This window comes from Ornithinimicrobium sediminis (assembly GCF_021272345.1).
Classification (GTDB): Bacteria; Actinomycetota; Actinomycetes; order Actinomycetales; family Dermatophilaceae; genus Ornithinicoccus; species Ornithinicoccus sediminis_B.
In genome coordinates this window covers 288,358-344,319 of record NZ_JAJSDQ010000001.1, presented here as the reverse complement: position 1 = coordinate 344,319, position 55,962 = coordinate 288,358, and the positions used below count along the sequence as shown (strand labels likewise).

The window sequence follows — 55,962 nt, the reverse complement described above, 5'->3', positions numbered from 1 at the left end:
CGTGAGCGCACGCCCCGACGGTCGGGCGCACGAGGGGAGGTGGACTGCGTGTGGCGGGACGTGGACCCGTTCATCGGCACCGAGCGTGCCGACCTGCCCGTGCCCACCGGCCTGGCCGCCACCTGGTGGTCACCCAAGCCCCCGGTCGGCAACACCCACCCCGGGGCGACCTACCCCCTGGGCATGGTCTCCGCCTGCAGCTACGCCGGCGGCTACCCGACCGGCTACGGCCGCTACGACCTGAGCACCGAGGGGGAGCCTCGACTGCTGCACCCCCGCCTCGTCGCCTCGGGGGTCACCCACTTCCACCAGAGCGGCACCGGCGCCATCCGCGCCTACTACAACTACGTGCGGGTCACCCCGATGGTGCAGCCGCTGGACGGTCTGGGCACCACCTGGCCGCTCACCGACGAGCACGCGGAGCCGGGCTACTACGCCGCCACCCTGGCCTCAGGCATCCGCCTCGAGGTCACCGTCGGCCCCCGCTCGGCCGTGCACCGCTACACGTTCCCCGAGCACGACGACGCCAGGGTGGTGCTCGACCTCTCGCACGGCGGTCTTGCCGTCCCGCACGGAGAGACCGTGCCCCGGCGCGCACAGGTGCAGACGCTGGACCAGCGGCGTGCCGAGGCCGTGGTCGTCATGGAGGGGACACCGCTCGCCCTGCACGTCGAGGTCGACGCCGGCGACTGGCAGCAGGTGCTCTGGCACGACCACCGGGCCGTGCACGGGGGCACGGCGCTGCAGCTGGACCACATCCGGGCCACCATCCTGCGTCCGTTCGGCGTCCTGTGGCACGGCCCTGCCGAGGCGGGCCGGGTCGTCGAGGTGCGGGTCGGCTTCTCGCTGCGCGGCGCCGACCAGGCCCGGGCCAACCTCCAACGGGACACGGGTGGCGCCAGGACCGGGGTGTTCGACCTGCGCCGGGCGCAGACGGCCACGGACTGGCGGGCCGACCTCGGTGCGGTGCGGGTGCGGACCGCCTCCCCGGCACTGCGCTCCGTGCTGGCCACGGCCCTCTACCACTCGCTGGTCAAGCCCGCGCTGGCCCGGGACGAGAGCCCGACCTGGGCGGCGGACGGTCCCTACGCGTTCGACCTCTGCACGATGTGGGACATTCACCGCACCCAGCTGCCGCTGCTCACGGCGCTCCTGCCGGAGCGGGCGGTCGAGCTGGCCAACGCCCTGCTCACCATCTGCGAGGAGGAGGGCAACCTCCCGATCGGCTACCGGATGGCCAAGGGCGCGGACCGGTTCTGGCAGCAGGGCAGCGCGCTGGCCCACACGTTCCTGGCCGACCTGTGCCGGCTCGACCTGCCCGGCGTCGACTGGGAGTGGGCCCTGTCCCTCATGGCCGGCGACCTGCGACGGTCGCTGGGGGAGGACTTCCTCCTGCACGGCGTGGCCCACCCGGTGACGCACACCCTGGACCTGGCCTTCGGCTACCACTGCACGGCCGTGGTGGCCCGGCGCGTCGGTGACGCCGCTCTGGCGGACCGGTGCGAGCGGCTCGCGGAGCGCTGGACCAACGCCTTCGACCCGGCCACCGGCCTGCTGGTCGACTCGACCTTCTACGAGGGTGGCCGGTGGAACTACTCGTTCCGGATCACCCATGACATGCGAGCGCGCATCGAGCTCGCCGGGGGAGAGGAGCGGTTCACCAGCCTGCTCGACCGCTTCTTCGGGTATGGCGCAGCACCCGTGAGCCAGCCCGGGCCGGACCCGGACGCGGCCGAGCTCGCTGACGGGATCGCGCTGCAGCGCTTCCAGGGGCTCAACAACGAGCCCGACCTGGACGCGCCGTGGGCCTACCACTACGTCGGGCGTCCGGACCGCACCGCGGAGGTGGTGCAGGCGGTGGTGCGGCAGCGTTTCGGCACCGGCCGTGGCGGGCTGCCGGGCAACGACGACTCGGGCGGGCTGAGCTCCTGGCTGGTGTGGGCCGTCCTCGGGCTCTTCCCCGTTGCAGGGCAGGGCGTCTACCTCATCAACGCACCGGTGGTCGAGGAGGCACGGGTCAGGCTGGGGGAGCGCCACGTCGTCGTGACCGCCACCGGTGCCCTGCCCGCGTGGCCGGACGGCCCGGTGGACTACGTGCAGTCGGTGACCTGGCAGGGCAGACCCCTGGACCGCAGCTGGATCCCGGCCCGCGAGCTGCACCGGGGTGGTCACCTGCAGGTCGAGCTCGGGCCGGCCCCGTCCACCTGGGCGACCGGGACCCGACCACCCTCGACATCCCTTCGGGAAGGGGCTCTGACATGAGCGCGACCTACCTGCACGGCGCCCGCCACCGCCGCCGGCTCGTCATCGTGGTGCGGGCCGACCCGGTGATCTGTGGACACTCCGGCGAGGCACGCAACCTGGCCGAGGCCGCGATGCAGCGCGGGTTCACGGAGGTGCGGGTCGTGACCTGGACCCTGGAGCGGCTGGCCCGGTCAGGGCTGCCGCTGAAGCCGCTCGAGAGCGTCGAGCCCTACGGGCCCGGCATCGTCGTCGAGCGTCCGGAGCCGGTGGGGGACTACCGCGTGCCGGACGGTCGCCACCTCGCGGGCGTGGTGGGCAGGCTGGTCGAGCTGTTCACCGACGGGGTCCCCACGGTCTGCATGTCCCTCTACCTGAGCCCGCACCAGACTGCGGTGAGCGAGGCGCTGCGCGTGGCACGGTCCACCGGGCGGCCGGTCCGGGTGACCACCGTCGCCGAGGCCGTCGGGTCCGACATCACCCATGTCGTGCGCACGGCCGTGGCCGAGGACCGGCTCGGCGCAGCGGCTCATGTGCTGGCCTCCTACCTGGACGCAGACCTGCCGGTCGCGGTCTCGCGCTACACCCGCGACCTCATCGTCGAGGCTGCGGCCGAGGTCGACGCTCGCTTCGGCACCCGCTTCGCCGCGGCCTGCCGCGCCAGGGTGGAGGTCTCCTACCCGGCCATCGACACCGCCGCCTACGTGCACGCGGACCCGGCGGCGCAGGAGCAGGTCCTGTCGCGGCGGGGCCTGGTCCGCGACGGCTACGTCTTCTTCCTCTCCCGGCTCGTGCACGCCAAGGGGGTGGACGACCTCGTCACCGGCTTCGCCGCCAGCCCGTTGTGCCGGGACCTGCGGCTGGTCATCGCGGGCAACGGTCCCGAGCGGGACCACCTGCACGCCCTCGCGGCCCGCTCGCCGGCGGCGGCGCGGGTGGAGCTCCTGCACGACGTCCCGGACGTCGAGAAGCCTGCGCTCATGGCGGGTTGCGCCGCGTTCGTGCTGCCCACCAAGCCGCGGCCGGAGTTCGTGGAGACCTTCGGCATCGCGCTGGCGGAGAAGATGCTGGCCGGTGGTGGCCCGGTCGTCACGACCGACACCGGCGGGGTCGGCGAGGCCGTGGGGCCGCACGCCACCTTCGTGCCGCCCGGCGACCCGGCGGCGATCGCCGTGGCCCTGGACGAGGTGTTGGCTCTGCCGCCCGCGGAGCGTGCCACGCGCGCGGCTGCCGCCCGGGCCTACGCGATGCAGTTCGACCGTGTGGCGGTGCTCGACGCACTGCTGGAACGGATCCCGGACGAGGAGACCGGGCGTGTGGTCTTTGCCTGACGGCGTGTGAGGTGTATGACGGTGCGATGAGCCTCGACCGCGCCGGCACGTCCGACGGTGCGCCCCGCACCTTGGTGCTGATCCGGCACGCCAAGACCGAGCAGTCGGGGCCCGCGGAGCAGGGGGACCACGGGAGGCGTCTGCTGCCCCGGGGTGTCGGGGACGCCGAGGCCGCCGGGCGGTGGCTGGTGGACCTGGGGCTGGTCCCGGACCTGGTCCTGTGCTCGACCTCGATGCGGACCCGGCAGACCTGGGAGCACATGACCACCGAGTCCGAGGAGCTGGCCCTGGCCGAGGTGTGGCACGACCAGCGCATCTACAACGCCTGGCCCGAGGTCCTGCTGCGCGTGCTCGCCGAGGTGCCGGCGGAGGTGCGCACCGTCGCGGTGGTGGGTCACGCGCCCGGGGTGCCGGGGCTGGTGGCCGAGCTCGCCGACGCAGACCTCTCCGAGCAGTCGGCCGTCTCCCGTTTCGAGCTCGGCTTCCCGACCATGACCTGCGCCGTGCTGGAGACGGAGAGCACCTGGGACGGCATCCCCGTCGAGTCCGCGCGCCTGGTGCTGGTGCACACTCCGCGGCGCAGGGACTGAGGGGCTGCTGCTGCCCCTGCGTCAAGGGGTAGTTTGGGACGTGCCAGCGACGGTGCCGGACCTAAGGAGCAGACGTGCAGACGCAGACGGCGAGCCACTTCTCGATCGAGCCCCGCGAGGACCGTGCCTCCGCCGAGCGGGTGGCCGAGGTCCTGGCCGCGCCGGCCTTCGGCTCCGTCTTCACCGACCACATGGCCCGCATCGACTGGGACGCCGAGGCCGGCTGGCACGACGGCCGCGTCAGCGCCTACGGTCCCCTGTCGGTCGACCCTGCCGCCGCGATCTTCCACTACGGCCAGGAGATCTTCGAGGGGATGAAGGCCTACCGCCACGAGGACGGGTCGATCTGGACGTTCCGGCCCGAGCGCAACGCCGAGCGCTTCGCCCGCAGTGCCCGCCGGCTGGCGCTGCCGGAGGTGCCGGAGGACGTCTTCCTCGAGGCGCTGCGCGCCCTGGTGGAGCTCGACCAGCACTGGGTGCCCTCGGCGGAGGGCGGGGAGACCAGCCTCTACCTGCGCCCGTTCATGATCGCCACCGAGGTCGGTCTCGGTGTGCGGCCCAGCAGGTCGGCGGCCTTCCTCGTCATCGCCTCACCCGCGGGTGCCTACTTCGCCAGCGGGCTCAGGCCGGTCAGCATCTGGCTCTCCCAGGACTACACCCGGGCGGCGCCCGGGGGCACCGGCGCCGCCAAGTGCGGTGGCAACTACGCCGCCTCGCTGATGCCGATGGCCGAGGGGCAGCGCCACGGGTGCGACCAGGTGGTCTTCCTCGACGCCGTCGAGCAGACGTGGGTCGAGGAGCTCGGTGGCATGAACCTGTTCTTCGTCTACGAGGACGGCAGCATCGTCACCCCCGAGCTCACCGGGACGATCCTGGAGGGCGTGACGCGCGACTCGGTCATCACGCTGGCCCGGGAGCGGGGCCACCAGGTCACCGAGCGCCGGTACTCCATCGAGGAGTGGCGCGCCGACGCCGCGTCCGGCGCCCTGGCCGAGGTCTTCGCCTGCGGCACGGCGGCGGTCATCACCCCGGTCGGCCGGCTCGTGTGGCCTGACGGGGAGGTGCGCACCGGCCCCGCCGACGACGCGGGCGAGGTGGCGGCCGGTCTGCGCCGAAGCCTGCTCGACATCCAGTACGGCCGTGCCGAGGACATGCACGGCTGGATGCACCGGCTTGTCTGACGCGTCGGGCGGTGCCGGCTCCGCGGCGCTGGTCGTCGTCGACGTCCAGACCGGCTTCGGGGCGGTGGACCACTGGGGTCGGCGTGACAACCCCGCGGCGGAGGCCAACATCGGCCGCCTGCTCCGGCACTGGCGCGCCCACGGCCTGCCGGTCGTCGTCGTGCGGCACGACTCCGGTGACCCGGTGTCGCCCCTGCATCCGTCATCCCCGGGCAACGCGCTCCAGCCGGTGGTCGGGCAGGGCTGGGACCTGCTGGTGACGAAGTCGGTGAACTCCTCCTTCCACGGCAGCCCCGACCTGGACGCCTGGCTGCGGGGCCAGGGGATCAGCAGCATCGTGGTCTGCGGGATCACTACCAACCACTGCTGCGAGACCACGGCCCGGGTGGGCGGCAACCTGGGCTACGAGGTGCGCTTCGTGCTGGACGCGACATACACCTTCGACCGCGTGGCGCCGGACGGTGACGTCGTGCCTGCCGCGACGCTGGCCCGGGTCACCGCGACCAACCTGCACGGGGAGTTCGCGACCGTCGTCTCGACCGCCGACCTGCTGGCGGGTGAGGCGGTCGGGTGACCGCGAGGGCCGGTGCGCCGGGGAGATGGCTGGCTGGGTCGGTCAGGTGACCGTCTGGGCCGGCATCACCCAGGGGACGAGGGCCCGAGCGGCCGCACAACCTCGAGCAGCCGGCCGCGCAGCGCCTGGGCACGTCCGCTGAACCCACGCTGGGTGGCGGCGTACTCCGCCTTGCCCTCGGGCGTCTCGATGGGCAGCGGCCGGTAGCCGAGCTCGGTGAGGTCGTAGGGCGCGGCCCGCATGTCGAGCTCGCGGATCTCCCTGGCCAGCTCGAAGGCCTCCAGCGTCAGGTCGCTCGGCACGACCGGGGCCAGCTTGAAGCACCACTTGTAGACGTCCATCCCGGCATGCAGGCACCCTGGCTGCTCGAGAGCCACCTGGTCCTGCCTGGTCGGCGAGAGGACGTTGCGGGGCCGCGCATCGGTGGTGAAGAAGCGCGCGGCGTCGAAGTGCGAGCACGCCAGGGTGTGGGACTCCACCACGGCGTCGGTGCCGGCCCGGCCCAGGCGTAGCGGCCAGCCGCTGTGGCGGACCTCATCCTCGGAGGCCCGGTAGACCATCGCCCACTCGTGCAGGCCGAAGCAGCCGAAGCGCCCCGGCCGGTCGAGGGTCGCGGTCAGCAGCGCCCGCACGAAGTCCACAGCCGCGCCGCGCCGCTCGAGGAAGCGGGCCACGTCCACCACGGCCACCCCGTCCACCACGCGGTATGCCGTCCAGCCCGACCGCTCGTCGCCGCCGGCCAGTCCCACGCCCACGCCGGGGTGCCAGCGCGCCAGCTGCGCGGGCCGGTGACCGTAGTAGTCGAACAGAAAGTCCTCGACCGGGTGCGTGAGCCCCCGCCTGCGCCGGGCGACCCGGTCGGCGGTGAGCTCCTCGACGCGGTCGGCGTGCGCCTCGGCAAGCGCGCGCCATACGTGCTCCTCGAGCACCGTGGAGGTCACCGGGTCGGTCGTGTGCACCGCACTAGTGTGGGCCATATGCGTATCTGCAGGTTCACCACGGGTGAGGACCCCATGTTCGGGCTGGTCGACGGGGCGGGGGAGAAGATCGCCGAGATCAGCGGCGACCCGCTCTACACCAGGATCGAGCTAACCGGCCAGACCTTCCGCGTGGACGAGGTGCGGCTGCTGGCGCCGGTCATCCCGCGGTCCAAGGTCGTCGGCATCGGGCGCAACTACGCCGACCATGCCGCCGAGATGGGCAGTGAGGTGCCGGAGGAGCCCATGATGTTCCTCGTGCCCAACACCGCGGTGTGCGGTCCGGACGACCCCGTCGTCATCCCCCCGGTCACCGACGAGGTGTCCTACGAGGCCGAGCTGGCGGTCGTCATCGGGCGGATGTGCAAGGACGTCGCCGCGGAGCAGGCCTCGACGGTCATCTTCGGCTACACGGTGGCCAACGACGTCACGGCCCGCGACCTGCAGCGCACCGACGGACAGTGGGCCCGTGCCAAGGGCATGGACACCTTCTGCCCGCTCGGCCCGTGGATCGAGACCGACCTCGACGTGGGCGACCTCGCCGTCGTCAGCCGGGTCGACGGTGAGGTCCGGCAGGACGGCACCACCGCCGACCTCGTGCACGGCATCGGCGCCCTCGTGGAGCACGTCTCCGCCTCGTTCACCCTGCTGCCCGGAGACGTCATCCTCACCGGCACCCCGGCGGGGGTCGGGCTGGTCGAGGCCGGCCAGCGGGTCGAGGTGGAGGTCGAGGGCATCGGCGCGATGTCCAACCCGTTCGTGCGCGCCGATGCCGGCGACCCCGCGTAGCCTGCCACAGGTGACGGACTCTCCGATCGGCATCTTCGACTCGGGCTTCGGTGGCCTCACCGTGGCCCGGGAGGTGCTGGACCAGCTGCCCCACGAGTCCGTGCTCTACCTGGGTGACACGGCCCGGGCGCCCTACGGCCCGCGTCCGATCGCCGAGGTGCGGCGCTACGCCCTGGAGTGCCTGGACCGGCTGGTCTCGCACGGCGTCAAGGCTCTCGTCATCGCCTGCAACTCGGCGTCCGCCGCCGTGCTCGCCGACGCCCGCGAGCGTTACGACGTGCCGGTGATCGAGGTCATCCGCCCCGCGGTCCGGCGCGCCATGTCGGTCACCCGCACCGGTCGCGTCGGGGTCATCTCGACCCTGGCCACGCACCAGTCGAGGGCCTACCTCGACGCGTTCGCCGCGGCGCCCCCGCACGTCCACGTGCAGAGCCGACCCTGCCCCAGGTTCGTGGAGTTCGTGGAGGCCGGCGTCACCAGCGGGCCGGAGGTCATCGAGACCGCGCGGGGCTACCTCTCGCCGCTGCAGGAGGCCGAGATCGACACCCTCATCCTGGGCTGCACGCACTACCCGTTGCTGTCCTCCGCGCTGTCCTACGTGCTCGGTGACGAGGTCACGCTGGTCAGCTCGGCCGAGGCCACCGCGGCCGAGCTCTACCGGGTGCTGACCGACGCCGACGAGCTGCGCCCGGAGACCCAGGGGGAGCCCACCCACCAGTTCCTCACGACCGGTGACCCGCATGGCTTCACGCCCCTGGCCAGGCGGTTCCTGGGCCCCGAGGTCGAACACGTGGGCCGGGCCTTCGTCGGGAGGCCGGAGGAGTGATGCGCCTGACAGTGGTGGGGTGCGCAGGGTCGTTCCCGGGGCGGGAGGGTCCGGCCAGCTGCTACCTGCTCACGGCCGAGCACGCAGGCCGCAGGTGGGCTGTCGTCATGGACCTCGGCAACGGGGCGCTGGGGCCGCTGCAACGGCACGCCGACCCGATGTCGCTGGACGCCGTGCTGCTCAGCCATCTGCACCCCGACCACTGCCTGGACCTCACGGGGCTGCACGTCATGCGCACGCACCACCCCGGGGGACCTGCCTCGACCCGCCTGCCGGTGCACGCACCCGCCGGCGCCGGGGCGAGGCTCGCACGGGCGCACGGGGTCACCGCACCGTCGTCGGTCGAGGAGACCTACGACTTCCGTGAGCTGCGCTGCCGCCAGGACTTCGTCGTCGGGCCGTTCCGCGTCACCCCGTTCCGGGTCGAGCACCCGGTCGAGGCCTACGGCTTCCGGGTGGAGTGCCGAGGGGCCACGCTGGCCTTCACCGGCGACACCGACGCCTGCCCCGAGCTCACCCCGCTGATGGCCGATGCCGACCTGGTGCTGGCCGATGCCGCCTTCGTCGAGGGCCGCGACGAGGCCAGGGGCATCCACCTCACCGGACGCCGGGCCGCCCGCGCCGCTGTCGACGCCGGTGGGGTGCAGCGGCTCATGCTCACCCATGTCCCCTCCTGGAACGACCCCGAGGTGTGCCGGGCCCAGGCCGGGGAGATCTGGCCCGGTGAGGTGGAGCTCGCGCGGCCGGGCATGGTCGTCGACCTGGGCTGACCTGCGCGCACGTCACCGTCCTGTCAGGTTCGTCCCAGGGCCGTGGTGCGACACTGGCGACATGGCCTCCCGACTCGCTGCTCCGCTGAGCGGCGTCGCCGCCGGCGCCGTCACCCTCGGCGTGGCGGAGCTCACGGCCGCGTTCCTCACCCGCGTCGTCGGCACCGAGGGCACGCCCTCGCCGGTGCTGGCCGTCGGCGAGGCCTTCGTGGACCTGACCCCGGCCTGGCTCAAGGACCTGGCCGTGGCGGCGTTCGGCACCAGCGACAAGGCCGCGCTCTTCGTGGGGATGGGCCTCACCCTCACGGTGCTGTGTGCCCTGTTGGGCGAGCTGGCCCAGCGCCGTCCCACGCCGGGGCTGGTCGCCTTCGCCGTCGTCGGCGGTGTCGGCACGGCCGCGGTGCTGTCGCGCCCCGGCGCCGGGATCGTCGACGCGCTGCCGACCCTGGTCGGCACGCTGGCGGGTCTGTCGGTGCTCGCCTGGCTGACGGCCCGAGCCGGCGGGGAGGCTCGGGAGCACGGTGCCGGACCCACGGCCCCGGCCGGACCCACGACGCCAGCCGGGACGACCCGCCGGCGCAGCGTCGTGGCCCTCGGGGGTGGGCTGACCGTCGTCGGACTGCTCGGGCTGGCCGCGGGCCGGGTGCTGACCCAGGCCCAGGCGGCCGTGGAGGTCGCCCGTGAGGACGTGGGCCGTCGCCTGGCGCGGGTGCCGCGGCTCACCCGACGCGTGGAGGTGCCGGCCGGGGCCGACTTCCGGGAGCCGGGGACCAGCACGTTCGTCACGCCCAACGACAGCTTCTACCGGATCGACACCGCCCTGTCGGTGCCCCAGGTCGACCCCGCGACCTGGCGGCTGCGGGTGCACGGCATGGTGGACAACGAGGTCGAGATGACCTTCGACGAGCTGCTCGAGCAGGAGATGGTCGAGACCCTGGCGACCCTGACCTGTGTCTCCAACGAGGTCGGAGGCAACCTCGTCGGCAACGCCGTGTGGGTCGGCTGGCCCGTCCGGGAGCTGCTGGCCCGAGCGGGGGTGCACAGCGACGCCGACATGGTCCTGTCCACCAGCGAGGACGGGTGGACCGCCGGCACCCCGCTGGAGGTGCTCACCGACGACCGCGACGCCATCCTGGCCGTGTCGATGAACGGTGAGCCGTTGCCCCCCCAGCACGGCTTCCCGGTGCGGCTGGTGGTGCCCGGCCTCTACGGCTACGTCTCGGCCACCAAGTGGGTGGTGGACCTCCTGGTCACCCGGTTCGACCGGGACGAGGGCTACTGGACGCCGCGAGGGTGGTCCGAGCGGGGACCGGTGAAGACACAGTCGCGCATCGACGTGCCACGGCAGGGCAGCGACGTGCCCGCCGGCCGCGCCGTCATCGCCGGGGTGGCGTGGGACCAGCACACCGGGATCGAGCGTGTGGAGGTGCAGGTGGACGGAGGGGAGTGGCAGGAGGCGCAGCTGGCCCTCGAGCCCTCCGTCGACGCCTGGCGCCAGTGGCGGCTCGTCTGGGAGGCCGAGCCCGGCGAGCACACGGTCGTGGTGCGGGCGACCAACCGCGACGGCGAGACCCAGACCGACCGCAGGCAGCCCCCGGCCCCCAGCGGGGCGACGGGTCGGCACACCATCGACGTGACGGTGACCTGAGCGGGTCATCCGGCGCTGCCCCGCGCCACGGCGGTGTCCGTGCCCCACTGCGCGAGGTCGGCGGCGGCGCGTCCGCGCACCCATCCTCCGAGATCGCGGACCGAGCCCACGGACGCGGTCGAGGTGGCGGGGAAGAGGCGTCGCGTCTCGCGCTCCACCACCTGCGACCGGTCTGCCAGGACGTGCACCAGCTCGTCCGGCCGGCGGGCTGCACAGCTCGCCTGACGGGCCTGCTCCTGGACCACCGCTTGCAGCCGCTCGCCGGTCCGCACGGCGAAGCCGGTGAGGAACGAGGCGCGGAAGGCCCTCCCACGTGCGCGGCGCCCGGGTGGCTGGGTCGTGACCTCACGCTGCAGCGCGGTGGAGGCCTGGAGCATCAGCGAGGTGTAGAGCAGCTCGACGGTCCGCAGGTCCGACGAGCTCCCGACGACCGTGCTCAGACCGAGGCCCGAGCGCCACACCGCCCGGCAGCCGTTGGCCTCGCTGACCAGGTGCAGCAACAGCGCCTTCGGCGCCTCGTAGGGCCGGTCGACCCCGATCCGGACCGCCCCCGGGGCACAGCCGCCGTGACGCCGCTGCTCGTGCGCCGCGTCCTGCCGGCGCGCCGCGGCCTCGACCACGGCCCGGTCCAGGCTGTGTCTGGCCATGAGCGCCTGCGCCCCCGCCGTGAAGGTCTCCGCCTCGGCCTCGTAAGGCGTCGACTCCGCCTTGACCAGCAGGCGGCGGACCCGGGTGAGGACCTTGTCGTCCAGCGCCACACCCACGTCGTCGGGCTCGGGGCGCGCCTGGCCGGGCAACGGCCCGATCTGCTCGAGGACCGGCAGCGCCAGGAGCAGGCGGAGCACCGCCACCGCGTCCTCGCAGAAGGGCGCCCAGCCGGCATCGCAGTCGAGACGGCGCCCCGACGGGCCGTCGGGCGCCGCCGGCCGGTCCAGACCGCAGCTGTGCAGCTGCGCCCACCACCGTGCGTCCACGCTGGACCGCGCGTAGCCGGAGAGCTGCTCCACGAGGATGTCGTCCACCAGGCGGCCGGCGCGTGCTCGCAGGTGCCGCCGACCGTGGTGGCGCAGGTCTGCGGGCTGCCATCCCGTCTGCCACGCCTGCTCCACGAGGGAGCGCAGCACCAGGCGCAGCGCCGCCGACACCTCGCACCGCAGGGCTGGGTCGAGGTCGTCGAGCACCGTGCGGCCCTGCGTGCCCCGGCGCACCTGCCGCACCACCTCCTGCGTGACACGCTGTGCCTGCGCGGCCCGGGCCGTGCCCGCCTCGTCGTCCGTCCCTGCCATCTCGCGTCCCCTCGCTCCCGATCGACTGCCGCCCACTGTGCAGGTGCGGGACGGCCCCGGCCGCCCACCGTCCACAGGAGCGCCCCGACCGCGAGGATGTGGACGGCGTCTCTCGGGGACGCCGTCGAGGCCATCGGCGGGAGAGCGTGCTCGCGCACCGTCCGCCGCCGCTAGCCTGGGCGCATGACGACGCCACACCCCGCCGGCTTCCGGCACGACGGACGCACCGCCGACCAGCTCCGTGAGGTCCGCATCACGCGTGGCTGGCTGGACCACGCCGAGGGCAGCGTGCTCGTGGAGTTCGGCCGCACGAGGGTGCTGTGCGCCGCCTCCTTCACCGAGGGCGTCCCGCGCTGGCGCAAGGGCAGCGGCCAGGGCTGGACCACCGCGGAGTACGCCATGCTCCCGCGGTCGACCAACACCCGCAGCCCGCGCGAGTCGGTGCGGGGACGCATCGGGGGCCGCACCCACGAGATCTCCCGGCTCATCGGTCGCAGCCTGCGCGCGGTGGTCGACCTCGCCGAGCTGGGCGAGAACACCATCCACCTGGACTGTGACGTCCTCCAGGCCGACGGGGGCACGCGCACCGCCGCCGTCACCGGTGCCTACGTGGCGCTCGTGGACGCGGTGGAGACGGCGCGGTCCAGGGGTCTGATCCGGCCCGAGGCCCAGCCCATCGTCGGTGCGGTCGCCGCGGTCAGCGTGGGCGTGGTGGACGGCGAGCCGGTGCTCGACCTCGACTACCCGGAGGACGTCGACGCCGACACGGACATGAACGTCGTCATGACCGGTGACGGCCGCTTCGTCGAGGTGCAGGGCACTGCGGAGGGCACGCCGTTCGACCGCGAGCTGCTCGACGCACTGCTCGACCTGGCCGCCGAAGGCTGCGCGGAGCTCATCGCCCGGCAGGCCGCCTCCCTGGGCGCCGACGACATGGGCGGCGCGGACGCCCACGAGGCGGGAGCGGAGCTCCCGTGACGCCCACCCCCGCCGACCGGCGGATCGTGCTGGCGACCCGGAACTCGCACAAGGTCGGCGAGCTGCGGGACATCCTCGCCGAGGCGCTGGAGCGCACGGGCCTGGAGCTCGTCGGGGTGGAGGAGTACCCCCAGGTCGAGGAGGTCGTCGAGTCCGGGGTGACCTTCGCCGCCAACGCCCTGCTGAAGGCGCGTGCCACCGCGCAGGCCACGGGGCGGCCGGCGCTCGCCGACGACTCCGGTCTGGCGGTCGACGTGCTCGGCGGCAGCCCCGGTGTCTTCAGCGCACGGTGGTCAGGGGTGGGCGACGGTGACAAGGACCGGGCCAACAACGACCTGCTGCTCTCGCAGCTCGCGGACGTGCCCGACGAGCACCGGGGGGCGGGCTTCGTCTGCGCTGCTGCGCTGGTGCTGCCGGACGGCACCGAGGTCGTGCGGGAGGGCTCCGTGCGCGGTCGGGTCACCCGCCGGCCGCGAGGTGAGCACGGCTTCGGCTACGACCCCGTGCTGGAGCTTCCCGACGGCCGCACCCTCGCGGAGTACTCTTCCGCCGAGAAGCACGCCGTGTCCCACCGCGGCGCGGCCTTCCGTGCCCTGGCCGACGACCTCGTCCAGCTGTTCGGCCAGGCCGGCTGACGGCATACCCCGACCGACCCGAAGGAAACCATGGTCCACCAGTGGCGCGGCATCATCCGTGAGTATGCCGACCGCCTCGACGCCTCCGTCACCGCTACCGTCGTCACGCTGCGCGAGGGCGGCACACCGCTCATCCCCGCCGAGCACCTCTCCGAGCTCGTCGGCGCCCAGGTGCACGTCAAGTACGAAGGCCTGAACCCGACCGCCTCCTTCAAGGACCGCGGCATGACCACGGCGATCTCCGACGCGGCCCGCAAGGGGGCCCAGGCCGTCATCTGCGCCTCCACCGGCAACACCAGCGCGAGCGCCGCCGCCTACGCCACCAAGGCCGGGATGACGTGCGGGGTGCTCGTCCCGGACGGCAAGATCGCCATGGGCAAGCTTTCGCAGGCGGTTGCCCACGGGGCCACGCTCCTGCAGGTCGACGGCAACTTCGACGACTGTCTGACGCTGGCGCGCAAGCTCGCCGAGGCCTACCCGGTCGAGCTGGTCAACTCGGTGAACCCGGCTCGCATCGAGGGGCAGAAGACCGCGTCCTTCGAGGTGGTCGACGCCCTCGGCGACGCGCCCGACATCCACTGCCTGCCCGTCGGCAACGCCGGCAACATCACGGCCTACTGGAGGGGGTACACCGAGTACACCGCCGATGCCGCACGGCCGGGTCCGGCCACCCGGACCCCGGCCATGTGGGGCTTCCAGGCCGAGGGCGCGGCCCCGATCGTGCTCGGCCACCCGGTCGACCACCCCGAGACCTTGGCGACCGCGATCCGCATCGGCAACCCGGCCTCCTGGCGCCAGGCGGTCGCGGCACGCGACGAGTCCGGTGGGCTCATCGACGCCGTGAGCGACCAGGAGATCCTGGCGGCCCACCGTCTGCTGTCCTCCAGGGAGGGGATCTTCGTGGAGCCGGCGTCGGCCGCGTCGGTGGCCGGTCTGCTCAAGATGGCCGCCGCCGGCCGGGTGCCCCAGGGGGCGACCGTCGTCTGCACGGTCACCGGTCACGGGCTGAAGGACCCGCAGTGGGCGCTGAGGACCCTCGGCGGGGCCGAGATCGAGCCGACCCGCGTCTCGGTGGACGCCTTCAGCGCGGCACAGGCGCTCGGCCTGCAGGAGTGAGCCACTCGTGAGCGCTGCGCTGGAGCCTGGCCGGACGGTGCGCGTGAGCGTGCCCGCCAGCTCGGCCAACCTCGGGCCCGGGTTCGACACCGTCGGGCTGGCCCTCGGCATCCGCGACGAGTACGCGGTCCGGGTCACCTCGACCCCCGGGTTGGTCGTGGAGCTGCGCGGAGAGGGCGTCGAGCTGCTCCCGGACGACGAGGCGCACCTGGTGGCCAGGGCGATGCGCGAGGCGCTCGAGGTCCTGGGGGTCGGCTGGCTCGAGGAGCTCGCCCGCCGCGACCTCGGCCTGCAGCTGTCCTGCCACAACGTCGTGCCGATGTCGGCAGGTCTCGGGTCGTCGGCGACGGCGGTGGTGGCCGGGCTGGGCCTGGGCTTCGCGCTGGCCTCACGGGGGCCGCTCACCGACACCGAGCTCGCGCTCGTCAACACGCACGCCGGGGTGTGGGAGGGGCATCCCGACAACTCCTCGGCCAGTGTCTACGGGGGCCTGACCGTCTCGTGGATGCCGGCGTCCAGGGTCGTGCGCACCGCCCACCTGGTGGTCCATCCGGAGATCGAGCCGGTCGTGCTGGTCCCCCGGGGCGACCGGCTCTCGACGACCACCGCCCGCGCGGTGCTCCCGGGTCATGTGCCGCACGCCGATGCCGTCCAGCAGGCCGGCCGGGCGGCACTGCTGGTGCACGCGCTCACCACCGACCCGACGTTGCTGTGGGACGCGACCTGCGACTGGCTGCACCAGGAGCAGCGGCGCACGGCCTACCCGGCGTCGATGGCAGCGGTCGACACCCTGCGCGCCCAGGGGCATGCGGCGGTCGTCAGCGGAGCCGGGCCCAGCGTCCTCGCGCTCGTGCGCCGCGACATCGCCGAGGTGGTGGCGGCCGAGGTGCGGGGCTGGGGGCGGGCCTGGAAGGTCGTGCGCCCCGGCATCGCCCTGCACGGGCTGATCTCCACCTGAGCCCGTGCCGACCACCGACCTGCCACCCACCGGGGCGCCTTTCGACGAGGGGTCCCGCGTCCTGCCTGCCGTGGTCGCGCTGCTCGGGGCGCTGGTCGTCCTGGCCACCGTCGTCTTCGTCGTGCTCACCTCGGACGACCAGGAGGACCTCACCGTGGCACCACCGTCCCCGCCGACCGCCACCGAGGCCGCTCCCCGGACCGGGACCGGACCGCTGGAGGAGCAGGACCCGACGAGCCTGAAGGCGGCAGCGCAGGCGCTGGCGCAGCCCGGGGCCAGGGTGGTGGTGCTCGGCGACTCCACCGGCGACGACACAGGGGAGTGGGTCCACCTCTGGGCCCGGTCGCTGGGCACGGAGCGTGGTGCGACGCTCCTGCGGTGGGACGCCTTCGGCGACGCCGGCTACGTCGCCGCCCAGTCGTTCGGCGGGGTAGGCCCGGACGTCACGGTGCGGAACGGCTCGGTGACCGGCACCCGGGCCTCCTACGCGATGGAGCACCTCGACCTGCTGGTGCCGGACGACACCGACCTGGTGCTGCTCAGCTACGGGCACAACCACGGCCCGGAGGACGTACAGCAGGTGGCCGAGCTGGTGCGCCGGGTGCGCGCGGGCGCACCGGAGGCCGAGGTCGTGCTCGTCCTGCAGAACCCCCAGCTCGACGACGCCCACGCCGAGGTGCGGCAGGCGGTCGAGGACATCGCGGAGCAGGAGCAGGTGCCCACGATCGACGTGGCCAGGTCGTTCGCGGAGGCACCGCGACCCATCGGCGAGCTGCTGGTCGACCGGGTGCACCCCAGCGCCGAGGGCTCCCAGGTGTGGGCCCGGACGGTCGAGGACGCCCTGGAGCGGTGAGGGTGCGCCCGGCGGGACTCGAACCCGCACACCCTGGGGCACAGGAACCTAAATCCTGCGTGTCTGCCAGTTCCACCACGGGCGCGATGTGCCCCGCCAGTATGGAGGACTTCCTCAGGATGCTGTCACCGCGCCATGACATATTGGGCCGCGTGAGCACGCGCAACCCCATGGTGGGGGCCCTCCGGCGGACGGTCCTCGAGGTCGTCGGATGGACGCTGGTCGTCGTCGGCATCGCCCTGCTCGTGCTGCCCGGCCCCGGCCTGCTCACCGTGTTCGCCGGCATCCTGGTGCTCTCGCGGCAGTACGACTGGGCCAGGCGTCAGCTCCTGCCCATCAAGGTCCGTGCGTTCGCCGCAGCACGCGAGGGCGTGCGCACCTGGCCGCGCATCCTCTCCAGCGCCTTCGCGGGGCTGTGGGTCATGGGCTCGGGGTTCCTGTTCATCTACCCGCCCGCGGTCCCCGAATGGTTCCCGCTGGACGAGCAGTGGTGGTTCCCCGGTGGTGCCGTCGCGGGGGTGAGCATCGTGGTGTCCGGCATGATCGGGCTCGGTCTGCTCCTCTACAGCATCCGGCGCTTCCGCTACCCCGTCTCACCCGGGGTCGGGCCGGACATCCCGGCCCAGGGGACCCAGGACGCCTGAGACCGCGGCGCCCGCCGGTCAGCCCAGCGGGACGCCGAGGGCCTTGGCCAGCGACGCCACGTGCCCGGTGGCCTTGACGTTGTACCTGGCCAGCGTCACCGTGCCCGTGCCGTCCACGACGACGGTCGAGCGGATGACGCCGACGACCGTCTTGCCGTAGAGCTTCTTCTCGCCGAACGCGCCGTATGCCGTGAGCACCGACCTGTCCTCGTCGGCCAGCACCGGGAAGGTCAGGCCCTCGTCCTCGACGAACCGGGCGAGCTTCGCGGGCGGGTCGGGGGAGATGCCCACGACGGCATACCCGTGCTCGTGCAGCACGGCGAGGTTGTCGCGGAAGTCGCAGGCCTGCGTGGTGCACCCGGGCGTGCCGGCGGCGGGGTAGAAGTAGATGACCAGGTCACGCCCGGCGAAGTCTCCGAGGGACACCGGGCGGCCCTGGGCGTCGGGCAGCGTCCATTCGGGTGCCTGCAGGCCTACGTCGAGTCGGGGCATGAGGTCTCCTGAGAGTCGCGGGGGCAGGTTCTGCGTTATCGTCTCAGGCGTCTGCTGACCCTGTTGAGGCAGCCCACGCACGGATCGAGGAAGGGACGCTACATGGCCGACAAGCAGCCGTCCGACACGGCGCAGAAGGCACGCTCCACCAAGGAGATCGAGGCCGAGCTGGCTGCGACCCGCGAGCGTCTGGCCCGCACGGTCGACGAGCTCGCCTTCCGGGCCAGCCCGGAGGAGCTCAAGCGTCGGCAGGTGGAGAACCTGAAGGCGAGTGCACAGCGCCTGGTCTTCGACGAGCACGGCGACGTCCGGATGGACCGTCTGGCGACGGCACTGGGGGTCGTAGCGGGGGTGGCGGTGCTGCTCGGCCTCGGCCGGCGCGTCTTCTACCAGGGCTGAGCGTCCGCTCCTGATGGCAGAGCACGGCAGGCTGCCGATCCGCATGCTGCACGACCGCGTGCTCGTCTCCGCCGAGGACGAGCACGCGGAGCGTCGCTCGGGGGGAGGGATCGTCATCCCGGCGACGGCCTCGGTGGGCAAGCGGCTCGCCTGGGCACGCGTGGTGGCGACCGGTCAGAACGTCCGCCAGGTGCAGATCGGCGACCGGGTGCTCTTCGACCCCGAGGACCGTGCCGAGGTGGAGCTGGCGACCACCTCCTACGTCCTGCTGCGTGAGCGCGACATCCATGCCGTCGCAGCCGAGCGCGTCGAGGACGGCCGCACGGGGCTCTACCTGTGAGCGCCGCATGATCGTCGACCAGGCCGTCTACCGCGACGGCGTCCGCTTTGCCTGCACCGACCTGGGTGTCGAGCTGGGCCGCCTCGCCGCGGGCCACAGCTCCGGCTTCGTCTGGATCGGTCTGAAGGACCCGACCGACCGCGAGTTCGACGAGGTGCGGGACCAGCTGGAGCTGCACCCGCTGGCCGTGGCCGATGCCGTCAACGGCAAGCAGCGGGTCAAGGTGGAGCGCTACGACCAGACCATCTTCGCGGTGCTGAAGACCCTGCGCTACGTCGAGAGCACCTCCGACATCGAGACCGGCGAGGTCATGCTCTTCGTCGGTGAGCACTTCGTCGTGACGATCCGGCGTGGGGAGGCCGCGCCGCTGGCGGGGGTCCGTGAGCGGTTGGAGTCGACGCCGGAGCTGATGGCGGAGTCGGGGCCGGCGGCGGTGTTCCACGCCGTGCTGGACGCGGTCGTCGACACCTACCGCGACATCGACACGGAGGTGCAGCGTGACCTCGACGAGATCGAGGCTGCCGTGTTCGGGTCGGGGGACCCTGCCCGCTCGGAGACGATCTACGCGCTGAAGCGGGAGGTGCTGGAGTTCCGTCGTGCCGCAGCGCCCCTGGTGCGTCCGGTCGGGTGGCTGCACGAGGAGAGCAGCCCGATCGACTCGACCGAGCTGCGCCTGCAGTTCCGTGACGTCGAGGACCACCTGATCCAGGTCGTCGAGCACATCGACACCTACGACGGCCTGCTGACCGACGTGCTCAGCGCGCACCTCACCCAGGTCGGGGTGCAGCAGAACGACGACATGCGCAAGATCAGCGCCTGGGTGGCCATCGCGGCGGTGCCCACCCTGCTGGCAGGCATCTTCGGGATGAACTTCGAGCACATGCCGGGGCTCGGCTGGCAGTGGGGCTACCCCGCCCTGCTGGTGCTCATGGTCGTGATCTGCCTGTCGCTCTACCGCGCTTTCCGGCGCACCGGCTGGCTCTGAGGCACTCCGTCCTGACGCGACGCCACCAGGTCTGCAGACGTGGTCAGCGGTCACCACTCCTGCAGACCTGTGTGAGGCAGAAGCAGGGCGTCAGCCGACCTCGTCGCGTGCCGCCACGAAGGCCGCGACACAGGCCCGCACGTCCTCCTCGCTGTGCGCCGCCGACAGCTGCACGCGGATGCGGGCTTTGCCCTTGGGCACCACCGGGTAGCTGAAGGCGATGACGTAGACGCCGCGCGCGAGCATGGCATCGGCCACCTGGGACGCACGCCGGGCGCCGTCGTCACCGGGGAACATCACCGGCGTGATGGGATGCGTGCCCTCCAGCACCTCGAAGCCCGCCTGCGCCATGAGTCTGCGGAAGAGCGCGGTGTTGGTGCGCAGCCGCTCCCGGGGCTCCGCCGCCTCGCGTGCGATCTCCAGGGCCTTCAGCGAGCCGGCGACCACCGAGGGGGCCACGGCGTTGGAGAAGAGGTAGGGCCGGGCCCGCTGGCGCAGCAGGTCGACGATCTCGGCGTGCGCCGCGACATACCCTCCGCTGGCACCGCCCAGGGCCTTGCCGAGCGTGCCCGTGATGATGTCGACGCGGTCCAGCACACCGCAGTGCTCGTGGGTGCCCCGTCCGTGCTCGCCGACGAAGCCGACGGCGTGGGAGTCGTCGACGAAGACCATGGCCCCGAACTCCTCGGCCAGGTCGCAGATCTCCTCCAGCGGCGCGTAGTAGCCGTCCATCGAGAACACCCCGTCGGTCACGACGACCGTGCGGCGCGCACCGGCGTCACGCGCAGCCTCCAGCTGTCGGCGCAGGTCGGCCAGGTCACGGTTGCGGTAGCGGAAGCGCCGGGCCTTCGACAGCCGGATGCCGTCGATGATGGAAGCGTGGTTGAGCTCGTCGGAGATGATGGCGTCCTCGGCCGTGAACAGGACCTCGAAGACGCCCCCGTTGGCGTCGAAGCACGACGAGAACAGGATGGCCTCCTCGGTGCCGGAGAAGTCGGCGATCGCCCGCTCCAGCTCCCGGTGCTGGGTCTGCGTCCCGCAGATGAAGCGCACCGAGGCCATGCCGAACCCCCACCTGTCCAGGGCCTCCCGGGCGGCGGCCACCACGTCGGGGTGGTCGGCCAGCCCGAGGTAGTTGTTGGCGCAGAAGTTGAGGGCCTCCGCCTGCGTGGTGCTGACGTGCGACGACTGCGGCGTCGTCAGCTCCCGCTCGACCTTGTAGAGCCCGTCGGCGCGGATCTGCTCCAGCTCCTCGACGAGCGCCTGCTTCACGGCATACATCTGATCTCCTGTCCTAGCTCCAGTCCATGATGACCTTGCCGCACTCGCCGGACCGGGCGGTGGCGAAGGCGTCGCCCCACCGGTCCGCCGGGAAGCGGTGCGTGATGACCGAGCGGATGCGCTCGCGCAGGACCTCCGAGGTCTGCAGCATGAACGTCATCCGGTACCACGTGTCGTACATCTCGCGCCCGTAGATCCCCTTGATCGTGAGCATCCGCGTGATGACCGGCCCCCAGTCGATCGCGAAGGGCTCCTTGGGCAGGCCGAGCATGGCGATCTTGGCACCGTGGGTGCAGTTCGCGATCAGCTCGGACATCGCGGTCGGGAAGCCGCTCATCTCCAGGGCGACGTCGAAGCCCTCGGCCATGCCGAGCTCGGCCTGCACGGGGGCGATGCGCTCACGCGCCACGTTGACCACCCGGTCGGCACCCGCCGCCCGGGCGAGCTCGAGGCGGACGTCGGAGATGTCGGTGGCCACGACGTAGCGTGCGCCGATGTGCCGGGCGATCGCGACGGCCATCACCCCGATGGGCCCGGCGCCGGTCACCAGCACGTCGTCACCGCTCATCGGGAAGCTCAGCGCCGTGTGCACGGCGTTGCCGAGGGGGTCGAAGACGGCGCCCAGCTCGGGGTCGATGTCGTCGGGCTGCACCCACACGTTCGTATGCGGCACGCACACGTAGTCGGCGAAGGCACCGTCGCGGTTCACCCCCAGGTTGGAGGTCTGGACGCACATGTGCTGGCGGCCGGCCCGGCAGTTGCGGCACACCCCGCAGATGACGTGGCCCTCGGCCGAGACGCGCATGCCGACCCGCAGGTCGTACTGCCCCCCGTGCCGGGGCACGCCGGAGCCGATCTCGACGATCTCACCGTAGAACTCGTGACCGACGACGAGCGGGGGGCGCAGCATGGAGGCGGACCAGTCGTCCCAGGCCTCGATGTGCAGGTCGGTGCCGCACAGGCCGGCCCGCAGCACCCTGATCTTGACCTCGGCAGCACCGGGGGAGGGCTCTGGCACGTCGACGAGCTCCAGCCCCGGTCCGGCGTGTGTCTTCACGAGTGCGCGCATGCGCACATCCTGTCCCACGTCCGCAGATTTCATCGGCCGGCCCCCCTGGTGCTACTGTTCTCTGCTGTTGCGCCAATAGCTCAATTGGCAGAGCAGCTGACTCTTAATCAGCGGGTTCGGGGTTCGAGTCCCTGTTGGCGCACTCCGTGCAGACGCCCTTTCGGACCACGGTCCGGGAGGGCGTTCGCGCGTCCCGGGCGCACCGGACCCGGATGGGTGCCAGACTTGGCCGGTGTGAGCACCACGAGAACCGACCCCCCCACGTCCGACGCCAGCCCCGACCTCAAGAACGCCTTCAAGCGGGCCGTGCAGCAGTTCACCCGGGACGGCGGACCCGACCTGGCCGCGGCGCTGACCTACTTCGCCGTGCTCTCGCTCTTCCCGGCCATCCTGGCCCTCACCTCCCTGCTCGGGCTCTTCGCCGACAGCGAGGAGGTCATCACCAACCTGCTGCAGATCGGCAGTGACCTGGGGGCGCCGGACAGTGCGCTGACCCAGGTGGAGGACTTCATCACCTCCACGGGCCAGAGCGGGGGAGCGGGCATCGCCCTGCTCGTCGGTGTGGGCGCTGCACTGTTCTCGGCGTCCAACTACGTCAACGCCTTCACGCGCGCCATGAACCGCATCTACGGTGTCGAGGAGGGCAGGCCCGTGTGGAAGCTGCGCCCGTGGACGTACCTGGTCACGGTGGTGCTGGTGGTCGGTGTGCTGGCGGTCGCGATCGCCCTGGTCCTCAGCGGTGGTATCGCCGAGGCCGTCGGCAACGTGGTGGGCCTGGGCAGCACAGCGGTGACGGTGTGGAACATCGCCAAGTGGCCGGTGGTCGTCCTCATCGTGATGCTGCTCGTCGCCTTCCTCTACTGGGCGACCCCGAACGTGCGCCCGAAGTTCCGCATCCTGTCCTACGGGGCGGCGTTCGCCATCGTCGTGTGGGCGCTGGCGACGGTCGCGTTCGGCCTCTACCTGGGCTCCGGGCTGGCCTCCTACAACGCGACCTACGGGGCGCTCGCCGGCGTCATCATCATGCTGCTGTGGCTCTGGATCACCAACATCGTGCTGGTGCTCGGAGGGGAGCTGGACGCCGAGCTCGAGCGCAGCCGGCAGCTGCAGGCCGGCATCGCCGCCGAGGAGCAGATCCAGCTGCCGCTGCGGGACACCCGGAAGGTGGAGAAGAACCACGAGAAGGAGCGCGAGCAGCGCCAGGAGATGCGCCGGGTGCGTATGGAGGCGGGCACGGGGCGCTCCGACGAGGACTGAGCCCACTGCCCTCGGATGGTCGGGAGCATCGGCCGAGAACAGGTACGATGGTCCGCGTTGCCCGGACGGCGTGAGCCTCCCGAGCAGCCGTGGTGGGTGTAGCTCAGCAGGTAGAGCGCCGCGTTGTGGTCGCGGATGTCGCGGGTTCAAGTCCCGTCACTCACCCTCAGGGGATGGACGTGATCTACGTCACTCCAGGTCAGGCCCCGGATTCCCGTGCGACGGTGCGGAATCCGGGGCCTTTCGCGTTGAGCAGGTGTGAGCAGGAGTAGGCTCGTTAGAGCGGTAAAACTGACACACAGCTGACACACCGCCGCTGAGGTCGGGAGGTGGGCACCGGTGGGCACCAGCCAAGCCAAGGGCAGACTGCCGCAGGGTGTCGTGCGTTTCCGCGGCCGCTACCGAGTGCGGATGGACCTCGACGGGAAGACTCACTCCCTGGGTGTCTACGACACGCTCACGGACGCCAAGGCTGCGTTGAGCATCGCCAGGGCGGACGCAGCGCGAGGCATATTCGTCCCACCCGCTGCCCGTCGTGCCGCCCATCGGGCCGAAGCCGAGCGTCAGGCTGCGGAGAGTCTGACTTTGCGCGAATGGTCCGAGACGTGGCTAACAGCGCTGGAGGCCAACCCCGACAGGTCCAGGGGGACGATCGTCGCCTACCGGTCGGTCCTCAAGAACCACGTCGTCCCCCAGCTAGGAGACGTGCGTCTGGTGGACCTGACCACCGAGATGGTGGCCGACCACCTGGCCGCCCTCGCCCGCCTGCCCAGCAAGCGGCACGCGGGTGCGCGGACGAACGGGGTGGCAGCCAACGCCTCGATCGTCCTCCGTTCATGCATCAACGCAGCTGTGAAGTCCCGCGCCGGCGGACTTGAGACGTTCACGTTCCCGGTGGCGCGGAAGCATCGGCGGGTCCGCCCCGAGGATGAGCAGGGCGACGTGGCGACCGCCGAAGAAGTCAAGTCGTTCGCCGAGGCTATGCCCGCGCACCTACGCATCGCGGTACCGCTAGCCGCGTGGTGTGCCCTCCGCATGGGAGAGGTGCTCGGCCTGCAGCGCCGGGACCTGGAGCACCTGGACGACCCCAGCCGGGCAACCCTGCATGTCAGGCGTCAATGGAACAGTCAGGCGAAGTCGCTGACCCCTCCCAAGGCGGGCAGCGTGAGGAGCATCGCCATCCCCGCCGCTCTGCTGCCCGCGTTGGTCATGCACCTTGGCACGTTCACCGGGTCCGAACCGACCGCCCCCGTCCTCTGCGGCCCGCGTGGGACTCGAGTCAGCCAGTCGACCCTTGATCGACACTGGCGAGAAGCTCGCGATCGTTCCGGGCGTCCCGGGTTCCACTTCCACAACCTGCGGCACACCGGCCTGAGCGCCTACGCCGTTCAAGGGGCGACGCTGGCCGAGTTGCTACACAGGGGCGGCCATACCGACGTCACCGTGGCGCTGCGGTACCAGCATGCGACCGCGACACGAGACAGGGCACTGACCGAGCGCCTGAACCGGGTGATCGGCAGTTAGTCGTCTCGCATCACCGTCGGGATGCGCGTCATGAGATTGTCCACGTCGTCGGGGTTCACCCGGATGATGCGTGATCCGCTGCGGTAGGCAGGCAACCGCCCGTCGGCGATCCTTCGCCGCAGTGTGTAAGTGCTGAGCCCGGTCCGAGCGGCCGCCTCGGCAAGAGACTCGAACTGACGCCTAGTGGTCGTATCCATGCTTGCGGTGCGCTTGCTCATGCATCCAAAAGCGGAGTCGCGGGGCCTGGGGTCTCAGCGGCGAGCAGACGCAGGCCAACCTCTAGTCTGCGTCCTGTGGGCGAACAGAGCGAGGGTGTGACCGTTCCTTACGCGCGTGTGCCTTTGGACACCGACCGGCTACGGGCTCTCCGGCTCCAGAGGGGATGGTCGCAGCATGCGCTCTCGGTGGAGGTCGGGGTCCAGGGCGCTGCTGCCATCTCAGCCTGGGAGCGGGGTGTCGCCACGCCTCGACCGAGGACGCTGCGTCGGGTCGCTGAGGTGTTGGGTGTCGAACCGGTCGAGCTGCTCGCGATCGACAACGCTGAGGGTCTTGCGCTTCGAGAGCTGCGGGTCAGCCGGGGGATGAGCTTGCAGGGCTTGGCGGAGACGGCGAACGCTTCCTCGTCCACGGTCCGGCGGTGGGAGAGCGGCGACTTCAGGAGGATGCCCGCCAAGGACGTGGTGGACGCGCTGGCGCGCGCGCTGGATGTCTCTACGGCACAGGTGGAGACGGCGCTCGTTCTGGCGCGGCGTGGGGCCTGAGATCGTGCCGCGGTGATTGTCGCGCCAGCGCCCCTTGGGTAACGGTTTGGCAAGAACACTCGGCGACGGCGGCTCTGGCGTCTACTCTCGAAGCGGCCCCAGTGGGATGGGGCCGGGGGCATGGGGTCCCACTTATCCACAGACTCCGCTATGGGGCCGCTGAAGGTTCGGGGGTATCGCTAAAGTGCCAAATCGTCGGAGAGTGAGACCCGGGCGACCCGCGAGCCGCTTTGGTGGGTGAGGGAAGGACGCGCTATGGGGACAAGTACTCGAGCTACCGCGGTGAGTCTGGTCGCGGCAGTGACGCTTGTCCTGGCCGGCTGCAGCAACGACCCCGGCGACGAGATTGCCACTCAGACGCCTACCAACCCGGTCGCGACGACAGCGCCCACCCCGACCACCGATGCACCGACGGACGCCTCCGAGACCACCACCGCAGCGCCTGAGCTGTCGGACGAGGAGCAGGACCGGGCAGACGTCGAGGCCACGCTGCAGGCCTTCAATGCAGCCTTGGCGCGAGCGACCACCGGCGAGGAGTCGATCGAGGGGATCTACCCGTTCTCTCGTGACACGGCTCGCGAGCAGTGGGTCACCGAGGTGATGGCCGCCGAGGCGCAGGGAATCACCTTCACCGGTGGGACCGACCTGGAAGTGCTCGAGGTGATGATCGACGAGGAGACGGCGGAAGCGGTGGCCTGCGCCGACGTGTCTGCTGTCGAGGCGGTCGACGAGGACGGGGAGTCCGTCATCGCGGACGACCGCCTGGACGAGACGCTGAAGGACTTCGTCCTGGAGCGTGACGACTCCGCGGAGCTCGGCTGGTACATCGTGGACGACACGAACAGGAACGAGCCGTGCGACGGCTAGCCGTCCTGTGGCGGGCCATCCTCAGCATGATGTTGGGCGCGTCCCTGACGGCCCTGATCGGTGCGCCCGCTCAGGCCGAACCGGATTGCGTCAAGGTCAGCGAGCTGACCGGTCAGTGCATGATCTACGTCCCGCCGCCTCCGCCGGACTACCCGGCTCCGCCGCGTGACGGGTCGGGTGAGCCGGGGGAGGGCGGCGACCCGGTCTGTGCGGACCCGTTGCTGGACCGTGAGGTGCCGTGCGTCATCCACGACTGGTACTGGTCGTATGAGTGGGCGTGCTGGACGAAGTACGCCGACCCGCAGCCGCCCTGGGGCGACCCTGCCTGGAGTGGTCGCACGGAGGGGGCGATCTTCTGGTGCTCGCGCGGTGTCACCTTGACTGACCCGTTCCCGCCGGACACGGTCCCCCGGTGGGCCCCGTCACCGCCGTGGGGTGCCCCGCCGGACCCGGAGGAGCTGGCTCGGGCGGCGGTGGAGTCGATGAACCTGCGGGCAATCCAGATCGGGATCGTGCCCGAGCAGGGACCGGACCGGGTCGGGCTGGTGGGGTTGCCGACGTGGATGTGGGTCGAAGACCTGGGTGGGTCGACGTGGGGGCCGATCACCCGGACTGCCAGCTCGGGGCCGTGGTCGGTGACGGCGACGGCGCAGGTGGACCGGATCGAGTGGGACATGGGGGACGGGACCGTCGTGGTCTGTACCACGCCGGGTACCACGTACGAGGACCGGTTCCAAGACATGGACAGCCCGGACTGCGGCCACCGGTACGAGCAGCAGGGCCGGTACGCGATCTCGGCGACGTCGTACTGGGTCATCACCTGGGCGGGCTTGGGACAGTCGGGAACGATCGAGATGGACCTGGTCCAGGACGGTCAGATCGTGATGGGGGAGGTCCAGGTGCTGAGCCAGTAGGAATCAGGGGCGGGGAAGGGCCTTCGGGGTGGAAAGCACCTCGAGCCTCACGCAAACGGGATGGGGAGAGGGACTAATGGCCAAGAAGCTGGACCCGGGTGAGGGTCAGGGGAGCACCGGCGGGTCATCGCCGCCTCCTGTCGCACCGAGGCCTGGGGAACCGGTCTCTGTGCCGGCCCCGCCGAAGCTGCGCCGGCGACCGGTGTTGGCTCTGGCCGGTCTGGGCCTGGTCCTGATGGGGGCCCTGCTGGCGGTGTGGGTGTACCTGTCCAACACGGACTCGGTGAGCGTGGTGGCGGTACGGGACACGGTGATGCGGGGAGAGACGATCACCGCGGGCGACCTGATGGCCGTCCAGGTCACCCCGGACCCGGCGCTGCAGGTCGTGCCTGGCGCCGACCTGGAGTCGTTCGTGGGCCAGCGCGCGGCACGGGACCTGTCGGCCGGGACCCTGCTGACCCGTGAGGCGACCGCCGAGCAGGTCGTCCCGGGCGAGGGGCAGTCCGTCGTGGGTTTGGCGTTGACGGCCGAGCTGATGCCCGGGGAACCGCTGGCGGTGGGGGACCGCGTGCGGGTGGTGGCCACCCCTGGTCAGGCCGGTGACCCGGCGACGTTCGAGGCGCAGGACACCCTGTTTGCGGCGGAGGTGGTCGGTGTGGCCACGTCGCTGGAGTCGGCGCAGACGGTGGTCTCGGTCCTGGTGCCGGAGCAGGACGCGGCGCAGATCGTCCAGTGGGCCTCCGCGGGTCGGGCCGCGGTGGTCCTGGACAGCCGCGAGGGGGACTGAAGGTGGCGGTCATCGCGCTGACATCGGCCTCCGGTTCGCCGGGGGTGACGACGACCGCCTTGGGGTGGGCGCTGTCCCGGGGGCGGCCCACGGTGTTGGTGGACGCTGACCCCACCGGTGGTTCGGCGATGCTGGCCGGGTACCTGCGCGGGCAGATGGTGCCGCCGGACGCATTGTTGGAGCTGTGGACCGCGCACCGCCAGGGCAGGCTACGGGCGGCCTTGCCGTCCCTGGCCATGCCACTGCCCGGGTCCCAGGTGGGACTGCTGCCCGGTACCCGCTCCCACGGACAGGCCCGCATCCTGGCCGGCCTGTTTGAGCCGTTGCTGGCCGCGCTCAAGGCACTGGAGGGCACCGGGCAGGACGTCATCGTGGACGTGGGCCGCCTCGGTCTGGCCGGGTCACCATCCGCGTTGCTGCACGGGGCGGACCTGGCCCTGGTCGTGTGCCGAGCCGACCTGGTGTCGTTGTCCGCCCTGCGGTCCTGGCTGGCCACGATGCACACCGAGCTCGCAGAGGTCGGCGCAGCGTCCTCGTCGCTGGGTGTGGTGCTGGTGGGTCCCGGACGCCCGTACAGCCAGGGTGAGGTAGGCAAGGTGCTGGCCGGGGTGTGCGGCGGCAGGTCCCCGGTCCTAGCGTCCGTGGCCTGGGACCCCAAGACTGCCGCGGTGTTCTCCGCCGGCGCGCAGGTGCGCCGTCTGGAGGGCAGCAGGCTGGTCCGCAGCCTGCGCACCCTGGACGTGGCCGCCCGGGATGCTGTGGCCGGCACCGCCGCGGACCTGACCGGGGCGGGGGTGCAGGCGTGAGCGTCGAGGAGCTGGATGTCGGCACCGAGCAAGGCGGCAGTGCCGACCCGGCCGGGCTACCACTGTTCACCACGCCCAAGACCTCGGAAGACACCCCGTCCCGGGCTGAGGGACTACCTCGGGGTCGGCGCCGAGGCGGGTTCACCCTCACCCCGCCCGCCGAACCACCGGACACCAACGGCACACCACCGGAGACCACCACCGGGGTCGCTCACCAGCCCGAACTGCCCGGACCGGGGGGTGGGGGCAACGTGGTGCCCCTGCACGCCGGGGACGGGCGGGTGTCTGCTGGGGGTGTCTGGTCGGGGTCGGGGGTGGACTGGGAGCTGGTGGCGAGCCTGCGGCAGCAGACCGCCGACCGGCTCAGCCAGGAAGGGCAGCCCACCGGTGAGGAGGACCGGGGCGCCCAGCAGGAGCGGGGCCGGGTGATCATCACCGACCTGTTGCACCAGGAGGCCACCGAGCGGCTGCGGGCCGGTGAGACCGCCTGGGAACCCGAGGTGCAGGAGGCTTTGGCTAGGGCGGTGTTCGATGCGGTGTTCGGGCTGGGCCGGCTGCAGCCGCTGGTCGACGACCCGCAGGTGGAGAACATCATGATCTTCGGCCACGACCAGGTCACCGTTGAGCTCACCGGCGGCAAGCAGGTGGCCGCTGCACCGGTGGCGGACTCGGATGAGGAGCTGGTGGACTTCCTGATGTTCGTGGCCTCCCGCTCGGAGGTCAACGCCCGGTCGTTCTCCCCGTCCCATCCCGAGCTGCACCTGCGGTTGGACGGCGGCGCCCGGTTGGCGGCGCAGGCGTGGGTGACGCCCCGACCGCAGGTGGTGATCCGCCGGCACCGGCTGACGCAGGTGTCCCTGGATGACCTGGTCGCCCTGGGCACGCTCAGCGGTGTGGCTGCGTCGTTCCTGGCGGCGGTGGTCCGTTCGGGGCGTTCGGTGGTGGTCTCCGGTGCGCAGGGCGCGGGGAAGACGACGATGGTGCGGGCGTTGTGCCATGAGATCCCGAAGTATGAGGTCATCGGCACCTTCGAGACCGAGTACGAGCTGCACCTGCACGAGATGCGCGACCGGCACCCGTACGTGTTCGCGTGGGAGGCGCGGCCGGGGTCCGGGGAGGTCGGCCCGGACGGGCAACGTGCCGGGGCGTTCAGCCTGGACCAGGCGTTGCACGGCAGCTTCCGGATGAACCTGAACCGGCAGATCGTCGGCGAGGTCCGTGGCCCGGAGGCCGCGGCGATGCTCAAGGCCATGCAGTCCGGGTCCGGGTCGATCTCTACTACGCACGCGGCACACGCCGTTGGGGCGGTGGAGAAGCTGGTGACGTGCGTGATGGAGTCCGGCCAGCACGCGACCCACGAGTTCGCTCTGCGGGCGGTCGCGTCGGGTGTCGACGTCGTCGTTCACGTCACCAAACAGACCCACCCGGGCCCGGACGGGAGCGCTCAGGTGTCCCGGTTCGTCTCCCAGATCATCGCGGTGGCGTTGGGGGAGGAGCAGACCGGGTACGCCGTCACCCACGTGTTCACCGCGGACCCAGGGGCGACGGTGGCTTCCCCGGATGTGCTGCCGGATGAGTACCGGGACCTGGCGCGGTTCGGTTTCGACCTGGCCGGCTTCACCCAGGCGCAGGAAGGCACCGGGCCATGAGCACCGTGCTCGTCGGGCTCGCCGGCGCCCTGGTCACCGGCGGGATGATGGCGCTGGTCCTGGGGTTGCTGGCCCGGCCGATCCCGCCGGCCCGCCCACAGAGGACCAGCACGAGCCGTCTTCGGGTGAGCCCGCGGACCCGGGTGCTCCTGGGAATCGGACTGGCGGGGGGTGCCCTGGTGGCGGTGGCGACAGGGTGGGTGATCGCCCTGGTCCTCGCCCCGTTGGCCCTGGCAGGTGTCCCGGTGCTGCTCGCCGCGCCCCCCGCGCGACGGGAGGTGGAACGTCTGGAGGCGATGGAGGAGTGGGTCCGCACCGTGGCCGGCACGCTGGGTGCCGGGGTCGGGCTGGAGCAGGCACTCCTGCGGTCGTTGCGGTCCACCCCGGAGCCGATCAAACCGGAGGTGACCCGCCTGGCGGGGCGTTTGCGGGCACGGTGGGCCACCGAGGACGCGCTGCGGGCGTTCGCCGACGACCTGGACGACCCCACCGGGGACCTGATCGCCGCCAACCTGGCGCTGGGGGCGCGTCGCCGCGGCGGCGGGCTGGCCACCGTCCTGGGCGCCCTCGCCGAATCGGTGGGTGAGGACGTGCGGGCCCGCCGGGAGATCGAGTCGGACAGGGCCAAGCCGCGGGCCAATGCCCGGCTGATCACCGGGATCACCCTGGGAGTGCTGGGGTTTTTGTCCCTGTCCGGGGACTACATCGCCCCGTACGGGACCCCGGTCGGGCAGGTCCTGCTGGGCACCTTCCTGGCCCTGTACGTCGGGATGCTGATCTGGCTGCGCACGATGGCCCAGGGCAAAGCGATGCCCAGGTTCATCGGCGCATCTGTCCGGGACGGCGCGTCATGACTGCCGTGCAGCTGCTGCTGGCCGCCGGTGGCCTTGTCGGGGCCGGGGTGGCGCTGGTGCTGTTCCAGCTGGTCCCTGCCCACCCCGACCTGGGGCAGACCCTGACCAGGCTCTCCCCGGCCGGCGCCCGGGAGGCTCAGGCCGCCGCCCAGGCCAGCGCCCAGGCCCGGGTCCAGGGCACCGGCGACGCGCGGGATGTGCGGGACGTGCTGGGTGCCTGGGGTGCCCGGCACCTGCCGCCGGCGGTCTGGGGGAGGGTGGCGCCCGCGGACCTGGCCGTGGTGGGCACGACGCCGACCCGGTTCTACGGGGAGAAGATCCTGTACGCCTTCATCGGCCTGGTCGCCGGCCCGGTGCTGGCCTGGACCGTGATGCTCACCTTCGCCGTCCCGGTGTACGTGCCGGTCGTGGCGACCCTGCTCCTGGCCGTGGTCCTGTGGTTCATCCCGACGTACAACGTGGTCACCGAAGCCCGGGACGCCAGGGTGGAGTTCGCGCGGGCCCTGGGCGCGTTCGTGGACCTGGTGGCCCTGGAGATGGCCTCGGGGTCCGGCCCGCGGCAGTCGATGGAGGCCGCGGCCGCGGTCGGGGACTCCTGGGTCTTCGCCCGGTTACGTGAGGAGCTGGCGCGGACCCGGTGGTCCGGGCTCACCCCCTGGGACGCGCTGCGTCAGCTGGGCAACGAGATCGACCTGCCCGACCTGCACGAGCTGGCCGACATCATGCGCCTGTCCGGGGAGGACGGGGCCCGGGTCTACCCCCAGCTCAAGGCTCGCGCGACCAGCATGCGCTCAGCGATCCTCTCCGCGCAAAAGACCAGGGCCAACGAGGTCAGCGAACGAATGACCCTGCCGATGACCCTGCTCGGGCTGATCTTCCTGCTCATCCTGATCACCCCCCAGATGCTGCGCATGGTGGGGAGCTGACCGCCACGACAACCCCACCCATCCGACCGACTTGATCCGTCAATTCACACACCATCAAAAAGGGGAGCAACCATGAAGAAGTCCACCATCCACTACAGCGTCCGGGCCGCTGCCTACCCGCAGCGTGTCCGCGCCGAGATCATCGACCGCGGTGAGCGGGGGTCGATCTCGGTGGAGACCGTCGTCATCGCCCTGGGGCTGTTCGCCCTGGCCACCCTCATCGTCGGTCTGCTCACGAGCTGGGCCACCGGCAGGCTGGGCGGTTTGGGCTGATGCGGCACCGGCCCGTTCCGCTGTCCCGGCCGGTGGCGCGATCCCCGTGCGTCAGTGCCCGGGACCGTGGTGCGGCGTCGGTGGAGGTCGTCGTGCTGTTGCCGTTGGTGTTCCTGCTGCTGTTCGCGATGGTGCAGGGAGGGCTGTGGTTCCACGCCCGGGCCGTCGCCCTGGCGGCAGCCCAGGAGGGCGCCCGGGTCGCTGCGGCCGAGGACTCCTCGGCCGGTGCCGGCATCGCGGCAGCTTCGAGCTTTGTGGCCGACGCCGGCAGCGGCGTCGTCCTGAACGTGGCCGTCTCCGGGTCCAGGACGGTGACGTCCGCGACCGTCACCGTCACCGGCCACGCGCAGAGCCTCATTCCGTTCCTGGACCCGGCCGTGGCCCAGTCGGCCAGCTTCCCGACCGAGAGGATCACCGGATGAACCGCCGCGTGCGTGGGACCGGATGTGACCGGGGGTCGGTGTCGGTGGAGATAGTCGTTCTCGGCCCGGTCCTGCTGTTCTTCGTTCTGGCCGTGTTCTTCGCCGGCCGGTACGCCCTGGCGCAGCAGTCTGTCCAGGCAGCGGCCGCTGAGGCGGCCCGTGCTGCCTCGATTGCCCGCTCAGCCGGTGAGGCGTCCGGTTCCGCAGCCGGCGCGGCGTCGGCATCTCTGGCCAACCAGGACGTGCGCTGCGCGACCCAGTCGGTGTCGGTGGACACCAGCGCCTTCGCGCAGGTCCCCGGGACACCCGGGATGGTCTCGGCGACCGTGTCCTGCCAGGTCGACATGTCCGACCTGGCCTTCCCCGGTATCCCGGGCAACCGCACCCTGGAGGCGACCATGTCGTCCCCGATTGATACGTACCGCTCACGGCAGGGGTGAGACCGCTGTGAAGACCGGCAGAGGGGGAGCTGTGGAGACGTTCGGGGAGCGTGCCGAGCGCGGTTCGGTCGGTGTGTTCGTCATCGTCATCGCGACCTCGTTCCTGATCATGGTCGGTCTGGCCGTCGACGTGGCCGGGCACCTGCACGCCATGCAGGAGGCCCGGGCCGTCGCCCGGGAGGCCGCCCGGGTCGGCGGGCAACAGGTACAGATGGCCACCGGGGTCCGCGGCCAAGGCGCCCGGGCGGACCCCGCCCGGGCCGCCGCGGCCGCCCAGACCTACCTGGACACCGCCGGGGCCCTTGGGTCGGCGACCGTAGCCGGGCCGACCAGCATTCGGGTGGAGGTGACCTCGACCTACCCGACCCTGTTCCTGGGCGTGGTCGGCGTCGGCGCCCTGACCGCGACCGGTACCGCTGAGGCACGGATCACCCGGTCCGTGGAAGGAGTAGAACAATGAGACTGCGTCAACGACTGGCCGGCCTGGGCGCCCTGGTCGTCCTGATCGGCATCCTGGTGGGACTGCCCGCCCTGCTGGTGGCCCTGGGAGGCAACCCGCTACCGCAGACTTTGCCCAGCCTGGACCAGGCCCGTGACGCCCTGCTGACACCCGACGACGGCACCCTGGCCCTGACCGGGGCCAAGCTGCTCGGCTGGGTCGTGTGGGCCGCACTGTCGGTCAGCATCGCCGTAGAAGCCGTCTCGGCACTGCGGGGCGTCCGACCCCCGGCACTGCCGGTCCTGTCCCTGCCGCAGTCCGGGATGCGTCCCCTGGTCATCGCCGCGTTCGCCCTGTTCATCGCCGCCCCCAGCGGGGTGGGCGGCAGCCCGGCCCCCGCCGCAGCCAGCGCGGGCGCCCCGTTCACGGCCGCCGCAGCCCCGGTGGCAGGACAGGCCCCCATGGCCCTGACCTCGACGCCATCGACGGCCACGGCAACGCTTACGACCGAACGGGAACGGGCCAACACCTACGTGGTGCGCCCAGGTGACACCCTCTGGTCCATCGCGCAGCAGCACCTGGGGTTCGGACACGAGTACCACCGCATCGTCGACCTCAACTCCGAGAAGCTCACCGGCGGCGCCGAACGGGTCACCCCCGGCATGGTGCTGCAGCTCCCCGTAGCCGACAACGGGGCAGCCATCGCAGAGCAGAGGGACCAGGGCCAGGTGGTGGTCGTGCAGACTGGCGACACCCTCAGCGGACTGGCGGCGCAGCACCTGGGCGAGGCCACCCGGTGGCCCGAGATCTACGAGGCCTCGACCGCCACCGTCCAACCGGACGGGCGACGTCTGGCAGATCCCGACCTGATCTACCCAGGCTGGCGCCTGGAACTCCCCGACACCGCTGCGACGCAGGAACCGGCACGGACGGCGCCCACCACTGCGGCTGCGCCCGCGGCCGCAGACGCCGCCACCACCCTAGGGACGCAGATGGGTGCCCCGGAGGACGGCGCAGGGGAACCGCAGCAACGACCGGCCGAGGCGAACCCGGCAGGGCGCGCGGCAGCGCAGACCGGTGTCAGCATGGGTGCCGCCGCGGGCGCAGCCCCTGTCGTCGGCAGCGAGGGTCTGGCCGCCCCTCAAACAGGTGGGGACGTTGGTGGGGACGTTGCTGGGGACGTCGGCGGGGACGTTGCTGGGGACGTCGGCGGGGACGTTGCTGGGGACGTCGGCGGGGACGTTGCTGGGGACGTCGAGGAGGACACGCCCCCGGAGTGGTTGCTGGAGGGGATCGTCGGGTCCGGGGCACTGCTGGGAGGGGCTCTGTTCACCGCGCTGACGCTGCGCCGCCGCTCCCGGTTCCGGGCCCGCCGCCCGGGCCGTGCGGTCGCCCCCCCTGATCCCGTCCTGACCCCTGTGGAGAAGACCATCCAGACCCGGGGTCCTGCAGCGGCGGTCACGCTGGAGCATTTAGACGAGACTCTGCGCCGCCTCGGTGCGGCCTGCGTCGCTACCGGGGCACCCGTCCCTGCCGTGTCTGCCGTGCAGCTGGCTGGGGACGGCGTGTGGTTGCACCTGTCCGAACCGGCCGACCTGGGCGCCCCGTGGCAGGACGCCGGACGCGGCGAGCACTGGTTCCTGTCGGCGGTCGCTCCTCTGGAGCAGGTGGGGCAGCTGCCCGAGGACAGCCCTGCCCCGTTCCCGCTGTTGGTCAGCATCGGTACCGCGGACGACGGGTCAGCGTGGTTGTTGAACCTGGAGGGCCTGACGGTTGCCCTGACGGGGGCAGCCGAGTACGTGGACGACCTGGCCCGCTACCTGGCGGCTGAGGTCGCGGTGAACCCTTGGTCGGCCGGGGTCCGGCTGGACTGCGTCGGCATCGCGCAAGAGGTCGTCCCGATGAACCCGGCCCGGGTTCGCATCGCCGACTCTCGCGCTGTTGAGGACCTTGTTGCCGAGGTGGTCGGCGTCATCGAGCGGGTGGGGGAAGGGGACGTGCCCACCGCCCGGGTGGGCCAGGATGGGGAGGACACCTGGCCGGCCCGGGTGGTCCTGCTCGGGATCGACGCCGCGACTTCCTCGGCTACCGACCAGCTGCGGGGTCTGTTGGCCGAGCACGCAGGTCGCACGGGTGCCTGCGCGGTCCTCCGCGCAGGTGCTCCCTGTGCCAGCGCGGTACAGATCGAAGCCACCGCGGACGGTCGCCTCCGCATCCCGGCGGCGGGGCTGGATCTGGTCGGCGTCGGTCTGACCGTCGACGAGGCGGCCGGGTGCGCGGCCCTTCTCGCACAGTCGCATGAGGAGTCGGACGTACCGATGCCGGTGGCCGTCAGCCTCGACCCCGGGGAGAAGGACCGGTCCTGGCGCGGGTGGTCCGACCAGGCTGGCGCCATCCGTCCCGAGCACACCACTTCCCGGGCGAGGGCCGGGGATCAGACGGTGACGCTGCTGCCGGAGGGAGATGACACGTACGAGGAGGTGGCGGCCACCACCGCAGAGGACCTCTCCAGGCTGGCGCCACGTGTCGAACGGGACGTCGCACGGGAGATCCTTGGGGCAGACCCCACCCTGGATGCGGATTTGGCCGCGTGGTGGGACACCGGTGCTCGGGTACCTAAGCTCACCTTGTTGGGCCCGGTGGCGGCCAGCACGTGGGGCAAACCGCTTGCTGTGCGCAAGCCGTACCTGACCGAGCTCCTGGCCTACCTGGCCCTGCATCCCCACGGTGTCACCACGGCGCAGACGGCCGAGGCGTTCGGGATCACCGAGGCCAAGACCCGCGACTACATGGGGAGGTGCCGTGAGTGGTTGGGTCAGGACCCGACCACCGGTGACCTGCATCTACCGAACGCCCAGGACGCCCCGGCTGCCCGGGCGCGCAGGGTGAAGCTTTACCAGGTGCTCGGGCTCCTGGTTGACGTCGACCTCTTTCGCCGGCTGAGGACCCGCGCCGGGGTCCGTGGGGGAACTGAGGGCATCGAGGACCTGCGGGCGGCCTTGCGACTGGTCCAGGGACGGCCCTTCGACCAGTTGCGACGCGGCGGATGGGGCTGGCTCTTCGAGGGGGACCGGCTGGACCAGCACATGACCTGCGCTGTGGTCGACGTCGCCCACACCGTCGTCACGCACGACCTGCAGACGGGTGACCTGGCCGGGGCCCGCGCAGTCGCGGAGATCGCTTTCCTCGCTGCTCCCCATGAGGAAATCCCCACCCTGGACCTGGCAGCGGTCACCGCGCTCGAAGGGAACACGACCGAGGCCGTGCGTCTGCTGCAGAGGGACGTCTGCAACCGTGCCGACGACCCCGACCTGCCACCGGCCGACCTGCCCGGACGCACCCAGCAGATCCTCGACCGGCACCGCTGGCTGGAAGCCCGCAAGGAAGCCGTATAGCCGGACCACCTCAGCAGCAACCTCCACCCGGGGAGTGTCCCGCTCGGGTAGGGCTTGTCTGTGCCCGGCGTGTGAAGAGTCGCCCGACTTGGTGCCTGGGACCGCAACGTGCGCGTCGGTGGCCATCAGGGCTGTGCCGGCCGTGACCACCCCAGGGGCCAGCAGCGCGGCCCTGGCCAGGACGGGGGCGGATTCCCTCCCGCCGCAAAGGTGTTTTGTGGGGACGTTTGGGGACGCTGTCTGACCTGGGGGTTTGTCGCGTCCCCACCTGGGCCTGTCCGCCGATTTACCTCTGGTGGGGACGCAGACGGGAGCGCTGCTTGGAGATCTTCTCGACGTGATCGCACGACGAGAGGAGCTCGAGGTGTGCCTGGGTACACAGCTTGGTGTGGAGCAGCCGCAGGGGGACCTGCTGGTCTCGGCGTGCGCGAAGTGGGGGCAGTGGCAGCAGACCCATCCGGTCCTGGGCGTCTGTGACGAACTGATGGGGTTACGGGAGTGGATCAAGCGCTCGGGTCCCGGTGAGGCAAACGAGGTTCTACTGGCTTTGGCCGAGCTGGGAGCAACCGATGGTGGTGACGACCCGGCGGCCACGGCGGCGTTGTTGTGGCTGCTGCTGCCGGGGGCTGTCGGGATAGCGCAGGCCTTGATGTCCGCGCACCCGCACATTGATGAGCTCGTGGCTGGGCAGCTGTGGATCTGCGCCCGCACGGTCAGCTGGCGCAAGGGCGTCTGGGTGGCGGCGACGGTCCTGTTGAACACCCGGCGAGAGGTGATGTCCGACCTGGGACTGTCGATGGACCCCCGGGCGGACGGTGCTGAGTTCCCGTCGGCGGACCCCGAACTGCTTACCGGACCTGGTCTGTCGGGGCACCCGGTCGGTGGCTGTGGGCCACAGACCGTCGCGGCGGCGGAGGCGGACCTGCTGCACGGGTTGCTAGAGGACGCCCGCGGTGCGGGCGTCGTGAGCGCGGATGACTGCCAGCTGCTGCTGCGCCTGGCCCAGCACGCCTGCACCCGGCGCAGCGGACGGGGACGGGGAGGTCTGTTTGCCCGCGCCAGCTCCGTTGACGTCGCGCAGGAGTATGGCGTGTCCCGCGCGACGGTGGCGCGCCGGGGTGAGCGTGCCCTGCGGGCACTGCAGGACACCTACGCCACAGGAGTTCGCGTCGCATGAGACCCAGAACCTCACCGCCGCGCTTTGGGAGGCATGATGATCCACCCAACGCAGGTCGGGGACGACGTCGAGCAGCTGCTCGAGCTGTCCGCATCAGGCCCGCAGGTGCTGGCGGACCTGGACGACTGCGTCCGCCGGCTGCGCGAGGTCCAGGCGGCCAAGTCCGCCCTTGCCCAACTGTCCACCGAGGACGTGCGTCGAGCGATCGCACGCCGGCACCTGCGCCTGCTCACTCCCGAGAGCGGGTCGTGACCGTGGTCAGCGTCGGCGAGCTGCAGCGTGCTTGGCATGCCGTCCAGGACGGCCGGTTCCGACCCGGGGCCAGGGAACTGCCGGCCGGGGGCACTGCCAGGCAACGAGCCTGCACCAGTGAGGCCCACCCCAGCTGGGAGCCTAGGTCACCCGTGCTGAGCGTCCTGGGCTGCCACGGGTCGGCCGGGGCCACCACGGTGGCGGTGGCGGTAGCGACCGTGCTGGGGCAGCCGGTGCGGGTGGTGGAGACCGGTCCCGACGGCTCCAGCGGCCTGGCCGGGTTCGCCACCGCTGAGCTCGGGGCGACCGGGACCGGGTGGGTGCGTGGGCGCCGGGACCAGGTGATCCTGGACCGGCTCCAGGACGGGTACGCCTCACCCGACCAGGTTCCTGTCCCGGATCCAGACCCAGCAGAAGGCCTGTCGCTGAACGTGCTCGACCCCGGGTGGGGCCTCGGGGCCGTCGCACTGTCCGCCGGCGGGTGGGTCCGCTCCACCGTGATGGACGCGCGCGCTCTCATCCTCGTCACGACGGCCACTGTTCCCGGCCTGCGACGCCTGGAAAGGGACCTGCACGACCTCGGGCCCGTTCAGCGACGCCTGGCCGTAGCCGTCCATGGCCCAGGGCGACGGCGCTGGCCGCGTGAGGTGGCCTACTGCGTCGGCCCCCGCACGGATGCCCTGCTGGAGGAGGCGTCGGTGCATGTGCCTCACGACCCGGGCTTGGCGGTGCGCGGCCTAGACACCTGCCCCCTGCCCTACGGCGTGTTGGGCGCTATCAGGTCGATCACCCAGCTCCTGGGGCTGGACAACGCCGCTACCCACTACCAGAAGGGAAACACCTGAGCATGTTCAGTACTCTCCACGACGCCGGCCTGCAGGCCGCCACGTTCGTCACCCAGGTCTGCCCGCAGGCGCCGCCGGGTGCCCAGGTGCACGTCGACAACATCCTTGGGTACGTCCTGTGGGGTGTCGGTATCCTGTTCTTCCTTGGTGTCATCATCGCGGTCGGTGCCATCGCCGGGGGTCGGATGTTCGGGATGCCGCATGCCAGCACCGGGGGGATCATCGGCTTGGTCATCGTGTTCGTCGCGGTGATCGCCTACCTGATCCTGCCCGGGATCCTGGACGCGATGATGGGCTCCGGGTGCGTCTGACATGACGACGTCACAGACAGCCGAGGCGTGGGGCCGTGGCAGGCTGCTGGCCATCCTCGCCGGCGCGATCGGTGCCGGGTTGGTGTTGCTGGCGGGCCTGGGCCTATTCATCTGGGAGGCCCTGGCTGACGACCCCACCGACACGCTCGCTCGGGCCGACTCCAGCAACACGGTCGCAGAGCAGGAACCGGTCGAGCTGGTGCTGGACGAGTCCACCCTGGCGGAAGCTGGGCCGGCACGGCGCGAGCAGATCGCGGACGCTGACATGCCGGGGGTGGAAGACCGGCGGGCGTTCCGTGAGGGCCCGGTGGCTACCACGATCGTGGAGCCCCTGGAGGTCCCTCCGGCGGCCAGCACCGGCCCGGTGGGTGTCCCCACCGGGTACCCGCGCACCCCGCAGGGTGCGGTGGCGCAGCTGGCCGCGATCGACGTCGCGGTCATCCAGGGCATGTCCGTCCCGGCCACCCATGAGATCTACCGGTCCTGGTCCACCGGTGAGGGCGAGCCGGCCGCGTGGGTGATGACGCGCAACGTCACCGACTTCCTCACCGCCGCCAACCAGAGCGGACAGCACAAAGAGTCGGGCCTGGTCGTGACGGCGACACCCGCGGCTGGTCAGGTCAAAGGAACCGACGGGGACGACTGGGTGGTTGCGTGCGTGCTGCTGGAGCTGAATGCCCGGCTCGTCGAGGAAGCCCGGGTCGCGTACGGGCACTGCGAGGCGATGACCTGGGCAGGCGAGCGGTGGCTCATCGACACCACTCACGGGGTGGCTCCCGCGCCGTCGACCTGGCCGGGCACCGACCTGGCGGCCCGGGCCGGCTGGCGTCCCTGGGCCAGCGACCACTGAGACCACGAGACCACCAAGACCACGACGAGAGGCTGTGCCGTGTTGGACCTGCCGAACCCGTTTCAGTACCTGGCCGGTAAGGCCGTTGGTGAGCTGGTCGCGGACGCGTGGACTTCCATCATGCTGGCGATCTGGATGGGCGGCCTGTGGTTCCTGCGCACCGTGCTGGGGTTCGTGGACGCCATCCTGACCCCGGATGTCACCGCGGCCGGCCCGGCCGGGGAGGTGTACCGGACGACGTTGTGGCTGGCGCTGGCGTTGGTGCTGATCCTGGGCATGGCCCAGCTGGGCGTGGCCGCGTTCCGCCGCGACGGGGCCGATCTGGCCCAGGCCGGGATCGGGGTGGCCCAGTTCGTCGTGGTGTTCGCAGCCTGGCTCGGGTACGCCGCGATGGTCCTGGCCGCCGCGCAAGGGCTGACCAGATCGTTGATGCGCGCCATGTTCGGCGTCGAGCTTTTCGCGCACTGGGACCCGTCCGAGGTGTACCTCATCGCGGCCGAGGACGTCACCGACGCGCTGCTGGCCACCGTCCTGGGGTTCTTGGGCCTGTTCCTGTGGCTGGGCGCGATCGGGTTCTTCGTGATCATGCTGGCCCGGGCCGGGGCGCTGCTCGTGCTGGTCGCCACCGGCCCGATCGCGGCCGCCGGTCTGGCCAGCGGGTTCTCCAGGGGTTGGTTCTGGAAGTCGTTCCGGTGGTTCCACGCCGCCGCGTTCACCCCGGTCCTGGTGGTCCTAGTGCTCGGGCTGGGTATCTCGTTGACCACCGGGGTCGTCACCGGTGAGGCCGACGGGCTGGCCAAGACGGTCGGCACGGCGATCCCTGGGGTGTTCCTGATCTGCGTCGCAGCGTTCTCCCCGCTGGCCCTGTTCAAGCTGTTGGCGTTCGTGGACCCGGGTACCTCCTCCGGCGCCGCGATGCGGGCCGGGTACGAGGCGCAGGGAGGGGTGCGGGGACTGGCCAGCCGGGCTGGGTCGACCTCCAACGCCGCCTCGTCGGTCGATGCCCATGGCCGCTCCCGCGGGGAGGTCTCCGCCGAGGGGGAGGCGAACCAGCGGGCCGCGAAAGCCACCGGGACCCTGGCCTCCACCGGCGGTGGCCTGGTCCACCCGGCGCTCGGCGCGGCCGGCGCAGTGGTCGGCGTCGGCATCGGTGCGATGGTCTCCGCCGGCACCCGGGGCGCCGCGATCGGCGCGGACGTGGCCAACCAGGCAGGGGTAGGCCACAACACCTACGTCCCCGACTTCCAGCCGGCCAGAAGGACTGGTGACCGGCACCGGGTCACCCACCCCGAACAGCGCGGCGAAGACACCGGCGGCGGAAGCGGCGGCGGTGGTGGTGGTGACACAGGTCGGGAAGCGGTGCAGGCACCGCCACCGGCACAGACCACCCCGAGCGCCGGCACCGGACCCTTCATCCCACCCGGTGGCGCAGGAAGCGGGTCCGGTGCCGGAGCGGCCGGGGCGGCAGCGGGCGCGGTGAAGTGATGAGTCGCTGGCGCGCCCGGCCCCGTTGTGGGAGACGACCGATACCGACACAGTTCTCAGGAGGGCACCCAGAGTGACTGTCTACCGCGACTACACCCGCGCCCGCATCGGGTGGTTCTTCGGCCTCACCGGCCTGCAGCTCGGCCTCCTGGCCGCAGCGGTCCTCCCGGTTGCCTGGTCGATCTCCCAGCAGGATTGGGCCGCGGTGGCCCTGTCCGTCCTCCTGTGGGGGTTGGTGTTCGGTGTCGTGGCCGTCCCGGTGCGGGGCCGGTCGATGACCGGCTGGATCACCTCGACCGTGGCCCTGGCGGCGGGGACGTTGGCCGGGTGGACCCGGTTCCGGGCGCGGGCCACCACCGGGCAGGCCCAGCCACAGGAGCAGGCGGACCTGCCGGGGATCCTGTCTAGCGTCGTGATCCACGAGGGCCCACCTGCCGGGCACGACCACCGGCGGGTCGCGCTGGTCCAGAACCACTCCATGAGGACCTGGGCGGTCACCGCCTGCATCGTCCACCCCGGCCTCGGCATGGCCGAGACCGAGGACCGGGAGGTCTACGGGCAGGGTCTGGCCGAGCTGCTGGATGCCGCCGTGCGGGCCGAGCTGGTCTCCGAGGTGATCTTCATGGTGCGCACCGTCCCCGAGGACGGTGCCGAACGGGCCGACTGGGTACGGCGCCACCGCACCCCGAACACCCCGGCCCAGGTGACGGCGATCAACGACGACCTGCACGAGTCGCTGACCGCCGCAACAGTGCGCACCGAGGAGTACGTCACCGTCGTAGTGCCCGAGTCACGGCTGGGCAAGGTGGCCCGGGAGTACGGCGGGGGTGTCAACGGCCGCGCGCGTGCTCTGTACGGCGCGATCGCCGAGGTCGAGTCCCACCTGCGCGGCGGCCTGGGCGTCACCTCAGTGGAGTGGCTGACCAGCCCCCAGCTCGCGGTTGCGTGCCGGACCGGGTTCGCGCCCGGTGACCGGGCCGCGATCATCGACGCCCTGGCGGCCGCTCAGAGCGACGACGGTGTGAACACCTGTGTGCCGTGGGACATGGCCGGGCCGTCGGGGGCCGATGGCGCGGTGCGGCACTACTCTCACGACGCCTGGAACTCGGTCTCCTCGACGATCACGCTGCCGGTCAAGGGCGCCGCGATGGGGGCGCTGGCCCCGGTCCTCATCCCACGGGAGGACGGGGAGCGGCGCAGCTTCATGGTGTGCTACCCCCTCGTGCCGCCGGGGCGGGCGGACCGGCAGTCGGCCAACAGCGAGTTCGGTGCGGACCTGGGGCAGTCGTTGCGGGTCGCCGCACGGATGAAGCAGCGCACCAAGAACGTCGACGAGTCCGAGAAGGTCCGCCGGCTGGAGTCCAAGCTGGCCCGCGGCAACTCGCTGACTGTGCCCTACGCCGTGGCCACGGTCACGGTGCCCAAGACGGTCCGCGCGGCCGAGGCCGGCAGGCGGTTGGACTCCTCGATCCGGCGGGCCGGGTTCGCCCCGCTGCGCCTGGACCTGGCCCACGACGTGGCCTTCGCCGCCTCGGTGGTGCCGATGGGCATCAGCCTGACCCGGAAGGCAGGCTGAGCATGCGCAGCCCAGGGACCCGCCGGTCCGCCGGTGGCCGGGATGTGGCCCGCCTGCTGGCTGACTTCGGCCACGACACTCCCACCATCGGGCAACCGGCGGGGAAGGCGGCCCGGGAGCCGCGGGTGTTTCGGCCCACCAGCCCGAGGGGGCCACGGGCCAGGGACCGGGGGTGGGCGCCGGCGCGGGCGCCGGTGGCCACTTGGCGGATGACCAGCGACCAGGCACCGGCGTTCTGGCCGTTCATCCCCACCCCGGCGCTGCCCCCGACCGGGGCGCAGATGGGTATCGACGTCGCCTCCGGGGCCGCGTTCCACTGTGACCCGCTGGGCTGGGTGGTCCGGGCGGACGTGCCGGTCAGCAACCCGAACATCATGTGCTTCGGCAAACCGGGGATGGGCAAGTCCGGGACCACCAAGGCGTTCATCCTGCGGATGATGGACTTCGGGTACCGGGCCCTGATCCTGGGAGACACCAAGGACGAGTACGAGGGCGTGTGCGCCTTCCTGGGGGTCGAGCCGATCGCGCTCGGCGCCGGACTCGGGGCGCGGGTCAACCCGCTGGCCCTGGGACCGCTGGGTCACGGGTGGGCACGGCTGGACCGGGTGGAGGCGCAACGTCGCGCCCAGTCCGTGTTCGGGCGGTGGCTGACCCTCATCCGGGCCCTGGTCGGGTCCCAGCAGATGGGGGAGGACCTGGTCCCGTTCGGGCCCACCGACGAGGCGGTGGTCCGCACCGCACTGGCCGACCTCACCGGGTACACCACCGCGGCCACATCGTTGGCCGAGACCACCCTGCCCGGGTTGTGGCACGCCCTGGACAACCCTGCCCCCGAGCTGGTGACGGCGACCCGGTACGAGACCCGCCGGCAGTTCATGGACTCCACCCGCCTGCTGCGTGATGCCCTGGGCCAGCTGGTCAACGGGGCCCTGGCCGGCATGTTCGACGCGCACACCACCGTGCACATCGACTGGCTGGCGCCGATCCAGTCCCTGTCCCTGTCCCGACTCCCCGCGGAAGCGGTGGGGATCGCCCTGACCTGCCTGGGCTCCTGGGGTGCCGGGCAACGGGAGGTCGTCTCCCGGGCCGACCAGCGCGTGGTCGTGCGGGACGAGGCGTGGCGGCAGCTGCGGCTGGGACCGGAGGCCGTCAAGGCGTTCGACGCCGACATGCGCCTGTCCCGCGGGTACGCCGGGACCGGCGGGGACATCCAGTACGCGGTCGCGCACAAACCTTCCGACCTGCTCTCCGCCGGCGACGAGGGCTCGGTCGCCCAGACCATCGCCCGGGACATGCTGCACCTGGCCGACATCAAGATCCTGCACGGGCAAGGCCCCAAGGTCGCCGCCGAGCTCGACGAGATCCTCGGCCTGGGACCGCTAGCGGTGGACGCGATCACCGGGTGGGCCCGGCAGGAACCCGGCCGGGCCGTGTGGCAGGTCGGTGACCGCCTGTACAAGGTGCAGACCGTCCTGCACCCCCTGGAGGCCGCCCTGGCCAACACCAACCTCGGCATCGAGTCGGCCAGGTGATAGGCATGAAAGGTGTCCTGGTCGTCCTGGCCGTCCTCGCGCTGCTGGCGGGATTCCCCCTGTCCACCGCGGTGCTCGTGGCCTCGGTGGCCACGCCCGCGATGGCGCAGGTGCACCGCACCTTGTTCTGTGAGGGGGCCCTTCCCGTGACCGGGGACTGGCGGCCGCCGTACGAGACCGCCTACACCCAGACCTCGGGGTTCGGTGACCGGTTCCACCCGATCCACCAGGAGTGGCGTCTGCATGCAGGCGTGGACCTGACCTCGCAGCCGGCGGGCGCACCGGTGGTCGCCGCCGCGGCCGGCACGGTCACCGCGGCCGGGTGGTCCAGCGGGGGAGGGAACACGGTGACGATCGACCACGGTGGTGGCATCAGCACCCGGTACCTGCACCTGGCGGCACCGAGCACGCTGACCGTCGGGCAGGCCGTCCACCTGGGTCAACGGGTCGGGGTCGAGGGGTCCACCGGTGACTCAATCGGTTCCCACCTGCACTTCGAGGTCCACGTCGATGGGGAACCGGTGGACCCGGTGCCGTTCATGGCGCAGCGTGGCGCGGCCCTGTCCGGCGTGGCCGTCGCATCATCACCCCCGCCCGGCCAGACCCCGGACCTGCCCGAGGACGGGGAGGGTGGCATCGGGTTCGAGCTGCCCGCCCCCGGTGAGCCGCGGCAGGACTCCCTGCACAACTCGCCGCTGCCGGTCCCGCCGGGCGTCCAGGAGCTGTACGAGCAGGCGGGCGCCGAGTATGCGATCCCGTGGACCCTGCTGGCCGGAATCGGCATGGCCGAGACCGCGCACGGGGCCACCACCGGCACCAGCTGGGCGGGGGCACGGGGGCTCATGCAGTTCATACCGGCCACCTTCGCCGCCTACGGGGTGGACGGGGACGGGGACGGGCTGGCCGACATCGACAACGCCGGCGACTCGGTGCACTCCGCGGCGAACTACCTGACCGCCTCCGGGGTGCACCGTGGCGAACAGGGGGTGCGTGAGGCGCTCTTCGTCTACAACCACGCGGACTGGTACGTCAACGACGTCCTGTACTACGCACAGCAGTATGGGGGCGGACTGGTGCTGGGTGACCCGGTGCACTGCGGCGGTCAGGGCGGCAACCCCGACCTGCCCCCGGTCAGCAGCGAACGGGTGGCCCAGATGCTGGCGTTCGCGGCCGCGCAGAACGGTGACGCCTACATCCTGGGCGCCGGTGGGCCCGACGTCTGGGACTGTTCCTCCCTGACCCAGACCGCGATGGCCCAGATCGGGATCACCGCCCCCCGCACCGCCCAGGCGCAACGGGACTGGCTGGCGATGGGCAACGGGTTCCGGGTCCCGGTCGAGGCGGCCCGACCAGGGGACTTGTTCTTCTACGACTCCTACCTGGGGCCGCACACGATCGGGCACGTCGGGTTCGTCTGGGACCCGGCCACCTTCACCTCGATCGAGGCCGCCAACCCCACCACGGGGGTCGGGCACTTCAGCTACGAGCATGCGATGGAGAACCACATCTTCGAGGTCTGGCGCCTGGGCAACATCGACGACAACCCCAAAGCACCCAGTTGAGTCCCTGAGCCGTCCCATCCGCTTCAACGAATAGACGACTTGACCCGAGGAGGAGAGACCGCGATGCAGCAGGACAGACTCAAGAACCCCCACCCGTGGACCTACGAGATCCTACTGGCGATCGTGGCCACCCTGCTCCTCGTCGCCGTGCTGGGGGTGCACACCGGGCGGGCCGTGGCCAACCTCGTCGCCGGCGGCGGCTGGGGCTGGCCCCCGGCCACCGAGCTGCTCCCTAGCCTGCCTGGGCTCCTGCGCGGGGATGCCGGCGCCGGGTTGACCGACCCCGGTGTGGTCGCCGATCCGGGGGCGCTGCGGACCTGGGTGCACATCATTGCGGGCGTCACCCTGCTCTGTTGGCTGGTCGCTTTCGTGGTGGCGTACCGGCGGTGGGGGCCGGGCCGGTTGCGGGGCATGGCCTCCCGGGCCGAGGCCAGCACCCTCCTGGGTCTGCCCCGGTTGCGCAAGCACCGGGCGATCATCCGGCCCGACCTTCACGGGAAGGACCCGCGATGAATCCGCCCAGCCCCTTCCAGCGTCGTCGTGTCGACCGAGGGTTCGATCCTCGGGACGTGGGGTGGAACCTTGGACGGTCCACCGCCCCCGCCGGGGTCGACCTGTGGGTGCCGTGGGACCGCACCGCCGGGGTCATCGGACCGCAGGGGTCGGGCAAGACCCTGGACCTGCTCACCCCAGCCCTACTGGAGGCACCCGGAGCGGCCCTGGTCACTCTCACCAAACCGGACGACCTGCTGCTGACCTTCACGGCCCGCTCGGCCGGCGGGCGTCCCTGCGTGGTGCTTGACCCGTTCGGGCTGGTGCCAGGGCTGCCCGAGCTCGTGTGGGACCCGATCGCCGGGTGCGTGGACCCGTTCGTGGCCGAGCGGCGGGCCAAGGCGTTCACCGCCGGCACGATCAAGGGCGCTGTGGCTGAGGGGTACGGGGACCAGGCCGCCCGGTTCTACGCCGCCGAGGCCGCCAAGGTCATCCAGGCCTACTTCCACGCCGCCGCGCTGACCAGCCGCTCCCTGGATGACGTACTGGAGTGGGTCGCCGACCCCCGCTCCACCGTCGAACCCTCGGAGATCCTGCGCACCCACCCCCATGCCGCCCGGTTCTGGCACGGGCTGCTGCATGGTGCCCTGCATGGTGACGAACGGACCGCCGGTAACACGATCACAACAGTGCAGCAGGCGCTGTCGCTGTTCTTCCAGGGACCGATGCGTAGGCGGTGCGTCCCCGGCCCGGGACGACCAGCGACCAACATCGGGCAGGTCCTCGCCGGTGGCGGCACTATCTACCTGCTCGGCCGGGAAGACCCCTACGCCTCGGCCTCCCCGCTGATGACCGCCCTGGCCGAGCACGTCCTGGACACCGCCCTGGGTATGGCGCAGCGCTCCCCGTGGGGCCGGTTGTGCCCGCCCATGCTTGCCTGCCTGGATGAGCTGCCCTCCACCGCACCCCTGCCCACGCTGCGCACCCGGATGGCCAACGAACGCGCCCTCGGCCTGTCGTTTATCTGGGCCGCGCAGACCCGCGCCCAGCTGGACTCGATCTTCGGCCAGTCCGAGGCCCGCGCCGTGCTCGGCCTGACCAACAACCTCATCCTGTTCGGCGGCTCCAAGGACGTCGCCTTCAACCAGGAGGTCTCCGACCTCGTCGGCAAGGTCCGCGTCGGCCGGGCCACCTGGAACACCGGACACCGCGGCGGACGCACCTACACGGGCGAGGACATCCCCGTGCTCACCGGGTCAGAGATCCGCCAGATCAAGGAACGGCACGCCCTGGTCATCTCCGAGAACGGCAAATCGATCATGGCCCGGCTGCACCGGTGCATCGACGGCCACGCCGGCAGACGGCTCCTGGCAGACCAGGCCATGCTCCGAGACCAAACTCGCCGGCACCGCAGCGGCACGGTCACCGCCGAGGCATGCACCACCGCCGCCCTTGCCGCCGCCCACCAGCACGGCCTCACCGCAGCGGAGGACGACCGGTGAACACACCCCACCAGGCGGGCAAACAGGGACGGGGACGCTACCCGCTGGCCAGGCAATTCCCCACCCCCGGACCCCTGATCACCCTGGCCTACCGGGAGCTGGACATCGCCCTTAACAGCGACGACGCCCATCGCAAGGCGATCGGCGATCTCAGCACTCTGCCCCGCCCGTGGGACCCCGGATCCATCGAAGACCCACCCATGCGCACCGAACTGTGGGACTGGCTCGAGGCCGTCGTCGACTGGGTCAACACCGAGCACGTCTGGGACCCTGCCTACCTCGTGCCACCCTGCTGGCCCGCCCACCCCCACCTGGTCCACGAGATCGCCGTCCTTGCCGACCAGCGCCACACAGCCGGCCAGGACATGGACAGCGACGCCCTCGAGGAATGGCACCGTTACGCACTGCCCGCCTTCTTCGACCGTCGCAGAACCCGGCTGCGCACGGCCTGCGACAGCCGCCACCATGACTGGCCAGCCCGCCCAGCCCACATCCGCTTCCAGGGCGCCCACGACCAACGGGCTCAGCACTACGTTGCCGATGTCGACCACCACCGCCGGTTGCTGCAGCCAGTCGACCAGACCCAACGTGCTCCGCGCCTGCAGGTCGTCGACGGACACCGAGTGGATCTGGAGACCGGCGAGATCCGTTGAAGTCAGATCGTCGCGCCGCATCCGTGACGCACTTTTTGCCGCGCCCGCGGACGCGCGCGGGTGCCGTCCGACTGCATTCACGCGCCGGGGTCTGGGGGCATCGCGGGGCGGGAGCGCTGAGCACAACAGCACCTGCATTGTGGGCGCCGGGTGTGATGTCACAGGACATGGGTGACAGTTCCGCATCAGGACATCGGTGACGTTCTCGAAGGTCTTGGTGGTGACACTTCTGGGTAGTACTGGGCTCGACTGGGCGGGTGACGAAGAACGAACCCGTTGATCCTCGTGTCCGGCTGGCGATCACGCAGTGGCCCCGTGACGCACCGCGTGGGTCGGTGACGACCTTCTGCCTCGAGCAGGGCATCTCGCGCAAGACGTTCTACGAGATCCGGCGACGCAGCCTGCAGGACGGGCCAGCTGCGGCACTGGAACCCAGGTCGCGACGTCCGAGGTCGAGCCCGTCGAGGCTGACTGAGGCGGTCAAGCAGGAGGCGCTGGGGGTCCGTGCGGCTTTGGAGCGGTCCGGTCTGGACTTCGGACCGGTGAGCGTGCACGACAAGATGCACGCGATGGGGCTGGATCCGGTGCCGTCGACGGCGTCGCTGGCGCGGATCTTTCGCCAGGCTGGGGTCGCCCGGCTGGAACCGAGAAAGAGGCCCCGCTCGGCCTGGCGGCGGTTCGTCTACCCCGCCCCGAACGCGTGCTGGCAGCTGGACGGCACCGAGTACGTCCTCGCCGGTGGGCGTAAGTGCGTGATCTTCCAGCTGATCGATGACCACTCCCGCTACGCCTTGGCCTCGCACGTCGCCGCCGGTGAGACCGTGGAGGCGGCGATCACCGTCTTCGACCGGGCCGTGGCCGCGCACGGGGTGCCTCAGCGGCTTCTGACTGACAACGGGGTCGCACTGAACCCCTCCCGCCGCGGCTACATCGGCCAGCTCGTCGCTCACGCCAGTGCCATGGGGGTCGAGCCGATCACCGGCAAGCCGTACAAGCCGACCACTCAGGGCAAGAACGAACGCTTCCACCAGACCCTGTTCCGGTACCTGGACAAGCAGCCGCTGGCCCAGACCGTGGCCGAGCTGCAGACCCACGTCGACGCGTTTGACCGGATCTACAACACCGAACGTCCCCACCAAGGGCTCCCCGGGCGCGTCACACCGCTGACAGCGTGGCAGGCCACCCCCAAGACGGAAGCGCCTCGGCCACGACCGATGCGGTCCCTGTTCGAACGCCCCGCACCACGCCCACAGCCCTCGACACGTGTGCCACAGGACAAGCATCTTCCCGCCGGCACACGCACCAGGACCTTGAGCAGCAACGGCACCTTCGCCCTGGATCACGTCACCTACATGGTCGAGGCCAAGCACGCCTTCGAGCAGGTCCTGGTCGTGAGCGAGGGCGACCGCATCATCATCACGGACACTCACGGTGAGGTCCTCATCGAGCACACACGTCCTGCCCCTGGCATCAAGTACGTCGGCAACGGCCGTCCCCGAGGCCAACGGCCCAAGACCAGCCAACCGTCACCCAAGTCCTGACACCCCAACTGTCACCAGTGTCCTGATGCAGAACTGTCACCCATGTCCAGAGACATCACAATTGTGGGCGCCGGGGCTAGCTCGATCTTGAACTGGCGCAGGTCCTGGCCGGCAGGGCTGATTCACCCCCTTCGGTACAGGGGTGCGCTTGTTCATGACTCGTCGTTCCGTGCCTCGTCTCCACGTCCAGGGCATGGCAAGAGCATGTCGATGTGGCCTGTGGCACACTTGTCAGACGGGAGAGTCCCGCGCTGGTGGCGTTGGCCTGCAGGGGAGGCCCCACCGCGGGGCTCTCTCCCGAGTCGGCGGCGCCGGTTTGGGGGAGGGACCTGGGTTGGTGGCTCATGCGGGGCGGAGCGCGTCGGCGGGCAGCCATGCTGTGACGATCTGGGGACCGTCGACGTAAGTGGTGAGGGCTTGCCATCCGAGGTCGTGGCGGCGCCACTCGAGGATGAGGCCGGGGAGGTCGCCGTCGGGGCGGTGGATCCAGCAGTGTCTCCGGGTGGCGGCCGTGCCTGGTGTGGTGGGGGTGTGCCGGCCGCGCATCGACAGGGGGACTGCTGATGCGCTGCGTGGTCGCATCCCTCCTGCCATGACCTCACTCTCGTACGGACAGGTGTTCGATGCAAGGATGGCTCGCTGGGACAAGCTGGCAGCGGCCAACGATGCGGTATTTGGATCGTTGAAGGGATGGCGCTTGCGCATCCATGGTTCTAAGGTGAGGACGTGGGGGTCCCGCGCTGTCGACCACCCCTGCAGGCCCGGCGCGGGGCCCTCCGTGTCGTCTTGCTTGGGCATGGTGCACCGCACCGGTGACTGCACGCCGCAACATCACCGTGCGGCCTGCCGCCCTGCCTCCTGGCGACCGATCCGGTTGTTGGCGGCCGCTGGGGCTGATCGACTGGCCTGGGACTGAACACCCTCGGCTTTCGCCGATGGTCGTCGAAGACGCCGACGTCGTGGCGACCGTGCTCGCCGGCCTCGATATACCAGTTCACGACGGGCGAGCCGCCCACCACCCGCAACGTTCTCGCGCGTCGCTACGCCGTCCAAGACCTGGGGTCTCTCCGCGGACGGTCGCGAGAGGTGGATCAACTCGGCCCTCGTCCTGGGACCCGAGCTACGGCCGATCGGAGACGTGCAGGCCACGGTCCCAGTGAACGGTGACCCGGTCGAGGTCGTCTGGGTGATCGGGCGTCCGTGGCGTGGGGCGGGTACGCCGGTGAGGCGTGGGACGGTGGTGCCATTACGGGATGTGCCGGTTGGTGTGACGGGGGAGTCGACTGTGCAGAAGTGGATGGGGAGAGCGGGGGTGTGGGCGGCCGCGGTGGTTCTCGTGGCAGGTCCTGCGGTTGCGGGAGCCTCGTCCGGGGGTCGAGGACTATGACCCTCAGGCCAGTGGTGCGTGTGGGAGGGCACAGCGACCGTTGGGCCGCGCAGCCTTCGACTCCACCGACGGCAGGCATATGAGTGCCGTGTTCACTGTCGCTGGCAGGGCAAGAGTGGGTGCCGACGACTAGCGTCTAGGGCATGACGGACTCTCTGGCTGCCAGTGTTGAGGCTCAGTTGCGTGCGGTCTTCCAGGTGGAGGACGACTTCTCCGAGCTCGACGCGGACTCCAAACCGGACCACGACTGGGCTCGGCGCATCTCGTCCGTGCAGGACGAGGAGCAGGGCGCCATATCTGTGACGTTGGATGCGTCCGACCCCAATGACGCGCTGACCTACCACGCAGCTCTATCTGTGCTGACGTTGACCGGCGAAGAGCATCCAGACCTACAGCGCGTGGTCGTCAAGGACAGCAACGGTCAGGTGTCATCTGAGCGTCTGCGGAGCAGCCTGCCCATGTTCACCCCGGACCGCTAGAGCGGACGGTCAGGCTGGTAGTGCGCAGGCGCGAACAGGTGCCCCAGCCTTCGCTGCGAAAGGGAAATATCACACCGCGGCCAGATCTCCTTGATCGATGGTTACGACGACCTTTCCAACATGTGCCGATTCCTCCAGGATCCGATGCGCCTCCACGATCTGTTCCATAGGCATCACTGCGTGAAGGAGGGGTCGTAGAGCGCATCGGTCAAGCATGGCAACAACGTCCACGAAGTCATTCCAGCCGCCCAGTGGCGCCCCGATGATCTGCCTGTGCGATTGATAGATTTCGCGGATACTGATGTTCGGCTCGTCACCCCCAGTGGCGCCGCACAGCATCATCCTGCCACCCGGGCTCAATGACTGAATTGAGTCCCGCCAGGTGGGTGCACCTACCGATTCCACGATAACGTCTACTCCAGTCCCTTCCGTCACGTCGAGCAGATCTTCATGCCAGCCCCGTTCACTGCTGTCAAGAACGCCTCGGACTCCAGGGAGGGCTGCGATCCGATCACGCTTTGCTGTCCCGCGGGTCGTCGCCCAGACTTCTGCGCCAGCTTCTGCAGCGATCTGTATGGCGGCCACTGACACGCCGCCGCTGGCGCCAACGACCAGCACCTTTTCGCCGACACGTAGATGACCAGCGGTCAGGAGCATCGTCCACGCGGTGGTGTACGTGGTGGGAACCGCAGCGGCCTCTACGAGACTCATCCGCGCTGGGACCGACAGCAAATTGGTCGGGTCAATCCACAGTCGCTCGCGTTGTACTCCCCAGAGATCTTCACCCAGAATGGCGTACTGCGCACAGCGGCTCGTTTCACCTCGTCGACAGTAGCGGCATCTTCGGCACGAGACGCCGGAGAAGATCATGACTCGGTCGCCGACTTGAAGATCAGTTTCCGCTTGGGGCCCGACCTCCAAAACTACTCCCGCTCCTTCAGCTCCCATAACATGAGGGAGTTCGCGTGGGCTCCGAACACCGGGCCCGGTCAGACCCTGGCGAACAAAGAGGTCGAGGCGGTTCAGGCCGGACGCACAGACCCCGACCAGCACCTGTGATGGCAAGCCGGAAACCTCCGGAATGTCCCCGACTCGCAGGACGCTGGGGTCCCCATATTCGTTCAGCACGACAGCGCGCGTCATGTGTCCCTCCTTGATGGCGAAAAACTCTAGTGCCAGATCTTCTCCAAGACTCGCATGATGTTCCCGCCTGTGACCTTGACGATGTCTTCGTCGCTGTAACCGTTTTTCACGAGCCAGCCTACGATGTTGTGAAAGCACTCAGTCGGGTTCTCCAGGCCATCGACGTAGGGCATCTTGGGATAGTCGGGCCCTACGTGCGCTTGGTGGACACCAAGGTTTGCGGCGAAAACGTCGTGCAACGTCACGTGGTCACCAAACAGCGTATCAGGACCGAATGCCACGTGGTCGATTCCCATCAAGTCGACACAATAGACGAAGTGGTCCATAACAGATTCGAGAGAGTGCTCGGGATGAGCCTTAGAGAGAGTGGTGTGAGGGGCTGCCTCAAGACCTAGTACCCCGCCACTATCGGCGCAGGCTCGAAGCACATCATCGGGCTTCATTCGTGGCGTTGGCCACACAGCGCGAGCCCCAGCGTGGGTGATGAGCACCGGTCGTTCCGAAACCTCGAAGGTGTCCATGCAGGTCCGGTCGCCAGAGTGGGACACGTCGATCGCTATCCCAAGTTTGTTCATGCGCTGAACAGCACGTCGACCAAATACGGTCAACCCGCCATCACCAGGTTCTTTCAAGCCAGACCCAAGAGTGTTAGCCTCAGAGTAAGCAATCCCCATCTGTCGGATGCCCAAACCGTAAAGGATGTCCAGGCGGTCAACTTCGTTCTCGATGGGGGTGGCAGCTTCGAGGCACAGTACGAGGGCCAGTTGATCCTGTGCGTGTGCCTCGTGAATGTCATCGAGGCCGTAGGCCACGCGGACGTAGTCCTGATGCGCAATGTCGCTGAGTCGCATTCCCACGTCGTAGACGATGTCGTCAAATTTCCAGCCCGACTTGCTGGTCACGCAGGCGGTGCCGTCCATGAGGTTGTCGAAGACTGCGGTCATGCCCGACTTGGACAGACCGAGATATCCGGTGTGCTCCCGTCCTGTGCGGATGTAGTCACGCACTTGCGACATGTCCGCAGGAAACACCTGTGGGTGGTCGTGCAGGCTGATAATGATGTTCTCCTGGACTAGACTGCGCGTGCGCTCCTCCTGCTCGGCGTCTAGTCCAAGGTCATAAGCCGGGACACGGCCGAGCTCGTCGGCGAGGTCGAAAGACTCGTAGTCGCTGCCGGCTTCAAGATACGAGTAGGAGGTGTAGCCAGTATAGCGCGACGAATCGTAGGGGGTTGCGTGGGAAGCATCGTCAGACATGGTTTTCCTTCCGTTGTACGGCTTGAGAGTTGCGTCCAATCGGCCTAAGTGAGGTACCCCCGCTTCACGGTGCTGAGCTCGAGTCCCACCTCGGACCGGCGCACCCCTGGAAGGGGGCCGATAACCTGGGTAAGGAAACCGTAGAGCTGGTGCAAGTCAGGCAGGATCACTTCGGCAATGAGATCGCTATATCCTGCGGTCGCTGACAGATAGCGGACTTCCACGCGGGAACTGAGAGCCAGCGCCACCTCCTCGAGATGGCCTAGGTCGACGTCGAGCCAGATGAAGACTGGCGCCTCGAATCCCATCAGGACCGGATCGATGAATGTGGCGAAATGCACCGCTGCCCCGGTGGTGAGAGCCTCGATCCGTCGGCGGATTGAGGACTCACTGAGGTCAGAGTGCTTCGCAAGCTCGGCGGCGCTTAGCCGTCCGTCGTGACCCAGAAGGCTGATCAGCTGCATGTCGTCGGCGTCGACTGGGTGTGTGCCGTCTACCGCACTGATGGCAGGGCGAGCCTGCTCCAGCCGCTCTACACCGTCCCCGAGCAGGCTGCGGCCCCAGTCATAAGACGTCTTGAAGTTGCGTATGACTGCCTCTGTGGTGGTCCGGACGATTCCCGGGATGTGATCGACGTCGTTC

At 70.8% G+C, this 55,962-nt stretch carries 56 protein-coding genes and 3 tRNA genes (1 of these 59 only partly in view); 49 read left to right on the top strand and 10 right to left on the bottom strand.

Going from position 1 to position 55,962, the window contains the following annotated elements:
- Positions 1-48 precede the first annotated feature (48 nt).
- The 5 genes from LVO85_RS01525 to LVO85_RS01505 all read left to right on the top strand — a co-directional run bounded on the left by LVO85_RS01525 (position 49) and on the right by LVO85_RS01505 (position 5,917).
- The gene (locus LVO85_RS01525) at positions 49-2,262 is read left to right on the top strand and encodes a glycoside hydrolase domain-containing protein (RefSeq protein WP_232745640.1); all 2,214 of its coding nucleotides are present in this window, start codon (positions 49-51) and stop codon (positions 2,260-2,262) included.
- Entirely contained in the window at positions 2,259-3,572 is a 1,314-nt protein-coding gene (locus LVO85_RS01520) for a glycosyltransferase (RefSeq protein ID WP_232745639.1), read from the top strand. Before LVO85_RS01525 ends, LVO85_RS01520 begins: the two co-directional genes overlap by 4 nt.
- Positions 3,573-3,598: 26 nt before the next feature.
- A complete protein-coding gene (locus LVO85_RS01515) occupies positions 3,599-4,162 on the top strand; it encodes a SixA phosphatase family protein (protein WP_232745638.1) in 564 nt (187 codons plus the stop codon).
- Between the two features lie 74 nt (positions 4,163-4,236).
- Positions 4,237-5,343: a branched-chain amino acid aminotransferase gene (locus tag LVO85_RS01510; RefSeq protein WP_232745637.1), complete on the top strand. Its 1,107-nt coding sequence runs from the start codon at positions 4,237-4,239 to the stop codon at positions 5,341-5,343.
- On the top strand, positions 5,336-5,917 hold the full coding sequence (locus LVO85_RS01505; RefSeq protein WP_232745636.1) for a cysteine hydrolase family protein: 582 nt from the start codon (positions 5,336-5,338) through the stop codon (positions 5,915-5,917). The genes LVO85_RS01510 and LVO85_RS01505 overlap by 8 nt, the downstream gene beginning before the upstream one ends.
- A gap of 65 nt (positions 5,918-5,982) precedes the next feature.
- On the opposite strand, the gene LVO85_RS01500 is transcribed toward LVO85_RS01505, so the two are convergent.
- Positions 5,983-6,876 carry a 3-methyladenine DNA glycosylase gene (locus tag LVO85_RS01500; protein ID WP_232745635.1) on the bottom strand — a complete coding sequence of 298 codons (894 nt, stop codon included), beginning with the start codon at positions 6,874-6,876 and terminating at the stop codon, positions 5,983-5,985.
- 18 nt (positions 6,877-6,894) lie between these two features.
- On the opposite strand from LVO85_RS01500, the gene LVO85_RS01495 reads away from it, so the two are divergent.
- The 4 genes from LVO85_RS01495 to LVO85_RS01480 all read left to right on the top strand — a co-directional run bounded on the left by LVO85_RS01495 (position 6,895) and on the right by LVO85_RS01480 (position 10,927).
- Complete coding sequence (locus tag LVO85_RS01495) at positions 6,895-7,683, top strand: fumarylacetoacetate hydrolase family protein (protein WP_232745634.1); 789 nt, start codon at positions 6,895-6,897, stop codon at positions 7,681-7,683.
- Positions 7,684-7,693: 10 nt separating this feature from the next.
- Entirely contained in the window at positions 7,694-8,509 is an 816-nt protein-coding gene (gene murI, locus LVO85_RS01490) for a glutamate racemase (protein ID WP_232745633.1), read from the top strand.
- A complete protein-coding gene (locus LVO85_RS01485) occupies positions 8,509-9,279 on the top strand; it encodes an MBL fold metallo-hydrolase (protein WP_232745632.1) in 771 nt (256 codons plus the stop codon). Before murI ends, LVO85_RS01485 begins: the two co-directional genes overlap by 1 nt.
- Positions 9,280-9,340: 61 nt before the next feature.
- Positions 9,341-10,927 (top strand): molybdopterin-dependent oxidoreductase, encoded by a 1,587-nt coding sequence (locus tag LVO85_RS01480; RefSeq protein WP_232745631.1) that lies wholly within the window; start codon positions 9,341-9,343, stop codon positions 10,925-10,927.
- 5 nt (positions 10,928-10,932) lie between these two features.
- Here LVO85_RS01480 and LVO85_RS01475 read toward each other — a convergent pair whose 3' ends face one another.
- On the bottom strand, positions 10,933-12,213 hold the full coding sequence (locus tag LVO85_RS01475) for a DUF2786 domain-containing protein (protein WP_232745630.1): 1,281 nt from the start codon (positions 12,211-12,213) through the stop codon (positions 10,933-10,935).
- Between the two features lie 183 nt (positions 12,214-12,396).
- Between LVO85_RS01475 and rph the strand changes: the two genes are divergently transcribed.
- Genes rph through LVO85_RS01450 form a run of 5 tightly spaced genes read left to right on the top strand, consistent with a single transcriptional unit; the run spans position 12,397 to position 16,753 of the window.
- Complete coding sequence (gene rph / locus LVO85_RS01470) at positions 12,397-13,191, top strand: ribonuclease PH (protein WP_232745629.1); 795 nt, start codon at positions 12,397-12,399, stop codon at positions 13,189-13,191.
- Positions 13,188-13,826: an RdgB/HAM1 family non-canonical purine NTP pyrophosphatase gene (gene rdgB / locus LVO85_RS01465; protein ID WP_232745628.1), complete on the top strand. Its 639-nt coding sequence runs from the start codon at positions 13,188-13,190 to the stop codon at positions 13,824-13,826. Before rph ends, rdgB begins: the two co-directional genes overlap by 4 nt.
- A gap of 30 nt (positions 13,827-13,856) precedes the next feature.
- Positions 13,857-14,942, top strand: coding sequence for a threonine synthase (gene thrC, locus LVO85_RS01460; protein WP_232745627.1), 1,086 nt, complete (start codon positions 13,857-13,859; stop codon positions 14,940-14,942).
- Positions 14,943-14,949: 7 nt separating this feature from the next.
- Positions 14,950-15,900, top strand: coding sequence for a homoserine kinase (locus tag LVO85_RS01455; protein ID WP_232745626.1), 951 nt, complete (start codon positions 14,950-14,952; stop codon positions 15,898-15,900).
- A gap of 4 nt (positions 15,901-15,904) precedes the next feature.
- Positions 15,905-16,753 carry an SGNH/GDSL hydrolase family protein gene (locus LVO85_RS01450; protein ID WP_232745625.1) on the top strand — a complete coding sequence of 283 codons (849 nt, stop codon included), beginning with the start codon at positions 15,905-15,907 and terminating at the stop codon, positions 16,751-16,753.
- 3 nt (positions 16,754-16,756) lie between these two features.
- On the opposite strand, the gene LVO85_RS01445 is transcribed toward LVO85_RS01450, so the two are convergent.
- Positions 16,757-16,838: transfer RNA gene (locus LVO85_RS01445), tRNA-Leu, on the bottom strand.
- A gap of 67 nt (positions 16,839-16,905) precedes the next feature.
- On the opposite strand from LVO85_RS01445, the gene LVO85_RS01440 reads away from it, so the two are divergent.
- A complete protein-coding gene (locus LVO85_RS01440; RefSeq protein ID WP_232745624.1) occupies positions 16,906-17,397 on the top strand; it encodes a PGPGW domain-containing protein in 492 nt (163 codons plus the stop codon).
- Positions 17,398-17,415: 18 nt separating this feature from the next.
- Here the strand turns inward: LVO85_RS01440 and bcp are convergent, their stop codons facing one another.
- Positions 17,416-17,889: a thioredoxin-dependent thiol peroxidase gene (gene bcp / locus LVO85_RS01435; RefSeq protein WP_232745623.1), complete on the bottom strand. Its 474-nt coding sequence runs from the start codon at positions 17,887-17,889 to the stop codon at positions 17,416-17,418.
- Positions 17,890-17,991: 102 nt separating this feature from the next.
- On the opposite strand from bcp, the gene LVO85_RS01430 reads away from it, so the two are divergent.
- From LVO85_RS01430 to corA, 3 genes are read left to right on the top strand one after another with little or no spacing between them, the layout of a single operon-like run.
- The gene (locus LVO85_RS01430; RefSeq protein ID WP_232745622.1) at positions 17,992-18,288 is read left to right on the top strand and encodes a DUF3618 domain-containing protein; all 297 of its coding nucleotides are present in this window, start codon (positions 17,992-17,994) and stop codon (positions 18,286-18,288) included.
- A 13-nt stretch (positions 18,289-18,301) separates the two neighbouring features.
- The gene (locus LVO85_RS01425) at positions 18,302-18,628 is read left to right on the top strand and encodes a GroES family chaperonin (RefSeq protein ID WP_232745621.1); all 327 of its coding nucleotides are present in this window, start codon (positions 18,302-18,304) and stop codon (positions 18,626-18,628) included.
- A 7-nt stretch (positions 18,629-18,635) separates the two neighbouring features.
- Entirely contained in the window at positions 18,636-19,613 is a 978-nt protein-coding gene (gene corA / locus LVO85_RS01420; protein WP_232745620.1) for a magnesium/cobalt transporter CorA, read from the top strand.
- Between the two features lie 90 nt (positions 19,614-19,703).
- Here the strand turns inward: corA and LVO85_RS01415 are convergent, their stop codons facing one another.
- Both LVO85_RS01415 and tdh read right to left on the bottom strand, forming a co-directional pair.
- Complete coding sequence (locus LVO85_RS01415; RefSeq protein ID WP_232745619.1) at positions 19,704-20,894, bottom strand: glycine C-acetyltransferase; 1,191 nt, start codon at positions 20,892-20,894, stop codon at positions 19,704-19,706.
- Positions 20,895-20,907: 13 nt separating this feature from the next.
- A complete protein-coding gene (gene tdh, locus LVO85_RS01410) occupies positions 20,908-21,963 on the bottom strand; it encodes an L-threonine 3-dehydrogenase (protein WP_232745618.1) in 1,056 nt (351 codons plus the stop codon).
- A 69-nt stretch (positions 21,964-22,032) separates the two neighbouring features.
- Here tdh and LVO85_RS01405 point away from each other — a divergent pair.
- From LVO85_RS01405 to LVO85_RS01390, 4 genes are all read left to right on the top strand, one after another.
- Positions 22,033-22,105, top strand: a tRNA-Lys gene (locus LVO85_RS01405).
- Between the two features lie 92 nt (positions 22,106-22,197).
- A complete protein-coding gene (locus tag LVO85_RS01400) occupies positions 22,198-23,220 on the top strand; it encodes a YihY/virulence factor BrkB family protein (protein ID WP_232745617.1) in 1,023 nt (340 codons plus the stop codon).
- A gap of 92 nt (positions 23,221-23,312) precedes the next feature.
- A tRNA-His gene (locus tag LVO85_RS01395) sits at positions 23,313-23,385 on the top strand.
- Between the two features lie 174 nt (positions 23,386-23,559).
- Positions 23,560-24,744, top strand: a complete 1,185-nt coding sequence (locus tag LVO85_RS01390) for a tyrosine-type recombinase/integrase (RefSeq protein ID WP_232745616.1) — start codon at positions 23,560-23,562, stop codon at positions 24,742-24,744.
- Here the strand turns inward: LVO85_RS01390 and LVO85_RS01385 are convergent.
- On the bottom strand, positions 24,741-24,962 hold the full coding sequence (locus LVO85_RS01385) for a helix-turn-helix domain-containing protein (protein ID WP_232745615.1): 222 nt from the start codon (positions 24,960-24,962) through the stop codon (positions 24,741-24,743). The two genes, LVO85_RS01390 and LVO85_RS01385, sit on opposite strands and share 4 nt — an antisense overlap.
- A 75-nt stretch (positions 24,963-25,037) precedes the next feature.
- Here LVO85_RS01385 and LVO85_RS01380 point away from each other — a divergent pair, with 75 nt between their 5' ends.
- From LVO85_RS01380 to LVO85_RS01250, 27 genes are all read left to right on the top strand, one after another.
- Entirely contained in the window at positions 25,038-25,505 is a 468-nt protein-coding gene (locus LVO85_RS01380; RefSeq protein ID WP_232745614.1) for a helix-turn-helix domain-containing protein, read from the top strand.
- Between the two features lie 300 nt (positions 25,506-25,805).
- Positions 25,806-26,372, top strand: coding sequence for a hypothetical protein (locus LVO85_RS01375; RefSeq protein WP_232745613.1), 567 nt, complete (start codon positions 25,806-25,808; stop codon positions 26,370-26,372).
- Positions 26,360-27,286: a hypothetical protein gene (locus LVO85_RS01370; RefSeq protein WP_232745612.1), complete on the top strand. Its 927-nt coding sequence runs from the start codon at positions 26,360-26,362 to the stop codon at positions 27,284-27,286. The genes LVO85_RS01375 and LVO85_RS01370 overlap by 13 nt, the downstream gene beginning before the upstream one ends.
- Positions 27,287-27,455: 169 nt before the next feature.
- On the top strand, positions 27,456-28,073 hold the full coding sequence (locus tag LVO85_RS01365) for an SAF domain-containing protein (RefSeq protein WP_332875390.1): 618 nt from the start codon (positions 27,456-27,458) through the stop codon (positions 28,071-28,073).
- A gap of 2 nt (positions 28,074-28,075) precedes the next feature.
- Positions 28,076-28,879 carry a hypothetical protein gene (locus LVO85_RS01360; protein WP_232745611.1) on the top strand — a complete coding sequence of 268 codons (804 nt, stop codon included), beginning with the start codon at positions 28,076-28,078 and terminating at the stop codon, positions 28,877-28,879.
- Positions 28,876-30,528 (top strand): CpaF family protein, encoded by a 1,653-nt coding sequence (locus LVO85_RS01355; RefSeq protein WP_232745610.1) that lies wholly within the window; start codon positions 28,876-28,878, stop codon positions 30,526-30,528. The genes LVO85_RS01360 and LVO85_RS01355 overlap by 4 nt, the downstream gene beginning before the upstream one ends.
- Complete coding sequence (locus tag LVO85_RS01350) at positions 30,525-31,382, top strand: type II secretion system F family protein (RefSeq protein ID WP_232745609.1); 858 nt, start codon at positions 30,525-30,527, stop codon at positions 31,380-31,382. Before LVO85_RS01355 ends, LVO85_RS01350 begins: the two co-directional genes overlap by 4 nt.
- On the top strand, positions 31,379-32,308 hold the full coding sequence (locus LVO85_RS01345; protein ID WP_232745608.1) for a type II secretion system F family protein: 930 nt from the start codon (positions 31,379-31,381) through the stop codon (positions 32,306-32,308). Before LVO85_RS01350 ends, LVO85_RS01345 begins: the two co-directional genes overlap by 4 nt.
- 72 nt (positions 32,309-32,380) lie before the next feature.
- Positions 32,381-32,581, top strand: coding sequence for a hypothetical protein (locus LVO85_RS01340; RefSeq protein WP_232745607.1), 201 nt, complete (start codon positions 32,381-32,383; stop codon positions 32,579-32,581).
- Between the two features lie 80 nt (positions 32,582-32,661).
- On the top strand, positions 32,662-33,003 hold the full coding sequence (locus tag LVO85_RS01335) for a TadE/TadG family type IV pilus assembly protein (protein WP_232745606.1): 342 nt from the start codon (positions 32,662-32,664) through the stop codon (positions 33,001-33,003).
- Between the two features lie 44 nt (positions 33,004-33,047).
- On the top strand, positions 33,048-33,443 hold the full coding sequence (locus tag LVO85_RS01330; RefSeq protein WP_232745605.1) for a TadE/TadG family type IV pilus assembly protein: 396 nt from the start codon (positions 33,048-33,050) through the stop codon (positions 33,441-33,443).
- 7 nt (positions 33,444-33,450) lie between these two features.
- Positions 33,451-33,903: a pilus assembly protein gene (locus LVO85_RS01325; protein ID WP_232745604.1), complete on the top strand. Its 453-nt coding sequence runs from the start codon at positions 33,451-33,453 to the stop codon at positions 33,901-33,903.
- A complete protein-coding gene (locus tag LVO85_RS01320) occupies positions 33,900-37,277 on the top strand; it encodes a LysM peptidoglycan-binding domain-containing protein (RefSeq protein ID WP_232745603.1) in 3,378 nt (1,125 codons plus the stop codon). Before LVO85_RS01325 ends, LVO85_RS01320 begins: the two co-directional genes overlap by 4 nt.
- A gap of 388 nt (positions 37,278-37,665) precedes the next feature.
- The gene (locus LVO85_RS01315; RefSeq protein ID WP_232745602.1) at positions 37,666-38,454 is read left to right on the top strand and encodes a hypothetical protein; all 789 of its coding nucleotides are present in this window, start codon (positions 37,666-37,668) and stop codon (positions 38,452-38,454) included.
- A gap of 36 nt (positions 38,455-38,490) precedes the next feature.
- A complete protein-coding gene (locus LVO85_RS01310) occupies positions 38,491-38,706 on the top strand; it encodes a hypothetical protein (protein ID WP_232745601.1) in 216 nt (71 codons plus the stop codon).
- A 152-nt stretch (positions 38,707-38,858) separates the two neighbouring features.
- Entirely contained in the window at positions 38,859-39,551 is a 693-nt protein-coding gene (locus LVO85_RS01305; RefSeq protein ID WP_232745600.1) for a hypothetical protein, read from the top strand.
- A gap of 2 nt (positions 39,552-39,553) precedes the next feature.
- On the top strand, positions 39,554-39,862 hold the full coding sequence (locus LVO85_RS01300) for a hypothetical protein (RefSeq protein WP_232745599.1): 309 nt from the start codon (positions 39,554-39,556) through the stop codon (positions 39,860-39,862).
- 1 nt (position 39,863) lies between these two features.
- A complete protein-coding gene (locus LVO85_RS01295) occupies positions 39,864-40,712 on the top strand; it encodes a hypothetical protein (protein WP_232745598.1) in 849 nt (282 codons plus the stop codon).
- A gap of 120 nt (positions 40,713-40,832) precedes the next feature.
- Positions 40,833-42,197, top strand: coding sequence for a hypothetical protein (locus LVO85_RS01290; RefSeq protein ID WP_232745597.1), 1,365 nt, complete (start codon positions 40,833-40,835; stop codon positions 42,195-42,197).
- Positions 42,198-42,270: 73 nt separating this feature from the next.
- Positions 42,271-43,773, top strand: coding sequence for an SCO6880 family protein (locus LVO85_RS01285; RefSeq protein WP_232745596.1), 1,503 nt, complete (start codon positions 42,271-42,273; stop codon positions 43,771-43,773).
- A 209-nt stretch (positions 43,774-43,982) separates the two neighbouring features.
- Positions 43,983-45,305, top strand: coding sequence for an ATP-binding protein (locus LVO85_RS01280; protein ID WP_232745595.1), 1,323 nt, complete (start codon positions 43,983-43,985; stop codon positions 45,303-45,305).
- A gap of 5 nt (positions 45,306-45,310) precedes the next feature.
- Positions 45,311-46,867, top strand: a complete 1,557-nt coding sequence (locus LVO85_RS01275; RefSeq protein WP_232745594.1) for a peptidoglycan DD-metalloendopeptidase family protein — start codon at positions 45,311-45,313, stop codon at positions 46,865-46,867.
- A gap of 63 nt (positions 46,868-46,930) precedes the next feature.
- Entirely contained in the window at positions 46,931-47,380 is a 450-nt protein-coding gene (locus LVO85_RS01270; protein WP_232745593.1) for a hypothetical protein, read from the top strand.
- The gene (locus LVO85_RS01265) at positions 47,377-48,861 is read left to right on the top strand and encodes a type IV secretory system conjugative DNA transfer family protein (RefSeq protein ID WP_232745592.1); all 1,485 of its coding nucleotides are present in this window, start codon (positions 47,377-47,379) and stop codon (positions 48,859-48,861) included. The genes LVO85_RS01270 and LVO85_RS01265 overlap by 4 nt, the downstream gene beginning before the upstream one ends.
- Positions 48,858-49,514 carry a hypothetical protein gene (locus LVO85_RS01260; protein ID WP_232745591.1) on the top strand — a complete coding sequence of 219 codons (657 nt, stop codon included), beginning with the start codon at positions 48,858-48,860 and terminating at the stop codon, positions 49,512-49,514. The genes LVO85_RS01265 and LVO85_RS01260 overlap by 4 nt, the downstream gene beginning before the upstream one ends.
- A gap of 257 nt (positions 49,515-49,771) precedes the next feature.
- Positions 49,772-51,055: an integrase core domain-containing protein gene (locus LVO85_RS01255; RefSeq protein WP_456299703.1), complete on the top strand. Its 1,284-nt coding sequence runs from the start codon at positions 49,772-49,774 to the stop codon at positions 51,053-51,055.
- 1,530 nt (positions 51,056-52,585) lie between these two features.
- The gene (locus LVO85_RS01250; RefSeq protein ID WP_232745590.1) at positions 52,586-52,921 is read left to right on the top strand and encodes a hypothetical protein; all 336 of its coding nucleotides are present in this window, start codon (positions 52,586-52,588) and stop codon (positions 52,919-52,921) included.
- Positions 52,922-52,990: 69 nt separating this feature from the next.
- Here LVO85_RS01250 and LVO85_RS01245 read toward each other — a convergent pair whose 3' ends face one another.
- The 3 genes in view from LVO85_RS01245 to LVO85_RS01235 are tightly spaced (at most 44 nt apart) and all read right to left on the bottom strand, a layout consistent with a single transcriptional unit that may run on beyond the window.
- The gene (locus tag LVO85_RS01245) at positions 52,991-54,064 is read right to left on the bottom strand and encodes a zinc-binding dehydrogenase (RefSeq protein ID WP_232745589.1); all 1,074 of its coding nucleotides are present in this window, start codon (positions 54,062-54,064) and stop codon (positions 52,991-52,993) included.
- 26 nt (positions 54,065-54,090) lie between these two features.
- Positions 54,091-55,320, bottom strand: a complete 1,230-nt coding sequence (locus tag LVO85_RS01240; RefSeq protein WP_232745588.1) for a dipeptidase — start codon at positions 55,318-55,320, stop codon at positions 54,091-54,093.
- A 44-nt stretch (positions 55,321-55,364) separates the two neighbouring features.
- Positions 55,365-55,962: the 3' portion of an Lrp/AsnC family transcriptional regulator gene (locus LVO85_RS01235; protein WP_232745587.1), read on the bottom strand. It continues 416 nt past the right edge of the window; 598 of the gene's 1,014 nt are visible here — the last part of the coding sequence; the start codon falls outside the window, past its right edge; the stop codon is at positions 55,365-55,367.

What these genes read in the sequence shown, in the direction of transcription:
- LVO85_RS01520 (WP_232745639.1), top strand. Translation starts at nt 2,259, where the DNA reads ATGAGCGCGACCTACCTGCACGGCGCCCGCCACCGCCGCCGGCTCGTC.
- LVO85_RS01515 (WP_232745638.1), top strand. Translation starts at nt 3,599, where the DNA reads ATGAGCCTCGACCGCGCCGGCACGTCCGACGGTGCGCCCCGCACCTTG.
- LVO85_RS01495 (WP_232745634.1), top strand. Translation starts at nt 6,895, where the DNA reads ATGCGTATCTGCAGGTTCACCACGGGTGAGGACCCCATGTTCGGGCTG.
- LVO85_RS01485 (WP_232745632.1), top strand. Translation starts at nt 8,509, where the DNA reads ATGCGCCTGACAGTGGTGGGGTGCGCAGGGTCGTTCCCGGGGCGGGAG.
- LVO85_RS01480 (WP_232745631.1), top strand. Translation starts at nt 9,341, where the DNA reads ATGGCCTCCCGACTCGCTGCTCCGCTGAGCGGCGTCGCCGCCGGCGCC.
- LVO85_RS01475 (WP_232745630.1), bottom strand. Translation starts at nt 12,213, where the DNA reads ATGGCAGGGACGGACGACGAGGCGGGCACGGCCCGGGCCGCGCAGGCA.
- rph (WP_232745629.1), top strand. Translation starts at nt 12,397, where the DNA reads ATGACGACGCCACACCCCGCCGGCTTCCGGCACGACGGACGCACCGCC.
- thrC (WP_232745627.1), top strand. Translation starts at nt 13,857, where the DNA reads ATGGTCCACCAGTGGCGCGGCATCATCCGTGAGTATGCCGACCGCCTC.
- bcp (WP_232745623.1), bottom strand. Translation starts at nt 17,889, where the DNA reads ATGCCCCGACTCGACGTAGGCCTGCAGGCACCCGAATGGACGCTGCCC.
- LVO85_RS01430 (WP_232745622.1), top strand. Translation starts at nt 17,992, where the DNA reads ATGGCCGACAAGCAGCCGTCCGACACGGCGCAGAAGGCACGCTCCACC.
- LVO85_RS01425 (WP_232745621.1), top strand. Translation starts at nt 18,302, where the DNA reads ATGGCAGAGCACGGCAGGCTGCCGATCCGCATGCTGCACGACCGCGTG.
- corA (WP_232745620.1), top strand. Translation starts at nt 18,636, where the DNA reads ATGATCGTCGACCAGGCCGTCTACCGCGACGGCGTCCGCTTTGCCTGC.
- LVO85_RS01415 (WP_232745619.1), bottom strand. Translation starts at nt 20,894, where the DNA reads ATGTATGCCGTGAAGCAGGCGCTCGTCGAGGAGCTGGAGCAGATCCGC.
- tdh (WP_232745618.1), bottom strand. Translation starts at nt 21,963, where the DNA reads ATGCGCGCACTCGTGAAGACACACGCCGGACCGGGGCTGGAGCTCGTC.
- LVO85_RS01385 (WP_232745615.1), bottom strand. Translation starts at nt 24,962, where the DNA reads ATGAGCAAGCGCACCGCAAGCATGGATACGACCACTAGGCGTCAGTTC.
- LVO85_RS01350 (WP_232745609.1), top strand. Translation starts at nt 30,525, where the DNA reads ATGAGCACCGTGCTCGTCGGGCTCGCCGGCGCCCTGGTCACCGGCGGG.
- LVO85_RS01345 (WP_232745608.1), top strand. Translation starts at nt 31,379, where the DNA reads ATGACTGCCGTGCAGCTGCTGCTGGCCGCCGGTGGCCTTGTCGGGGCC.
- LVO85_RS01340 (WP_232745607.1), top strand. Translation starts at nt 32,381, where the DNA reads ATGAAGAAGTCCACCATCCACTACAGCGTCCGGGCCGCTGCCTACCCG.
- LVO85_RS01320 (WP_232745603.1), top strand. Translation starts at nt 33,900, where the DNA reads ATGAGACTGCGTCAACGACTGGCCGGCCTGGGCGCCCTGGTCGTCCTG.
- LVO85_RS01310 (WP_232745601.1), top strand. Translation starts at nt 38,491, where the DNA reads ATGATCCACCCAACGCAGGTCGGGGACGACGTCGAGCAGCTGCTCGAG.
- LVO85_RS01300 (WP_232745599.1), top strand. Translation starts at nt 39,554, where the DNA reads ATGTTCAGTACTCTCCACGACGCCGGCCTGCAGGCCGCCACGTTCGTC.
- LVO85_RS01295 (WP_232745598.1), top strand. Translation starts at nt 39,864, where the DNA reads ATGACGACGTCACAGACAGCCGAGGCGTGGGGCCGTGGCAGGCTGCTG.
- LVO85_RS01290 (WP_232745597.1), top strand. Translation starts at nt 40,833, where the DNA reads ATGCTGGCGATCTGGATGGGCGGCCTGTGGTTCCTGCGCACCGTGCTG.
- LVO85_RS01280 (WP_232745595.1), top strand. Translation starts at nt 43,983, where the DNA reads ATGACCAGCGACCAGGCACCGGCGTTCTGGCCGTTCATCCCCACCCCG.
- LVO85_RS01275 (WP_232745594.1), top strand. Translation starts at nt 45,311, where the DNA reads ATGAAAGGTGTCCTGGTCGTCCTGGCCGTCCTCGCGCTGCTGGCGGGA.
- LVO85_RS01270 (WP_232745593.1), top strand. Translation starts at nt 46,931, where the DNA reads ATGCAGCAGGACAGACTCAAGAACCCCCACCCGTGGACCTACGAGATC.
- LVO85_RS01265 (WP_232745592.1), top strand. Translation starts at nt 47,377, where the DNA reads ATGAATCCGCCCAGCCCCTTCCAGCGTCGTCGTGTCGACCGAGGGTTC.
- LVO85_RS01250 (WP_232745590.1), top strand. Translation starts at nt 52,586, where the DNA reads ATGACGGACTCTCTGGCTGCCAGTGTTGAGGCTCAGTTGCGTGCGGTC.
- LVO85_RS01245 (WP_232745589.1), bottom strand. Translation starts at nt 54,064, where the DNA reads ATGACGCGCGCTGTCGTGCTGAACGAATATGGGGACCCCAGCGTCCTG.
- LVO85_RS01240 (WP_232745588.1), bottom strand. Translation starts at nt 55,320, where the DNA reads ATGTCTGACGATGCTTCCCACGCAACCCCCTACGATTCGTCGCGCTAT.